The organism is Actinopolyspora lacussalsi subsp. righensis, from assembly GCF_900116555.1.
Taxonomy (GTDB): Bacteria; Actinomycetota; Actinomycetes; order Mycobacteriales; family Pseudonocardiaceae; genus Actinopolyspora; species Actinopolyspora lacussalsi.
On the sequence record NZ_FPAT01000002.1, the window covers coordinates 114,047 to 171,556 of the forward strand.

The following is a 57,510-nucleotide window of genomic DNA, read 5'->3' on the forward strand; positions in this document are numbered from 1 at the left end:
CAAGAACCAACGCGAGCCCAAGTACTGGGGGTTGAAGCAGCATCTGCTGGACATGCTTCGCTCCATGCCGGCTGGGTCCTCGATACCGACCGAGCGGGCGCTGGCCGCCGAGTTCGACGTCTCCCGCACCACGGTCCGGCAGGCGCTGGCCGAACTGACGGTGGAGGGGAGGCTGCTGCGCGTCCAGGGCAAGGGCACGTTCGCCGCGCAACCCAAGGTGGCCCAGCGGTTGCAGCTGAGCAGCTACACCGAGGACATGCGTGCCCAGGGCAGGCAGCCCGATTCCCGGCTGTTGGAGATGAACGAGGAGCCCGCCGAGCGGGAGCTGGCCCATCTGCTCGGCATCGGTTCCGGCAGTCCGGTGCTGCGGATGCGCAGGCTGCGGTTGGCCGACGACGAGGCGATGGCCATCGAGACCACCCATCTGCCGCTGAGCCGCTTCAAGGGGCTGACCCAGCTCGTGGAAGCGGGGGCTTCGCTGTACCAGGTGCTGCGTGAGCGGTACGGCATCTCCTTCGCCAGCGCCGAGGAGACCATCGAGACCGCGCTGGCCAGCCCGGAGGAGGCGGAACTGCTCGGTGCCGACGTGGGGCTGCCGATGCTGCTGCTGTCCCGGCACTCCTTCCACCAGGACGGCACCCCGGTGGAGTGGGTGCGTTCGATCTACCGGGGAGACCGCTACAAGTTCGTCGCCAGCCTCAATCCGCCAATGAACTGAGCAGCGCGGCGCGGTCGATGTTCCCGCCGCTGACCACCGCCACCGTGGGGGTCGTCCCCGACTCCCACGTGCGGTGGCGGTGCGCGGCCGTGGTCACCGCCCCGCTGGGCTCCGCGACCAGTCGGCAGCTCTCGGCGAGGAATCCCACCGCTTCGCCGATCTCGTCCTCGGAGACCGTGCGGATGTCGTCGACCAGCTCGCGGATGTGGGCGAAGGTGAACTCGGAGGGCTGCGCGGTCAGCCCGTCGGCCCGGGTGCTGGTGCGCGCCGCCACCGACCAGTGGCGGCGCTCGCCCGCGTAAAAGCTCTCCCTGGTGTCCGCGGCCAGCTCCGGTTCCACCCCCACCAGCCGCACGCGGGCGCGGCAACCAGCCAGCCCGGCGGCGACCCCCGAGATCAAACCGCCGCCGCTGACCGGCACCAGCACCGTCACCTCGGACAGCCCGAGCGCGTCGATGTCCTCGGCGATCTCCAGCCCCACCGTCGCCTGCCCCGCGACCACGGTCGCGTCGTCGAACGGCGGGATCAGCCGTGCGCCGCGCCGCTCGGCGATCTCACCGGCACGCGACTCCCGTTCCGAGACCTCCACCGGCACGATCTCGGCACCCAGCGCACGCGCCGCGGCGACCTTCGCCGCCGGGGCGGTGTGCGGCACCACCACGGTCGCCGGTATCCCGAACACCTTCCCGGCGTGGGCCACGGCACGCGCGTGGTTCCCGCTGGAGTAGGCGACTATCCCCCTGGCGCGGGTGCGTTCGTCCAACACGGCCGTGGCGTGCAGCGCACCCCTGATCTTGAAGGCCCCGGTCGGTTGCAGGCTCTCCGGCTTGAGCAGCAGCGGAGCGTTCCGGTCGGCGTCGGGTGCCGGAAGCAGCGGTGTACGCACCGGGCCCCGGGGCCCCAGCTGTCCCAGGATCTCCCGCGCGGCACGCGCGTCCTCGTTCGTGACCAACGACATGCGGAAATCCTTGCCGATCCGGTGAGCCGTCCCGCTTCCGGGGTCGACCGCGGGGTGCCCCGGCCGCGCGGCATCGTGGTGCACCCGATGCTTCCGGCTCCGGAGATCCTTCGGTGCTCGCGAGCACCGGTGTTACACCGAGTGGGAGTACTCACTAGCGGGGCTCTCCCGGGAGCAGCACGCCGAGATCGTCCGTTGGACGTGCGAGGCGACGACTGCGTGGGAGAGAGATGAGCCAACAGCGGGATCCGGACATCCAGGGGGAGGAGGAGTCCGACAAGGCCGAGCCCAAGCGCTCGACGAAACCGTTCGACAAGCTCGGTGTTTCGCCCGCCCAGGTGACCGGTACCGGGCTCGCCGCAGCCACGGCCGCGGTGCTCGGTGGTCAGCTCGGGATAGCCGGAACGGTTTCCGGTGCGGCGCTGACCAGTGTGGTGATCACGCTCGGCGGGGCGGTGTACCAGCGTTCGCTGGAATCGACCAGGGAGAAGGCGGCCAATGCCGCTTTGAAGCGAGCCGCCAGGCGCAGGGCGGTGCGAACCGGGAACGCGGCGGGGTGGGTGGACCCGCACGCGCCCACCGAGCCGATGCGACAACGACCGACCACGGGGACGGCGAACACGGGGATCGGCAGTGCCGGAACGGGCACCGCGAGTGGTTCCCCGACGGTCGAGCGGCCCGACGCGGAAGTCACCAGACGGCTGGTGGCGCCGGACGCAACCAGGCGGATACGTCCCGCCGGGTACGGCGACTCGTCGGACGAACCGACAAGCGTCATCGGCGGCGCCGCTAGTGGCGGCGCAGCCGCGAACGGGAGGAACGCGGCGAACGGGGAGACCAGCCCGAGCGGCGACGAATCCTCCGTCCGGCGTGGACGGCGTCGTTTCAACTGGCGCGTGGTGGCCCTGACCAGTGGACTCGCGTTCGTGCTGTGCATGGTGCTGATCACCGGTTACGAGAGCATCACCGGTGACTCGGTCTCCGGCGATTCCGGTGGGACCACCGTGGGGAACATGTTCCGGCAGGGCGATGCCGGTACGCGGTCCGATCCGTCCGAGGGGCAGGAGCCGGTGCCCGCCTCCGAGTCGAGTTCGACCCCCGAACCCTCCGAATCCTCCGAGCCCTCCGGCACGAGTACCGCATCGAGTGAGACCTCCGCTCCGGAGGAGTCCGGTGAGCAGCGGCCCGGCAGCACCACGGATTCGACGTCCCCCACCGAGTCCGAGACCCCGGAGACGTCGGAGACCGGCTCGGCCGAACCCACACCGAGCGCGCGCCTCCGACAGACCGGTCACCCCTCGGCACCCGGCGAGTGATTGATCCGGTTGGTTCGTTTCGTCCGTTATTTCGATCACGCGAAGTGGCGGCGAAAACACACCGTGAGTTATTCCGCTGATACCTCTCCGATATCGCGGCGAGATCTGCTAGGTTGCGCAGCAATGCTGGCGCGGTGATCGCCCAACGCCGCTCACGCGATCGTGGAAATTTTCCCGCTTTCGAGGGAGGCCGTCAGTGAAGTTAGGGATCGCCTGTCGTCTCGTGGGGACCCTGTTGTTGGCGACGGCCACCGTCGCGACCGCGGCACCTGCCGCCTCGGCAGCCGACAACACGAACACCGCTGAACCGGACGGGGCCGCTTCGCTGCTCAAGGCGATGCAGCGCGACCTCGGTCTCAGCGCACGCGAGTCCCGGCTGCGGTTGTACCGGGAGACGATAGCCGAGCAGGTCCGCCACACGCTGCGGCGCACGCTGGGGAACTCCTACGGCGGCGCGCACTACGACGCCGCGAGCGGGCGGCTGGTGGTCGGCGTGACCGACCGCTCCCGGCTGGCCGACGCCCGCGCCGCCGGTGCACGGGCCGAGCTGGTCCAGTACAGCTCCCGGTACCTCGAAGGCATCGCCGAGCGGCTGGACGGATCGCTGCGCGGCGCCCCGGCCGCGGTGACCGGGCACTACGTGGACACCACGGACAACTCGGTGGTGCTCACCGCCGAACGGGGCAGCGCGCCGCGGGTGCGGGAGTTCCTCCGCTCCACCGGGGTGCCCACCGAGGCGGTACGAATCACCGAGACCCCGGGCGAGCCGCGACTCTACGCCGACGTGATCGGCGGCAACCCCTACTACACGGGTGGTGACACCCGTTGCTCGATCGGCTTCGCCGTCCGGGGTGGATTCCTCAGCGCGGGGCACTGCGCCGCCACCGGGGACGGCACCAGCAACCCGGCGGGGACGGTGGCGGGCTCCTCCTTCCCCGGTGACGACTTCTCCTTCGTCCGCAGCTCGGCACCCGGTAAACCGCTGGTCAACGACTACGGCGGTGGCACCGTCAACATCGCGGGTTCCACGGAGGCGCCGGTGGGAGCCTCGGTGTGCCGTTCCGGCTCCACGACCGGCTGGCACTGCGGCACCATCGTCGGCAAGCACCAGAGCGTGCGCTACCCCGAGGGGATCGTCGAAGGACTCACCCGTACCGACGTCTGCGCCGAGCCCGGCGACTCCGGTGGTTCGTTCGTCTCCGGGCGGCAGGCGCAGGGAATCACCTCCGGTGGTTGGGGCAACTGCACCTCCGGCGGGACCACCTTCTTCCAGCCGGTCAACGAGGCACTGGGCCGCTACGGCGTCTCTCTCCTGACCGGCTGATTCCCGTGTGACCGCTCGGCTTGCTCGGCGGTGCGGGTGGCGGAACCTCCGGCACGGCTCTCGCCCAGCGGCGCGGCGATTTCGCGAGAAATCGACGCTGTTCTAGCCGCGCGGCCGCGACCACGATTCGGTGCCTGGAGCGCCGGAGAGGGACAACAGCACCACCGAGAAGGCAGGACGGCACGGAGTTCCGGCGGGCACCGGCTCGGTGCCCGCCCCACGGACGGTGTTCGGTCCCGCCGACGTGCGAGCGGCGGGAACGACTCCGGGCGGCGGCCCCCGGCCCCCTCCCAGCGGGGGCCGCCGTCACCACGGAGCGCACCGTCGATTCCTCGCGAAATCGCCGCCCCACCGTTCCGAGAGGGTTGGTGGTCCGTAGGGGACGGGGTCGATTTCTCGCGAAATCGTCGGGCAGTGCCGCCGATCGCCGGGACGTACGGCCACACGGGAAGTGGTGTCGTTCCGCTTCGGCTCGCGGTCACCCGATCCGGTCGTCCACCGTGCTTCGCGGCCGTACTGGGCTCACCAGCGGTCAGCCCACCAGGCGGGAGCGCAGTTGCGCGGCGGCCTCCCTGGGGTTCTCCGCCTCGGTGATCGCGCGGACCACCACCACGCGCTCGGCGCCGGCCGCCATGACCTCGTCCAGGTTCTCCGGCCCGATGCCGCCGATCGCGAACCACGGCCTGCCGTGTCCGTGGTGCTCGGCGGCGTGGCTCACCAGGTCGATCCCCGCTGCCTCGCGGCCCGGCTTCGTGGGGGTGGTCCACACCGGGCCGGTGCAGAAGTAGTCCACCCCGCGCTCGGTGGCCGCCGAGTCGGCCTGCACCACGTCGTGCGTGGAACGCCCGATGATCATCTGATCGCCGACGATGCCACGGGCGGTGTCCACCGGTAGGTCGTCCTGTCCCAGGTGCAGCACGTCCGCGTCGACGGCCAGCGCGATGTCCGCGCGGTCGTTGACAGCCAGCAGCGCGTCGTGCCGAACGCAGGAGTCGGCGAGCACCCGCAACGCCGCCAGCTCCTCGCGGGCCTCCAGCGGAGCGCCGGACTCGTCCTTGTCACGCAGCTGGATGATGTCCACCCCGCCCGCCAGCGCCTCGTCCACGAACTCGGCGAGGTCACCGCGTTCCCGGCGCGCGTCGGTGCACAAGTACAGCCGCGCCTGAGCCAGCCGGGCGCGCATTCCGTAGCCGTCCATTCCGGGCATGCGTCCAGGGTAGGCCACGCGCCGGTAGGTGGCGCCAGTCACATCCCGCTGTGGCTCCGGTGGAAACATCCGGTCGACGTGACCAGCGGCTCGTCGAGCACTACCTGACGCGGACGGAGTTCATCACCTAAGCTGTGCGGTGGGTACCCGCGGGAGTCCGACCGAACGGACTGAGAGGGGGCTGAAGCCCCGACCGCCGAACCTGATCCGGATCATGCCGGCGCAGGGAGCGAGCATTGACCGACGAACGACATCACGACATCGCCCTGGTCGGGGGCGGTGTGATCGGGCTGTCCTGCGCGTGGCGGTTGGCCACGCTGGGCTGCCGGGTACGGCTGGTCGACCCGGAACCGGCGAGCGGTGCCTCGCACGTCGCGGGCGGGATGCTGGCGCCGCTGGCCGAGACCTGGTTCGGCGAGGAGGAGCTGCTCGAACTGGGAACGGCCTCGTTGCGACGCTGGCCGGACTTCGCCGCCGAACTGTCCCGCGCCGCCGACGCACCCTCCGGACTCGGTGAGCGGGGGACGCTCGTGGTGGGGGCCGACAGCGCCGACCGCGAGCAGCTGCACGAGATCGCCGAACACCTGGCCAAGCTGGGCCGGACGGTCACCAGGCACTCCGGCAGGGCGCTGCGCAGGATGGAACCCTCGCTGGCACCCGCCGTGCAGGGCGGGCTGGAAGTGCCGGGCGACCTCTCGGTCGACAACCGCACCACGCTCGCCGCGCTGCGCGAGGCCGCCCGGCGGGCCGGGGTGGAGTTCCACACCGAGTCGGCCCGCCGCGTCCGGCCCGGCGTGGTGGAACTCGCCGATTCCGAGTTGCGCTGCGACGCGGTGGTGATCGCGGCGGGCAGCGGCTCCGGGCAGCTGCACGACGGCCTGGCCGAGCTGGTCCGCCCCGTCAAGGGCGAGATCCTGCGGCTCAGTCGCAGGAGCACCGCGCTGCCGCCCCCGGCACACACCATCCGGGGACCGGTGCACGGCAGGCCGGTTTACCTGGTGCCGCGTCCGGACGGCCTGGTCGTGGGTGCCACGCAGTACGAGAACGGATTCGACACGCGGGTCACCGTGGGCGGGGTGCGTGACCTGATCGGCGACGCCGAGCGGCTGGTGGCCGGACTCGGCGAGTACGAACTGGCCGAGTCCACGGCGGGGTTGCGTCCCGGCACGCCGGACAACTTGCCGCTGATCGGTTGGCTGGAATCCGGGGTGCTCGTCGCCACCGGGCACCACCGCAACGGATTCCTGCACGCACCGATCACCGCCGAGGCGGTCACCGCGCTGCTGCGGGGCGGCCACGTGCCTGCCGAGACCGAACCCGCCGATCCAATGCGAAGTGGAGTTCGACGATGAACGTCACGATCAACGGAGAGCGCTACGAGTTCGAGCGGGGCGCGACCCTCGCCGACGCGCTGGAACGTTTCCGCAGCCCGTCCCGCGGGGTGGCGGTGGCGCTGGACGGCGCCGTGGTTCCCCGGGACCGCTGGCGGGAGACCGAACTCGGCACGGCCGCGACGGTGGAGATCGTTACCGCCGTGCAAGGAGGATGATCATGGACGATCCGCTGGTCATAGCCGGACACGAATTCGGTTCGCGGCTGATTACCGGAACCGGGGGTGCGGCCAGCCTGACCGCGCTGGAGCAGGCGCTGATCGCCTCCGGCACGGAGCTGACCACCGTGGCGATGCGCCGTGCCGACACGGGTGGGGGCACCGGGGTGTTCGACCTGCTGCGGCGGCTCGGCATAGCTCCGCTGCCCAACACCGCCGGTTGCCGCAGCGCGGCCGAGGCGGTGCTCACCGCGCAGCTGGCACGCGAGGCACTGGGCACGAACTGGATCAAGCTGGAAGTCGTGATCGACGAGGACACGCTGCTGCCCGATCCGGTGGAGCTGACCGACGCAGCCGAGCAGCTGATCGACCAGGGCTTCGTGGTGCTCGCCTACACCAACGACGACCCCGCGCTCGCCACGCGATTGGAACAGCTCGGCTGCGCGGCGGTGATGCCACTGGGCTCGCCGATCGGGACGGGGCTGGGCATCCGCAATCCGCACAACATCGAGATGATCTGCTCCCGAGCTTCGGTGCCGATCGTGCTCGACGCCGGGATCGGCACCGCCTCCGACGCCGCGTTCGCCATGGAGTTGGGCTGTGACGCGGTGCTGCTGGCCTCGGCCGTCACCCGCGCACACGATCCGGAACGGATGGCCGCCGCGATGCGCTCCGGCGTGGAGGCTGGACGACTGGCCGTGCAGGCGGGCCGGATTCCGCGCCGCTACTGGGCCGAGGCGTCCAGCCCCGGCAGGCCGATGGGGTGAGGAAGGTGGGAGTCTCCCGAATCCCACTCGGTTCACTCAGGCTCGGCCCGCGGCAGGCGGATGGGGATCTCGTCGAACGGCGAAACGCCCTCCGAGCAACGCTCCGAGCACCAGACCGATGAGCGGCGTCAGTACGACTGCCACGGCCCAGAGCGGATTCGGCAACATGTCGGTGAGGCTTACCTTCAGTCCCAGCAGCTGTTCAAGAGCCCCACGTAGCAGCAGCGCGCCACCGAACCCGACCGCGCTGCCGAGGACACCGGTGAGCAGTCCGGTCCGTATCACTTCGCCGAACAGGCGGCTGTGGATGCTGGAACGGGCGTTGGACAGGCCGATGAGCACAGCGACGGCGAGTACGACGAGGATACCGACCTGATATCCGGGTTCGGCCGCTCCGAGCACACCCGGCAGGTTGCGCACCCGATCGGCAACCGGTGACGCGGAGAATCCCATCCGCTGTAGCCTTTCCACCACAGCGGACACGTACTGTTCCTCAGCCACCGAGACCACCGCCGACGTCGCTCCCGTGGTGGATCGGTATCGCTCAGGAGTCATCCCCGCCTTGGCCGCTGCCAGCATGGCTGCCGTCTCCGGGGCGGCATAGGCGGCATCGGGACCGTCCAGCTGCCAGTCGGGGTCGTAGGTGGCCACCACCTCGAAAGTCGTTTGCTCGGGTGTTCCCGAGCGCTCGCCGGTTGCCCGCGTGTAGGCGGCGGGTAGCTTCCCTCCCACGTATCGGTTGAAATCGACCCCGGAGCCGCGTGAGGGAAGTACCAGCTGACCCGGTTCGAGTGGTTGCGGTATTTCACCTCGAACGATGGAGGGGCGTGCCGCGGGCCACCAGGAGTGCGTGGTGAGGTCGAAGGTGGGGACGTCGGGATCGGAGTTTCCGGTGTAGATGGACGATATGTGGTCGGGAACTATCTTGGCGACGTGCTCCAGCCCTCGCGCTTCGTCGAGGTTATCGGTGTTGAGCTCACGAACGGAGTGACCGGTTTCGACCGAGGAGAGTTCGATCCGAGTCGATCCGCCGGAGCTGAGTACCTCACGCTCGATGGCCGAACGAGCTCCCGAGCTCACGCTCGCCGACGCGCCGAACAGTACGGTCAACATCGCCAGCAGAACCAGCGTGCTCCGTGACGAGGAGTTCGACCGTTGCCGGTCCGGCCCTGACCACCGCCACATCCGATTTCCCCCTGTCCGAAGTGGTCATCCCGGAATCGTGAAAGATTTTACCGCTTTCGATCCTATTTTCCGCCACGATCGGAGACCACTTCGGTGCATTGAGTGAGAAGCCAGGGGCCTTCTCCGCGACGCCGGACTCAACGGATCCGCAGCCGTTCCGGGCGCACGAACGAGATGGTGTAGCTCTTCCACGGGTCGTTGTAGCCGAACGTCTCGTCGATCGCGGCTCTGGCGTGCAGCGCGTTCTCCAGCAGGGAACCGGCCAGCAGCTCGGTGGCGGGTGCCTGCCCGGACGGGATGTCGGGTATCCGCGCCGTGGTGTTGCCGCCCAGCAGGTCGTCGACCGCGCTCAGCGCCGGTACCGCCAGCGCCCGTTCGGAGTCGGGTCGGAACGCCAGCGTCGCCAGGTCCTGCCGCAGCGCGTCCAGCGCCACCGCCGCGTCCCTGCTGCTGCGCTCGGCTTCCTCCTCAACCGTGTCGGAACCGTCCAGTTTGGCCGGTAGGCCGAGCAGGTCCTGGGTGCGGCGCAGCGCGAGCACGTGCGCGGCCCGCAGCGGTGCCTTCAGCTCGGCACCGCGCCCGACCGCGCGGACACTGCGCAGCAGTTCCGAGACCGACCACACGGTGGCGCGCACCGTCCCCCGCACGTCCGGCACCAGGCTTCCCGGCAGCACCAGGTAGCTCACGAATCCCACGCTGAGCGCGACCGCGGCACCGATCGCGGTGTTGGCGGCGAAGCTGATCGTCGCGTTGACCAGCGAACGCTCGTCCAACTCCACGATCCGGGCGAGCACGGTGATGGCGATCAGCGCCCCCAGCAGCACGCGGTAGTCGTTGCGCAGCCGTTCCACCCGCAACAGCATCGCCGCTATGAACACGGGTATCAGCAGCGTCGCGTAGGGCACCAGCACGATCACCACGGCCAGCACTATCACCCCGAGCACCGCCCCGCCGGTGCGTTCCAGCGCACCGTTCATGCTGTCCCGCGCGGCCGGTTGCAGCACCACGTACAGGCTCAGCAGCAGCGTGGAGGCGGAGGGGTCCCGCAGCAGCAGCACGATCACCATGCCCACCGTGACCGCCAGGGTGCAGCGCAGCGCGTGCTGGAACAGCGAGGACCGCAGCGACAGATGGGCCCGCATCGCCCCCACGGCCTGCTGCCGCCTGCCACCGCGCTCCGCCGGGGTGGCCGCCGCGTGGTCCCGTTGCAGCACCGCGCGGCGCACCCGGTCGAATCCCTCGTTGATGCCGCGCACCGCGTCCGGCACCTGCCGGTTGGCCGCACCTTCCAGCACCTCGGGACGTGTGCGGGCCAGACCGTTCAAACCGGTGCACACCCGCGAGCGAACGGCCACCGCCAGCTCGGCCGCGATCTCGTCGGCCCGCGCCGCGATGCGGTACAGCCATTCCCGCTGCTCGCCGTGCGACTGCTGCGCCTGCGCCAGCAGTACCTCGCGAGCGGCCCGGAACCGGGCGGCGCCGGCCAGCACCTGGCCCAGCCAGCCGACCCTGCCGTCGGCGCGCCAGGAGTCGGCCGCGCTCTCGACCACGCCCGGCCCGGGGGTGGTCAGCGTGCGCGCCACGGTCGCCCGGATCGTCCTGCTCGGATCGGTCAGCCCCACCAGCACCCGCAGCAGCAGCGCCAGCAGCGCGCCGAGCACGGCGGCGGTGGCCAGCATCCAGGCCGGTTCTCCCGCGCCGATCCCGGTCGTGGTGGACAGCAGCGTCGCGGCGGCGAAGGTCTGCCCGAAGGTGCGGTAGCGCTCTCCCAGCGCGGGCAGCATGCCCGCGCCGAACACCACGGCGGCCACCAGCGCCCCCGCGAGCACCGGCGCGTTCGTCAGCAGCGGACCGACGGCCAGCACCACCGTGATGGCGGGCGCGAATCTCGCGAACATCCGCAGGTCGGCGCGCAGCGAGTGCCCGCCGGAGGAGATCAGGGTGAGCACCGCCGTCATTCCCGCGATGATCAGCGGTTCTCCGATGTCGGACAGTCGGCCGACGAGGGTCGCCGCCACCACGGCGAGCAGCACTGCCGTGGTGTACTGCCGCTGTCGTGGGTCTGGCGCGCCCGCTTCGGTGGACAGCTCTGCCCGTAGTCGTTTCAGCACCGGATTCGCCCCACGCTTCCCCTGGTGTGTGCTCGTACTGACGTATCGACGGCGATGCCGACGATCGGCTGTTACCAGGGCAGGGGTCCCCGAACCACTCTGCCGTGGTAATTCAGTCCCTCGTCGGATACGTCGACACACCCCACGATCAGGGTTACCGAGCAGCGAGCGAAATCACTCGTTAGTAGGGCTTTTCGGCGATTTCTCGCGAAATCGCCGCGCCCGGAATCGCCGGGGCCGGGTGGCGATCACTGGATCGAGCGACTGCTGATCCGCCAGAACGTCGAGACCGGGCCGACGCCGTTGCCCAGCGGGTAGGCGTGCCGCACCGAGCGGCTGACGAACCGCTTGCCCAGCCGGACCGCGCGCTCCATCGGCGCGCCGCGCGCCAGCGCGGCGGTGATCGCGGACGCGAAGGCGTCACCCGCGCCGTGAGTGTGCACCGTGGAGTACCGGGGGCCGGGCAGGGTGACGGCCTCGTGCCCGTCGAACAGCAGGTCCACGCACTCCGGGTCCTCGGGCAGGTGCCCGCTCTTGATCAGCACGTACTCGGGGCCGAAGTCGTGCACCGCCTTGGCCGCGTCCCAGAGCTGGTCCCGGTCGCGCACCTCGATACCGGTCAGCAGCCGCACCTCGTCGAGGTTCGGAGTCACCAGGGTTGCCCGGGGGAACGCCTCGTCGCGCAGCGCCGCCAGCGCGTCGGCCCGCAGCAGCGGTTCGCCGTTGCGCGAGGCGGCCACCGGATCGAGCACCAGCGGGGTGCGGCCGTCCCGGCCGATGCCCTGCCGGTCGCAGGCCGCCAGCACCGCCTCGATGCATGCCGCCGAGGGCAGCACCCCGGTCTTGGCGGCGTGTACACCGATGTCGGAGGCGACCGACTCGACCTGGGCCGCCACCGTCTCCGGCGGGATCTCGACCATGTCGGAGACTCCGAGCGTGTTCTGCACGGTCACCGCCGTCACCGCGGTCATGCCGTGCACGCCGCAGGAGAAGAAGGTGCGCAGGTCGGCGTGCATTCCCGCGCTGCCTCCCGAGTCCGACCCCGCGATCGTCAGGGCCGTGGGCGGGGCCGTGTCGTTGGCGGGCCGGATTCCGGTGCCCGTGGGTGTGGAGTCCATCGAACTCATCGTAGAAGTTCCCGTGCTGTGAGTGGGCCGGGTGGATGGGTCGGCTCGGTTACCGCACGGTGTATCCCAGCGGCACCCGCGTTGTGTAGCTGCGGATGAAGGAATCGGAGCGACTCGTCCGGCAAACTTCGCGAGTGGGAAAAGGGGGTCCGACAGTCACCTCGTGCGTGTTCGTCGGTTCGATGCGCCAGTATCGGATCCATGCGCACCACACTTCGGTTGGATGACGATGTTCACGTCGCGCTCAAGGAGCGTGCCCGTCGCGAGGGCCGCTCTACCGGGCAGACCCTGTCCGAACTCGCCCGCCAGGCGTTGCACGCCTCCGGTGACCTCCGGCCGAGGAGCGTCCCCGACCGAGGATTCAGTCCGTTGCCACGCCGAGGGGCTGTCGTGTCGAACGCCCTCGTGGATCAACTCCGGGAGGAAGAATCGCTATGAGTACGGCATCATTCCTACACATCCGGCGTGATGCCGTTCCGGAAACGCCCGGAGCGGGCCGGTACTCGCCCGCTTGAACCGTCCGGGATGTTCCCGAGACGTCGGAACAACCCGAACGGTTTCACGTGGGACGGTGCGGGGATTACTCGGCCATCGGGAGATAGACCTCCCCGCCGGAGGCGGCGAACTCCTCGGACTTCTCCCGCATACCGGCGTCGATCGCCTCCACGCTGTCCAGGCCGTGCTTCGCGGCGTAGTCGCGCACGTCCTGCGTGATCTTCATCGAGCAGAACTTCGGCCCGCACATGGAGCAGAAGTGCGCCGTCTTCGCGGGCTCGGCGGGCAGCGTCTCGTCGTGGTAGGCACGCGCGGTGTCGGGGTCCAGCGAGAGGTTGAACTGGTCGTTCCAGCGGAACTCGAAGCGCGCCTTGGACAGCTCGTCGTCGCGTTCCTGCGCACGGGGGTGCCCCTTGGCGAGGTCGGCCGAGTGCGCCGCGATCTTGTACGCGATCACGCCGGTCTTGACGTCGTCCCGGTTCGGCAGTCCCAGGTGCTCCTTCGGGGTGACGTAGCACAGCATCGCGGTGCCCGCCCTGCCGATCTCGGCCGCGCCGATCGCCGAGGTGATGTGGTCGTACGCCGGAGCGATGTCGGTGGCCAGCGGCCCGAGCGTGTAGAACGGGGCCTCGCCGCACAGCTCCTCCTCGCGGCGGACGTTCTCCTCGATCTTGTGCATCGGCACGTGTCCCGGCCCCTCGATCATCACCTGCACGCCGTGCTCCCGCGCGATGTGGGTGAGTTCGCCGAGGGTCTCCAGCTCGGCGAACTGGGCGCGGTCGTTGGCGTCGGCGATCGAACCGGGACGCAGCCCGTCGCCCAGCGAGAACGTGACGTCGTAGGAGCGCAGGATCTCGCACAGCTCGGAGAACCGCTCGTACAGGAAGCTCTCCCTGTGGTGCGCCAGGCACCAGGCGGCCATGATCGAGCCCCCGCGCGAGACGATGCCGGTCACACGTCGGGCCGTCATCGGGACGTAGCGCAGCAGCACCCCGGCGTGCACCGTCATGTAGTCCACGCCCTGCTCGCACTGCTCGATCACGGTGTCGCGGTAGATCTCCCAGGTCAGCTTGGCCGGATCGCTGTCGACCTTCTCCATCGCCTGGTAGATCGGGACGGTGCCGATCGGCACCGGTGAGTTGCGCAGGATGGCTTCCCTGGTCTCGTGGATGCGGCTGCCGGTCGACAGGTCCATGATCGTGTCGGCGCCCCAGCGGCTCGCCCAGACCATCTTCTCCACCTCCTCCTCGACCGAGGAGGTGACCGCCGAGTTGCCGATGTTTGCGTTGACCTTCACCAGGAAGTTCTTCCCGATGATCATCGGCTCGGTCTCCGGGTGGCAGCGGTTCGCCGGGATCACCGCGCGCCCGGCGGCGACCTCCGAGCGCACGAATTCGGGGGAGAGGTCCTCGCGCGCCGCGATGTACTCCATCTCGCGGGTGACGGCACCCTGCCGCGCGGACTCCAGCTGGGTGCGGTGCTCCCGCCCGTCCGTCCAACCGCGACGCAGCGGGTGGATGCCCTCGTGCACGTCGATCCCGGCGTTGTCGTCGGTGTAGGGCCCGGAGGTGTCGTAAACGTCGAGGTGCTCGCCGTTGCTCAGCTCGATCCGGCGCGCCGGCACGCGCAGCCCCGACTCGGTGCTGTGGTGGATCTTGTGCGAACCCCGGATCGCTCCGGTGGTGATGCTCGGTGTGGCCGTTCCGTTCGACGTGGACTCGTTCGGATACACGTCGGCCATGGCCGTTCCTCCCTACGCCGGTATTACCCGGTCAGGTTCATGCGGTCGGCGACCCCGGAGATCCGCTCCAGTCGCCCTCTCAGCCCGCTTCCGGTGCGAGCTCCCGCGGTTTCTGTTGTCGGCGGCAGACACTAGCCATCCTCGGCCCGGCGCGCAATGCGTGTCGTTGCCCCGGCCGGGTGGTTCCCTAGTCGGTAAGCTGTTGACCAGTCGCGGGTCCGAGGTTCCTGCCGGGAGGATACGATGCGTCACGAATCCGACACAGGAGGTGAGCGCGCTGTGCACGCCGCGCCGGCATACTCGCCCCCGGCCTCGACGGGGCTGTTCGAGGTCTGGCGGGAACTGGATGTGCCCGAGGGGTGGCGCGCGGAGATCATCGAGGAAAGGATCGTGCTGACACCGCCGCCCGGGCACGAACACAACCTGGTCGCGGACAGACTACACCGGCTGTTCGTGCGCAACGTGCCGGATCACTGGGCGATCTTTCAGACCGCCGGTGTATCGGTGGCGCCGCGCGTCGGTCTCTTTGTGCCGGATCTGCTGGTGATACCGCGCGACCGGGTTCCGAGCGACGCGGAAGCCGCTCCTGTGCCCGCCGCGCTCGCGCTGCTGGCCGTCGAGATCACTTCCCCCAGCAATCCCGAGACCGACCGAACCACCAAGCTTCGGGCGTACGCCGGTGCGGAAGTGCCGCTCTACCTGCTCGTCGACCGCTACGACTCCAGGGAACCGACTGTGTCGCTGTACTCCGATCCCGCGTCCGGGCACTACCGACACCTGGTTCAGGTCCCGTTCGGCGACGGGATCGAGTTGCCCGAGCCGTTCGGTTTCCGCCTGGAAACCACGCGGTTCTGAGCCACCTGCTCGCTACCGGGCGTCGCCGGAGCGGAGAGCCCACGAGAGGTTCCGCCAACCGAGCACGGCGGAAATCCGAGCAGACGGAGGCCCGTTATTCGGCGAACGGGTCCGCGTCGGTGGCCGGGTGCCACGAGTTGCCAGGTTCGGTCCAGCCGTTGCGCTTGAGCATCTTCTTGGCGGCGCGCGCGTGCCTTCCGGTCAGCCTGCTCAGGTACAGGTAACCGTCGAGGTGGTCGGTCTCGTGCTGGAAGCACCTGGCCAGGTGGCCGTGTCCCTCCAGCTTCACGGCTGAGCCGTCGCCGTCGAAGCCGGTGACCTTCGCGTAGTCCGCCCGACCGGTGGGGAACGACTCGCCGGGAACCGACAGACAGCCCTCCCAGTCGTCGTCCGGATCGGGCATGGTCACCGGTATCTCGGAGGTCTCCAGCCGCGGGTTGACCACCACACCCCGATGGTTCACGCCCTCGTCGTCCGGGCAGTCGTAGACGAACAGCCGGAGGTCCACCCCGATCTGGTTGGCCGCCAGCCCCACCCCGTTGGCCGCGTTCATGGTCTCGAACATGTCGTCGATCAGGGTGCGCAGCTCGTCGTCGAAGGCATCGACCTCGCGTGTCGCGGTGTGCAGTACCGGATCGCCCGCGATGCGGATGGGGTGGACAGTCATGCGCGAAAGCCTATCCGGCCGGGCGTGTTCCGAGTGAGGCGGCGGAACGCCGAGAGCGATCGTTGCCGAGCCTTCCGGCTCTGCCGGGGGATGACTCACCGTGTCGGGATGATTCGGCGCACGGGATTCACAGTCGTTGTGATCCTGATACATCACCCTTACGTGTGATGACCCCCGGCACTGATCAAGACATGGTGTAATACGAGGGTGGGGATCACGCTTCCGTGATTCACCATGTGCGGAGAGCCGATCGTGAGGCGAGGTGCGAGATGGACGCCGCCCAGATGTTGACCGCACACGAGATCGCGCGGCAGTGCGAGCTGCTGGCGCGGGTGGCGGAGCGGCCCGATTCACAACCGGAGGAGTCCCGCAGATACGGGCACTTACGTGCGGTGGAGCCGATCACCCAACCCCTCGAGCGAGTACCGGAACAACCCGGTGGGCCGGCCGAGGAAACCGAGTCCGAAGAGGACTCCTCCGGCACCGAGCTGACCGACCGCGAGCGTGAACTGCTGGCCTTCGAACGTCAGTGGTGGAAAGCGGTGGACAGCAAGGAGCGTGCTGTCCGGGAGCTGTTCGCTCTCGAACCCCACGAGTACTATCGGTTGATCGCGAAACTGCTCGACAAACCGGCGGCGATGCGAGCCGAACCGATGCTGATCAAACGACTGCGCAGGCAGCGCGCGGATGGCATGCTCGGCACGAGCACCGCGCGTCCAGCACCCGAACGGGAGTAACCGAATGCCCTCCGGAGAGTTCGCAACCGGGCGTTCCGCCGCCCGAATCGGCGGTTTCGCGTTGCTGGGAGTCGGCGTGCTCGCCCTGTTCTTCGGAGTGGCCACCGCGCTCACCGGTGATCGCGAGCCCTCGGCCGATCCCACCGGTACGGCGCCTCCGCCACCGGCTTCGACGAGCGGCGGTCCGACGAGTACCTCCGCCAAAGCCCCGGGAACCTCCGCGCCGAACACCTCGGCGTCCTCGGAGCCGTCCGAGTCGTCGAACTCACGTTCCTCGGAGACCGACCGGGGGTCGTCTTCCGCGACCGCTCCCGGGACCACATCGGAGAGCCGGAACGGGGATGATGGCGGCCAGGGTGACGGCGACTCGGGCGAAGGGGACTCCCGGGAACGGATCTCGCTGCGGGTCTACAACAACAGCAAGATCGAGAACCTCGCGCACCGCGCGGCAGGCGACCTCAGGGGCGCGGGATTCCGAGTGGTCGAGGTGGACAACTACGCGGGCGGCAGGATCCCGGTCACCACCGTCTACTACCGGCCGGACACCGAGGAACGCGCGCAGGCGCGCACCGTGGCGCGGCGGCTGGACGCCAGGGTCGAGCCGAGGTTCAACGGCATCACCGACGCCAGTCCCGGCGTGATCGTCATCGTCACCAAGAACTACGACGGCCTCGGCTGAGGTACGGCCCCAGCGCCGAGCTCCCACCACCCTCGCGATCGAGTTGCCCTTTCTACCGAAAGGACTCGAAGGCGGCGAGCTGTGCCTGACTGAGTGAGGGGCGTACCCGTTCGCGCGCCGAGGCCAGCTGCGCGGCCGACACCTCGGCCGCGTGCAGCGACTCGCGCAGCGCGGCCAACGCGGCTTCCCTGATCAGCGAAGCGCAGTCGGCCGCCGAGTAGCCCTCCAACGACTCGGCGAGGCTCGTCAGATCCACGTCGGCCGCGAACGGGGTGTTGGCGCCCGCCGTGCGCAGAATCTCCGCTCGCGCCGCCGCGTCGGGCGGTGGAACCCCCACGGAACGTTCCAGCCTGCCGGGGCGAAGCAGTGCCGGATCGACCAGCTCGGGCCGGTTCGTGGCGCCGATGACCACGACGTCGCGCATCGGCTCCACCCCGTCCAGCTCGGTGAGCAGCGCTGCCACCACCCGGTCGGTCACCCCGGAGTCCGAGGACTGTCCCCGCACCGGTGCGAGTGCGTCGATCTCGTCCAGGAAAACCAGGGTCGGCGCGGCGTCCGCCGCGCGCGCGAAGAGGTCGCGCACCGCGCGTTCCGACTCGCCGACCCACTTGTCCAGCAGTTCCGCTCCCTTGACCGCGACCGTGTTGAGCCTGCCCGTTCCGGCGAGGGCACGCACCAGGAAGGTCTTGCCGCAACCGGGTGGTCCGTGGAGCAGCACTCCGCGCGCCGGTCGGATGCCCAGCCTCGCGAACGAGTCCGGGTACCGCAGCGGCCAGAGCACGGTCTCGTGCAGCGCCTGTTTCACCTCGGACATGTCGCCCACGTCGTCCAGCCCGATCTCGCCGGTGCGCAACGTGTCCGTGGTGGACATCGAGATGGGGCGGACGGACGACAGTGCCTGCTCGAAGTCCTCGGGCCGCACTCCCGGTGCGCCGCCCTCCGGCTCGGCACGGTGCCGCAGCGCGGCCTGCACGGCCGCCTCCCTGGTCAGCGCTCCCAGATCGGCCGCGACGAAGCCGGGGGTCCGTTCGGCCAGCTCGCCCAGGTCCACCGCGGGATCCAGCGGGGTGTCCCGCAGCAGCACCCGCAACAGCTCGGTGCGGGTCGCCTCGTCGGCCAACCCGACGGTCAGCTCCCGGTCCAGCAGCTCCGCCCCGCGCAGCCGAGGATCGACGTGTCGCGAATCGGAACTGGTGGCCACGATCGCCAACCCGTCCACGGCGGCAGCGGCACGCAGCTCGTCGAGCACCACCGTGGAAAGCGGCGGGGGAGAGGTCGCGGGCAGCAAACCGTCCACGTCGGTGAGCAGCAGTACACAACCGTTGTCCTCGGCCGCCGCCGCGCGTGCCCGACCGAGTGCGTCGCGGACCCGCTGCGCCGCCGTGGCCGCCTCCAGCGCTCCGGTGCCGGGACCCCCGAGTTCGATCAGGCGTGCTCCCACCGCGGCGGTCACCGAGCGCACCAGGGTGGCCTTGCCCGCACCGGGAGGACCGTCCAGCAGCACGCCCAGCTTGGCCGGAGCGCCGAGACGTGCCAGCAGCTCGGGCTGTTCGAACGACAGCCGCAGCCATTCCTCCAGGCGTTTCGCCGCCTGCCGGCCGGCAACCAGGTCCGAGACCGGCAGCGGACGGGGAGATTCGCCTTCCGCCTCGTCCTCACCCGCCCGGCTGGTTCGGGAGTCCTCCCTCCCGGCGCCGGTCGGGATCGTGCCGGGTGCTTCCCGGTCGGTACCGGTCGAGGTCGCCAGTGGGGAGTCGTGCTGCCAGGACACCATCGTCGCCGGGTGCACGGTCACGGCGCCCGCCGGGTCGGTGGCGGATACGGTCACCAGCTCGTTGGTCCAGGTGACCCCGATCGTGGCCGAGAGGGTGCTGCGCACTCTGCTCGTCGTCACGGACGGGGTTCCGGACAGGTCCTGCGGGAGCAGCGACACGGTGTCCCCGGCGAGCAGCACCTTGCCCGTCAGCGCCTGACGCAGTGTTTCCGGGAGTACCGAGGCGGTCGCCAGCCGCGAACCCGACACGGTCAGCGAACGCGCGGTACGCACCTCTTCCGGGGTCACCACCAGCCGGTCACCCTCCCGCGCCCCCGCGTTGGTGAGGGTGATGTCGTCGACCAGCACCACACCGGTGGACTCCCGTACCGGCGCGGTCGCGGCCAGCGCCACCGTGTCCCGCGCGCCGGAGACCCGCACCGCGTCCAGTCCCCGTATCCCCAGTGCGTCCAGTACTTCCGGGTGCAGCCGCAGTACACCGCGCCGGTGGTCGGTGGCCGAGGTGGACAACCGGGCTCGTAGCGAGAGGGAAGAACTCACCCCACGACAGTAATGGTGTTGCGTCGGCTCGGCTGCCGTAGCCGGTCGGGTGGCGGAACCTCTCGTGCGGCTCTCGCTGCGTTGCCGGGTCGGTTGCTCTGACGCGGTGGTCGGGTAGCCGTCACGTGAGTCGGCGCCTTGCCGCGTTGGGCCGCTCTTGAGTAGCGACCTACGCGGCGAGCGGCCCGGCCTCGCGATGCATCCGACTCACGCACCGGGGACACGCACGCTGCTTACCCGCACGGTCGCTTCCCGACGACGGTCTCCGGCGCGGCGATTTCGCGAGAAATCGACGCCGCCGCGGCGGGGTGAGCCGTAGGAGTGCCGGGGTGAGCCGTGGGTCAGTGCGCCCAGCGGCGCTCGGCGGTGAACGAGACGGTCATCCACTTCTCGTGCGGCATCGTCTCCAGGATGTCCGAGATCTGCTGTCGGATCCGGTCGAACTCGGTGACCTCGCGCGCCGTGGAGTGGGCCCCCACCACGAAGTCGATCTCCACGTCCAGCTGGTCACCGATCTTGGTGACCCGGGTGAAGACCTCGTCGAAGCGGTACTGCTCGACGATCCCGTTCACGGCCGTTTCGATGTCGCCGCTGAGCGCCGGATCCACCGAGATCGAGAGCACCTCGCGCAGACTGCGGGTGAACAGCCGTACCGGCATTCGCAGGAACAGCACGGAGAACAGGATCACCATTCCCGGGTCGACGTATCCGGCGATATCGGGGTGGCCCGCGCTCTCCAACCCGAGCGCCAGCAGGAACCCCAGCAGCACGCCCACGCTGAGCAGCGTGTCCATCAACCACTGCGCGGCCTCGGCCCGCACCAGCCCGTCCGAGTGGGACCGCAGGTAGCGGGTCATCAGCCCGGCGCCGACCGTGGCGACCAGCGCGTACAGCACGGACGGGATCGTCTCCGGGTGCTTGCCGCCCGCCAGGATGTCGCCGATGGCACCGATCAGTGCGTAGCCGCACAGCGTCGCCAGCGAGACCGCCTTGAGGATCACGGTCAGCGGTTCCCAGGCGTGTCTTCCGAACGGGTACCGCTCGTCGGCGCCGCGTTCGATCGTGCGAACCGCCGCGACCGAGACCAGCGACAGCAGCACGCTCACGAAGGAGTACAACCCGTCGAACACGATCATCGGGGAGCTGACGGCCAGGCCCCACAACAGCGCCAGCACGGCGAAGGCGGCCGCGCCGATCACCGAGATCAGCAGGCTGCGGGTGGCCGTCGCGGAACGGGCTCCACCTGTGTCCGGCGTGTCCGACGTATCCGCCATCATGGCAAGCATGACCCCGGCGTTACACCCGCGCATCCGCCGATCGTCGAACCGGCGACGCCGCGGAGCCCTGCCTCAACCGCGCCGCGGCTGGTGTAGTGGATACCGGGAACCGGGTTGTTCCGGTAGCCACGCGGCGTACTCACTTGGAGCGGTGCCGCAGGCCCAGGTTGCGGTAGCTGCGGCGGTTCTCGCCGTCCCGGTCGCCGCCGCGACGCGGTAGCCGGACCCGTCGCGCCGCGCCCGCGACCCGGCGCCGCAGTGGCGGGCGTAGCCCGAGTCGACGTTGACTGCGCCGCATCGCCCGCCGCTCGCGGGGCGGAAACTCCCAGACCTCGGGGTGATTGGCGAGCCAGCGGTGCCGATAGGCGGCGTAGGGGACGTGTACCAGATATCCCACGAGCACCACGGTCAACGACAGCAGCGGGTAGGTCACGATCCCCGCCGCCAGTACCGCGACCACGACCAGCAGCGGGGCGATCAGCTTCGCCGGTACCTTGACCGTCTTCAGCGAGAGCGTCGGAACCCTGCTGACCGCGAGCGCGGCGATCGCGATCATCCAGACCATGACCACCGGCTGGCTCGACCACCAGCCTTGCCCGCCCACGGCCGCTGTGAGCACGATCGGCAGCAGCGCCAGCAGTCCCGCTGCCGGAGCCGGCACACCGACGAAGAACTCCTTGCTGAACGGTGGCTGGTCACCGTCGTCGAGCAGTGTGTTGAACCGAGCCAGTCGCAGGATCATGCACACCGCGAAGATCAGGGCCACCACCCAGCCCACGCGGTTGCCCGCCAGCTGCCAGGCGTAGAGCGTGAGTGCGGGGGCGACTCCGAAGGACATCGCGTCGGACAGCGAATCCAGCTCCGCGCCCATCCTCGAGGTGGCGTCGAGCAGCCGGGCGATCCGGCCGTCCAGCGCGTCGAGCAGCGCTGCCACCGCCACCGCGGCGATGGCCCCCTCCAGTTGCTGGTTGAGCGCGAACTGCACGGCGGACAGCCCGGCGCACATGGCCAGCACGGTGATCGCGTTCGGCAGGAACCGGACGCCGGGAGGGTTCGCACGTGCCTCGCTCATGCCCGCACACCGTCCCGCTCGGTGGTGAGTTCGGCGAGTACGGTCTCACCGCCGACCGCCCGTTGGCCCGGTTCGACGAGAACCCGGCTGTTCGGCGGCAGGTACAGATCCACCCGGGAGCCGAACCGGATGAGGCCGTACGTGCTGCCCGCGGTGACCGTGCTGCCCTCGCTCACCGAGCACACGATCCGCCGGGCCACCAGCCCGGCTATCTGCACCACGGCCAGTTCCGCCCCGCCGGTTGTGCGCAGCAGCATCGAGTTGCGTTCGTTGTCCTCGCTGGCCTTGTCCATGTCGGCGGAGAGGAACGCACCGGGCCGGTAGGCCAGCCCGGTGATCTCGCCGTCGGCCGGGGCGCGCTGGACGTGCACGTCGAACACCGTCAGGAAAGTGCTCACCCGTAGCATCTCCCGGTCGGGCAGCTCCAGCTCCGCCGGGGGAGTCGCCTTCGTGATTTCCGCGATCGTGCCGTCGGCCGGAGCGACCGCGATGTCCGACCTGGCGGGGGTGACCCTGCGGGGTTCCCGGAAGAACCAGGCACACCAGGCGGTGAGCAGCGCGGCCGGGGCTCCGGCGGGGCGCCAGAGCCGGCGCAGCAGCAGGGTGGCGAGTGCGCCGCCCAGCACGAACGGTCTTCCCGCCGGGTGCATCGGTGGGATGGTGTCGCGGGCCAGTCGTGCCAGCTTGTGTAACGGGCCGTTGTTCGGCGCGGAATCCGCGTTGTTCATCGAGGTGGCTCGCCCCTGCGTCGACGGATAGGGCTGCGACGTGTCGGTTGCGTCGCCGCCGTTACAGCATCGCTGATATCCGGTCGCCGGTTGTGCACAGGGGGTGGGGTAGGTCGCTTACCTGCTGTCTCGTGGTGTGTGCGCGGTCACGTCCCTGCCGCGATCCGTCCCGGGTCGGTATCTCGGAACACGCCGACCCGATCGTGACCGATGCGCGGTACGGAAAACGGGCTCGGACGAAAGTACGCTCCGGGGCGACATCAGCGCCCCCGATGCGCCGATGTCGTCCCGGAGTCACGACCGCTCGGGGTCTCCCCGCTGACTCCGAACGGTCCCCCCGGTGGATCCGTGTGCCCCCCGACGGCACACGCACCCGAAGTCGTCATCTCCAGGAGGTGGAAACCGTGCCGGAAAGCTCCGACACGTCTTTGGATGCAATCCATCGACTGGTTGTGATGCTGATACCAGTGTAATAGAACTCATAGGGAACTGCGTAGCCGCGAACGGAGGACTTTCGTCACAGATTTAATGACTTTGCGTGTATCGTGCCGCTATTGCCTCACTCGAATTGATGATTATTTTCGGCCGTCGCCATGCGCGCTCCCATGAGTTCCCCCAACCCCGAGTAAGGGGCTCCGCGCGCTCCCGAATCCGGGATACTGCGAATTCGGATTCTGGTCATCCCCTCGTCGTCCGGTGACTCCGATTCACCGGAGTCCGTGGCGCGCGACGAAACCTCCGAAACCGCGTACTCGTCCAGGTAGAGGTCCAGCGTCAGTTCCCAGTCCGCACCGTCCTCGTGGAGCTCGGCCGTGGCCACGTCCCGGCTGTCCAACCACTGCGCGCCCTCCAGCTCGCGCAGCCGGTGCGCCGGGGTGGCCGCCAGCCGGTCCAACCGTTCGTGCTCGGAGCGGCGTACCGGAGTCAGCGCTCCGGCGAGCAACCGGTACATCCAACGGGTCCGATCGGGCAGCAGCAGCAATCCGCGATCGGTGACCAGCAGGTCGTAGGACTCCCCGGCGTAGCGAACCGGGCTCACGATCCCCGAGAGCTTCGGTTCGGGCTCCTCGGCCGCGGGCTGCGCGTGGTCCAGCGGCACCCCGAGATGCACCAGGTGGCGGTGCAACCCGGGTACGAGCCGTGGATCGAGCACGGCGGGTCGTACCAGCTTGTCGGGATCCAGTGCACGGCCGTCGGTGAGCTGGACAGTGGAGGGGCCGCCCCAGTCCAGCTGGTGATGAGCACGTTCGGACCTGACCAGCGCGTCCACCACCGCGGCACCGAGCAGCTCGGTCATGGTGTCCACGACGGCTTCGTCCACCAGTTCCGGGGCGAGCCCGGGGTTGAGCGCGGGGTTGATCAGATCCGCCGTCTCCCCTCGGTGAATGGCGGTGAGCACCCCCACCAGGGTCGGCTCCGTCGACACCCCGCTCTGCTCGACGGCCGAGCTCAGCTCCCCCGCCTTGACCGCGACGTCGTGCATACCGGCCAGCCTGGCCAGTTCGGGCCAGGGAGTACGTTCTCCGAGGTCGCCCACCAGCAGTCGGTCCTCGATCGCCGGAACATCACGGCGGGGTTCACGTATCAGTGCGAGCGCGGGACGATCGTCGGTCTCGTCGGGCTCGTGACCGGCCCGTTTCAACACGTCGAGCCGTTGCGCGACCGTGGGGCTCGCCGCATCCGCGGATTTCTCGGCGGCGATGCTCTCCTTGGCCCGTTCGGCGAGTCCGTGCTTGCGTTCCGGGTGTTCCAGGAACGCCCGGAAACCGGGCAGTATCTCCGGTGTCCGCCCCACCCGGGTGGCCATGCTCAGGTACTCGGCGCTGTAGTCCTCCCAACCGAGTTCCAGGCCCACCCGCTTGCGTAGCGCCGCCATCGTGGTGCGCTTGCCCGCCAGACTTACGGCCACGGCATCCCCGCGCATCACTCGTCCACGGGCCAGTGGTGCCGTGATCCGCCTGCAGAGCACTACGTATCCGCTGAACAGCCACTTGGTGGGACCACCCACCATGTCGCGTTCCGCCTCGATCACGGCGTTGCGGATCCGGACGGCCAGTGCGTCCAACCCACCGCCCTCCCCCTTGCCGATCTCGTCGGCCAGCACCGCGGACAGTTCGGTCACGGTGAGACCCGCCAACAACGGCAGGCCGAGCTCCAGGTGCGACTCGCTGCGCAGCAAGCCCAACAACCGGGTCCGTTCCCGCATCCGCAGCGTCGGTTCGCACGTCACGCGCAGTTCGTCCGGGCTGTCCGCCTCGGCGGTCTCGGCGACCTTCCGCAGTCTGCGCCACAGCTGTGGCTGTGCGTCACCGTCCACCACCACACCGAGCGGGGGGCGGTGTCCCGCACGCAGTACGCCCCGGAGAACCATCGCTACCGAGGCCCCGACCAGCAGAGCCGCGAATCCGGCCTGCAACCCGTCGCCGAGGTCGTGACGAATCGTGTAGGCCGTGATACTCACCAGGCCGAGGACCAGTGCTGCCGGTACGACCAAGAATCCGATGTGCAGCGCCACCGCCAGGGCAGCGCGCCATGGGCCACGCACAGTGACAACTCCCGACTGATATTGGTCCGCGAATGCCCGGTCAGGCTAGTCACCTGATATGCCTCGGCGGTAGGGAGCCCGATGCACCGCCGGATCGTTCCAGTTCACAGGGGTTTCCCCTTGTTTTCGGTCCGACACCACCACTACGCGTCGTGCCCGTGACCGGGTCGGCCCGGTTTGCGTGGCGGTGCGGGTGGCGGAACCTCTGGCACGGCTCTCGCTGCGGGTCCGGCGACATCGGGTAGCGACCTACACAACGTCTCCGGCGTCCTCGCGAGAGCCGCACCGGAGAACCCGCGGCGGCGCCGACTGCGAGGGTGGTCGGAGTGCGGCCTGCGCCGAAGCGGCCCGGCGATTTCGCGAGAAATCGATACCGACAACACCTCCACCAAAGTCATTCCAGAGGTGTTGCACCGCCCCTTTGAAACCAAGCGCGAAATCGCCGCGCCGCCCGTCGAGACGCGACCATGAGAAGCGCAGCGCGGGTGTCCCCGGTGCGTGAGTCGGATGCATTGCGAGGCCGGGCCGCTCGCCGCGTAGGTCGCTACTCAAGAGCCGGCCCAACGCGGCAAGGCGCCGACTCACGTGCCGGCTACCCAACCACGTACGCGAGCGCTGCCGTCAGTTCTCACTCAGTAGCCAGATGTCGACGGTACTTCCGGCCGCCACTTCGGTGCTCTCCTCCGGCAACTCCAGCAGGCAGTCGGCCGCGGCCATCCCGGACAGCAGGTGGGAGCCCGCCCCGCCACTCGTCGTCACGGCGTCGGCTTCCGGATCGAAGCTTCCCCTGCGGTACTGCCGTTTCCCGCTCGGTGAGCGCAGCGTCTCGGTGAGTGTCACCCGGCGATGCGGACGCCGCGTCTCGCGGTGCCCGCCGGCGCGGCGCAGCGCGGGACGGACGAACACCTCGAAGGACACGATCGAACTGACCGGATTCCCCGGCAGCGTGACCACCGGTACGCGGTACCCGGCCGCCTCGTAGTGTCCCGAGCCCTGCGGCATTCCCGGCTGAATGGCTACCTTGTCGAACCGCACTCCGGAACCCGCCAGCGCGTCCTTGACCACCTCGTATGCTCCGGCACTCACCCCGCCGGAGGTCAGGATCAGATCGGTCTCGGCCAAGTGGGGGGCCAGCGCGGCGTGCAGCTCCGAAACCTCGTCGGGAACGAACCGCAGCAGTCTCGCCTCGCCGCCGCACTGGCGTACCGCTGCGGCGAGCATGGTTCCGTTCGACTCGTAGATCTGGCCCGGCAGCAACTCCGTGCCCGGCTCGACCAGTTCGGAACCGGTGGAAAGCACCAGCACCCTCGGGGGGCGGCGAATCGGCAGCTCGGCGTTGCCCACGGCCGCGGCCAGCCCCAGCTGGGCCGCTCCCAGCGTCTGTCCCCGTTCGAGGACGACCTGGCCCACGGTTACGTCTTCGCCCGCGCGACGGAGGTTGCTTCCCTCGGGCACCGCGCGGTGTACGGTGACGCGTTCCGTGCCGCCGTCGGTGAGTTCCACCGGTACAGCGGCTTCCGCGCCGGGGGGAAGCCGCGCTCCGGTCATGATCCGGTGTGCGGTGCCCGGTTCCAGCGGCGGAATTTCCACCCGTCCGGCAGGGATGTCCGCGGTCACCGGCAGCGTCACGGGGTGCCGCGAATCCGCCCCGGCCACGTCCGCGGCGCGTACGGCGTAGCCGTCCATCGCCGAGTTGTCGAACGGCGGCAGCGGGATCGGTGCCGTCACGTCCTCGGCGAGCGCCAGCCCCAGGCACTCGTCGAGGGGACAGTGTCGCTCCCGGGTGGCGGCGAGCAGGTTCGAGATCCGCTCGCGGTACTCGTCCACCGGCAGCAGGGTTGAAGTGTCAGTCGTGTGGCCCACGCCCCGATCATCGGACATCGCACGCCCGATGTCGCCCCCGGCTCGTCGTCACCGGCACGCCGAGGTCGGTTTCGACCGGGGTTTCCGGTCGACCGTTGCAGAGGTGTGCTCGTCGTGGCGTCCGTCCGGGGGAGCGGTGCGCATGGCAGACTTCGGCGGGGTGATCGTGCTCGGCGAAGTGTCGTGCCGCGGCTGGGGAGGTGATCGTGCAGGTTCGTTCCCGTCATCAGCCCTCGTTCGGCGTGGCCCGTCTCGTGCTCGGCGCGGGAGAAGTGGCGCGTGCCGGATGCGAGGCGATGGCCACCAGCTACGGGGTGACGAGTACCCGTGCCGCGCGCCGAGGGGGTTTCAGGGCGCTGGTGGGTGACTCGATCCCCGAGTCCGCCTACTCGGCCGGGCCGCAGGGTGGGTGGGTCGATGTGGCACCCAGCTTTCCCGGCGACGTGCACACCATAGAGCTGGACGGCAACAACGACTGGTGCATCGCGCGGGAATCCTGGTTGGCAGCGGCGGGAACGGTGCGACTGGACACCCGATGGCAGGGTTTCCAACCCCTGTTCGGCGGACGTCCCGGGTTTCTCGCGCACGCCACCGGACAGGGACAGCTGGTGTTGGCCTGCTGCGGTGCGCTGGACGTGCACGACCTGCGGGCCGGTGAGTTCGTGACGATCGACACCGGACATCTGGTGGCCTATGTGGACACCGTGCAGTCCCGCCTGCGGCAATTCGAACCCGGCCGCGCACAATCCCTGCGGACCGGGGCGGGGCTGGTTTTCGATTTCGCCGGTCCGGGGCGGGTGGTGACCCAGACCCGCAATCCGCGCAGATTGTCCTCCTGGCTGCACTCGGTGAGCGGGCACTGATTCCGGAAACACGTTCGTGGTCGATCTTTCAGGGGAAGTCACGGTGGTGCGTGGTCCCGCACCGGCGAACTCCTCGGATTCCCGCCGGGAATTCCCGTGTCGAACGCCGTGATCCGGTGGTTCCCGACGGGACGTTCCTCGGGAGAGATCACCTGAATCGGTCCGATCGAGATCGCGACTTCCACCGCTTCATGCGGTAGCGTAGCGCTTGCTACATCGGCGCCCCAGGCGTCGCGCATCATATTTCAAGGAGGACACCGTGGCGGTCGGCACGGTCAAGTGGTTCAACTCCGAAAAAGGCTACGGATTCATCGCCACCGACAACGGGTCGGATGTCTTCGTGCATTACACGGCGATCGAGATGGACGGATTCCGCACCCTCGACGAGGGGGATCGCGTCGAGTACGAGGTGAAGCCCGGACGGGACGGGCGGAGTCAGGCGGACGGTGTCCACAAGATCTAACCGGACTGTGTGGTCTCTTCTGTCGTAAGTGGTTCTGTGGCGGAACCTCCCGCACGGCTCTCGCTCCGGGAGGCCCGATCTCGGGTAGCGACCTACACAACGTCGGGCCTTCCTCGCGAGAGCCGCACCGGAGAACCCGCGGCGGCGCCGAATGCGAGGGTGGCCGGAGCGCTGCCTGCGGGCGTGGTGGGAGCTCGGCCTTCGTCGGCGACAGCGGGGCGGCGATTTCGCGAGAAATCGACGCCGCCCCGACGGCGAGCCGCCGCACCCGTTCGAGAGCGGGCGGTGGCCGCGGGAACTGCTCCACTCGGATGGTGTGACGGCCGCACCGGCGGACGTTGATGCGTCCGGAACGTTAGGCTGATCGGCGTGTCGGAAGACCTCACCGGGCGCCGTCTCGGCCACTACAAGATCGATGGAGTTCTCGGTCGCGGTGGCATGAGTGTCATGTACCGCGCCACCGATGTCCGCCTGGGGCGCAAGGTCGCCCTGAAGGTGATGGGTGAGCACATCACCGGGGACGGTGAGTTCCGTGAACGTTTCGTGGACGAGGCGCGCAACACCTCGGCCATCGACCACGCCAACATCGTTCCGCTCTACGACTTCGGTGAAGTCGACGGGATGCTCTACATCGCGATGCGGCTGGTCGAAGGGTCGGACCTCGCCAGCCTCATCTCGGAAGGGCCGATAGCCCCGAACCGCGCGGTCGAACTGCTGGGGCAGGTGGCCGAGGCGCTCGACACCCTGCACGAACAGGGTCTGGTGCACCTCGATCTCAAACCGGCCAACGTGCTGGTCACCTCCAGGGAGGCGTCGCACGAGCACGTCTACCTGGCCGACTTCGGGCTCACCAGGCGCGGCGCCACCGGGCATCGGACGAGCACCGGTGATTTCCTCGGCTCGCCCACCTACGCGGCGCCGGAGCATCTGCGCGGCGAGTCCGTCGACGGCAGGACCGACCTCTACGCGCTGGCGTGCATGCTGTTCGCCTGTCTGACCGGCGGTGCTCCCTACAAGGGCGAGGTGCAGGAGATCATCCAGGGGCATCTCCAGCTGGATCCTCCCCGGGTCACTTCCCGCGTGGCGCTGCCTCCCGCGATCGACGACGTGCTGCGCCGGGGGATGGGCAAGACGCCCGAGCAACGCTACGGCAACTGCAAGGAGCTCGTCGCCGCGACCAGGAACGCGTTGAGCCCGTTGGGGAAGCAGGGCGACCAACCGCCGCGTCCCGCTTTTCCGGAGGCGGCGCCCTCGGCCTCGCAACCACCACCTTCCGGCCCGCACCCCATGTCCTCCGGACCGGTTCCACCTCCGCCCCACTCGCAGCCCCCTCCGCAGTCGCAGCCCCAGTCGACGGTGCCGCCCGGTACGCCTCCCGGCGGAATGCCGCCTCCCGGGCCTGCTTCCGGCGCCGCGGGCGGCCCGGGGGCACCCGTCGGTCCGGGGACGGCACCTGGTGGAACGCCGCCCGTCGGTGGTGCCAGGCAGCCGATGCCTCCCGGAACCCCGCAGCAGGGGCCGGGTGAACCGGTGCGGTTGCGCCCGCCGATGCCCGCGCAGTCGGCCTCCTTCGCCAAGAAGTCGGACAGCACCGCCCGCTGGCTGGTTCCGGTGCTGGCGATATCGGTGTTCACCGTGATCGTGGTGATTTTAATCATCGCGTTCGGCTAGTACTCGCCGGTCGTCGCTGCTCGCGGCGGCTGCGCTTCGTCGGGAACCGGCCTCGCGGCCCCGGGAGCACCGGGTGCTTCCCGGCTCCCCGGCGCGGCCCGCGCCGGACATTTTCCCGAAAGCGTTCCACCCACTGGCTTGCACTCGTTGCCGGTGAGTGCTAAACACGATACTGGCACTCAGTAGGGGTGAGTGCCAGGTCGGGACGGTGAGGCCGTAACCGCGCATTCACGTGGTGACCGGTCGTCCGTCGCGGGCACCGAGCCTGGCCGAGCACGAGTCCTGCCGTGGAATCCGCTGATCCCACGGCGTCCAAAAAGCTGGAGGACCACACCGCAATGGCCAAGATGATCGCGTTCGACGAGGACGCCCGCCGCGGTCTTGAGCGCGGCATGAATTCCCTCGCCGACGCCGTCAAGGTGACGCTCGGCCCCAAGGGCCGCAACGTCGTGCTCGAAAAGAAGTGGGGCGCGCCGACCATCACCAACGACGGCGTCTCCATCGCCAAGGAGATCGAGCTCGAGGACCCCTGGGAGAAGATCGGGGCCGAGCTGGTCAAGGAGGTCGCCAAGAAGACCGACGACGTCGCCGGTGACGGCACCACCACCGCCACCGTCCTGGCCCAGGCGCTGGTGCGCGAGGGCCTGCGCAACGTCGCGGCTGGTGCCAGCCCCACCGCTCTGAAGCGGGGCATCGAGAAGGCTACCGAGGCCGTCGCCGAGCAGCTGCTCAAGAACGCCACGGAGATCGAGACCAAGGAGCAGATCGCCGCGACCGCCGCGATCTCGGCAGGCGACTCCCAGATCGGCGAGCTCATCGCGGAGGCGATGGACAAGGTCGGCAAGGAAGGCGTCATCACCGTCGAGGAGAGCAACACCTTCGGGCTCGAGCTGGAGCTCACCGAGGGCATGCGCTTCGACAAGGGCTACGTCTCGCCCTACTTCGTGACCGACCAGGAGCGGATGGAGGCGTCGCTGGACGACCCCTACATCCTGCTGCTGAGCTCGAAGATCTCCAACATCAAGGATCTTCTCCCGCTGTTGGAGAAGGTCATGCAGTCCAACAAGCCGCTGCTGATCATCGCCGAGGACATCGAGGGTGAGGCGCTGCCGACCCTGATCGTCAACAACATGCGCGGCACCTTCAAGTCCGTGGCCGTGAAGGCACCGGGCTTCGGCGACCGCCGCAAGGCGATGCTGCAGGACATGGCCATCCTGACCGGTGGCCAGGTCATCAGCGAGGAGGTCGGCCTCAAGCTGGACAGTGCCGACCTGTCCATGCTGGGTCGCGCCCGCAAGGTCGTGGTCAGCAAGGACGAGACCACCATCATCGACGGTGTCGGTGACGACGAGCAGATCTCCGGCAGGGTCAACGAGATCCGTGCCGAGATCGAGCGCTCGGACTCCGACTACGACCGCGAGAAGCTGCAGGAGCGGCTGGCCAAGCTGGCCGGCGGTGTCGCCGTCATCAAGGCCGGTGCCGCCACGGAGGTCGAGCTCAAGGAGCGCAAGCACCGCATCGAGGACGCGGTGCGCAACGCCAAGGCCGCCGTGGAGGAGGGCGTTCTCGCCGGCGGTGGCGTGGCGCTGCTGCAGGCCGCCGTTTCCGCCTTCGACAACCTCAAGCTGGAGGGCGACGAGGCCACCGGTGCCAACAGCGTCCGTACCGCTGTCGAGGGCCCGCTCAAGCAGATCGCGGTCAACTCCGGTCTCGAGGGCGGCGTCGTGGTCGAGAAGGTCAAGGGGCTCTCCCCCGGACACGGCCTCAACGCGGCCACCGGCGAGTACGAGGACCTGATCCAGGCAGGCGTCATCGACCCGGCCAAGGTGACTCGTTCCGCCGTGCAGAACGCTTCCTCGATCGCCGGTCTGTTCCTGACGACCGAGGCCGTTGTCGCCGACAAGCCGGAGAAGAACGGCGGCGGCGATGCCGGCGGCGGTGACCCGACCGGCGGCATGGGCGGCATGGGTGGCATGGGCGGCATGATGTGACGTCCGGTTAGGACGTTCTCGCCGCTGTCGCCGTCGTCGGCGGCGACAGCCACCGGCACCATCCGAGCATGTGCCTTACGGAGGGCCGTTCCCGAAGGGGAGCGGCCCTCCGTTGTGTCCGGCGGGGAATCGCCGCCCCGTTCAGCTGATCCGGGTGCGCTGCTGGTCCGGCCGCTCGGAGAGGGGCGAGCCGCGTCAGACGGGCCGGCTTGACGTTGACAGCTCGATCGAGTGAGTAGCTCTCACACTTCCGGAGGAGTAACGGTGCGCCGCACGTCCCCCGAAACGGGCCACCGGTTAGAACCCGGCCAGGGCATCATGATTCACTCTGTGCTGCCGCTCCACGGTTTCCGACGAGGGTGGCCGCAGTGTTCCTTCCCCGAATCAGAGGAGGCGCCGTGAACCGCTTCCGGCGAACTTCCCGCCGTTCGGCGGTACTGGCGTCGTTGGCGTGCGTGCTCGCTCTCCTGCTGGCGGGCTGCACCGGCGATCAGCCTCCCGATTCGGGCGAGACCGACCGCTCCGGGACGGGCACGGCCGCTCAGTCACCCGGTGGCGGCGAACTTCCCGAGGTGGTGCCGCGGCCGACCAGCATAATTCCCAACGGTGGGGACGTGCGCGTGTCGGGCAAGGTCGCCCTGGTCACCGATCCCACTGTGGAGCCGTGGACCCGCAGCCTGGCGGTGCGGGTGCTGCGCGCAATCGGTGCCGAGGAGGTCGTCGTGCGGGAGCCCGGTAGCTCCATCGATGACTCCGACCTGCGGGTTCGGCTGGGAAGCCGTTGGTCGCCCACGGTACGCAAGACCTTTCAGGACACCGAGCTGGACTTCCCGGACGGGGACGAGAAGCTGGCATCCGAGAGCTACGCGATATCGGTGCGCGACGGTCAGAGCCCGGCCATCGCGCTCGGCGGCATAGACCCCGCGGGCGCCTACTACGCCGTGCAGACGCTGCGGCAGCTCGCCACACCCGGGCGGGTCGCGGGGGTCGCTGTTCTCGACGAGCCGGAGATGTCCACTCGTGGAGTGATCGAAGGCTTCTACGGCAGTCCGTGGACCCATGCCGAGCGGATGGACCAACTCGCGTTCTACGGTTCCGTCAAGCTGAACAGCTACGTCTACGCACCGAAGGACGACCCGTATCACCGCGACCGCTGGCGCGATCCCTATCCGACCGACCGCTTGCGGCGGTTGCGTGATCTGCAGCAGCAGGCCACGCAGCACCACGTCAAATTCACGTTCGCGCTCTCGCCCGGCAAGTCGATCTGCTTCTCCGATCCGGACGACTGGCGTGCGCTGACGGACAAACTCCAGTCGTTGTACGACATCGGTATCCGCAGCTTCTCGGTACCGTTCGACGACATCGACTACGCCGAGTGGAACTGCGAGTCGGACCGCGCCGAGTACGGTGCGCCCTCCGCACGTGCGGCGGGGGTGGCGCAGGCACGGCTGCTCAATCGGTTGCAGCGTGAGTTCCTCGACGCTCACGTCGGGACGATGCCGCTGCAGACGGTGCCGACCGAGTACTCCGACACCGACAACTCACCGTACAAAACCGCGATTCGACAGCGGTTGGATCCCGCGGTCGAGGTGATGTGGACCGGTGAGGGAGTGATTCCGGAAGACATCACCGTCGACGACGCGGCCTCGGCCGAGCAGGTGTGGGGCAGGAAACCGCTGCTCTGGGACAACTATCCGGTCAACGACTACGACGCCACCGAGGGACTGATGATGCTCGGCCCCTACGCCGAACGGCAACCGGGGCTGGGACTGCGACTCTCCGGGCTGGTGATCAACCCGATGAACCAGGCCGCCGCGAGCAAGGTGGTCGAGATCTCGGCGGCGGACTTCGCGTGGAACAGCACCGACTTCGACGAGCGACGGGCCTGGCACGAGGCCGCCGAGTACCTGGCCGGTGATCGTTTCCGGGGTGACGAACAGCGCTTTTCCCCGGACAGCGGGACGGTCAACGCCTTGATGGTCTTCTTCGACCTCAACCACACCGCTGTGCTGCCGGACGGTGAGCCGTGGCTGGAGCCCGCACCGGAGCTGCGGCGTCGCCTGGAGCGGTTCCGCGAGGCGTGGAACGACGATGCCTCGAACCGGCAGGGGGCGGTTTCCGAGCTGCGTGGTTACGCGCGCTCGATCGCCGAGGCCCCCGAGAAGATCCGGAAGGGAACCCCGGAGGATTTCGTCTCCGATGTGCGGCCCTGGTTGCGGGCCACTGATCTGTGGGGCGATGCCCTGCTGGCCGCACTGGACGGACTGTCCGCGCGGGCGTCGGGGGATTCGGCGACCGCTTCCGAGGAATTCCGCCGGGCCGCGGAGCTGGCCGCCCGCGCGGGTTCGGTGCGTACCGTCACGGGCGAGACACTGCCGCAGGGGCGGGTGCGCCTCGCGGACGGTGTGCTCGACGACTTCGTCCGCCAAGCCCCCGACATGCGGTGAGCTTCCGAACGGGGCGTGGTTCGGTTCCGGAGTCTCACGCCTCCGGGACTATCAGCCAGCAGGCCAGATAGATCAGCAGTCCGGTGCCGAATCCCACCAGCGTGGCGGCGACCAGCAGGATACGCACGATCGTGGCGTCGATGCCGAACAGTTCCGCAGCGCCGCCGCAGACCCCCGCGATCATTCGTTCGTCGCGGCTGCGGCGGAAGCGGTGCTCGCGGTGCTGCCCCGTCGAGGCCCGCTCTCCCGTGCCGGTTGGCGGTTGTCCGAGTTGTTCCTGGTTCGTCATGACTCCAGTGAACCCGTCCGAGCGGCGTGACGACTCCGGGAAGTGCCCTGACCCGTCCCGTAGTCCCGAGGGAGCTACCCCGAGAGACACCCCGGTGATTTCGCGAGAAATTGACACCGGGGTGGCGAGTCGTGTCGGCCGCGGGCACACCCGGCCCGGCTCCGCCGCGCCCCTAAGCCACCGGGGGGCGAAATATGTCCAGCAGATCGGTCTCCCGCTCCTGCCAGCGGTCGTAGAGCACGTCGCTGCCGTAACGCGCCACCAGCTGGCTCTCTCCCCGGGAGATCGGCAGCAGGGTGATCAGGCGCAGCACGGCCTCGCCCGAACTGTCGCGGACCACGTCGAAGTCCTCGCCCAGGTAGGGGTGCGGGGCCGCCAGGGCTCCGCTGATCGAGGTGTCCGGCAGTAGTGCGCGATCGTTCATGATGAGCGCTCCCGGACCCACGCGGCTGTTCGACTCCTCGAGCAGCTCCGCGACGACACCGGTGAGGTGCCGCGCGTACAGCTCCTGTCCGTTGTGCAGGGTGCAGACCAGCTCGTGCGGCAGCGGGGCGCCGGCGGTACGCGAACGCAGCCCGCTGGTCAGCACCGAGACGTGCCCGCCGTGCGGCGGATCGCAGTACACCAGGTGGTATCCCCGCTCCCGAGAGCCCGCCTCCGGGCTGTCCGCTCCGCGGATCCTGCCGAGGTAGTGCTCGACATGCGCGGGGAATTCACTGAACCGGCTCAAGATCCACCTCGGCTGTAGTTCGTTCCGCCACGTCAAGTATGCCCCCCGCTGGTCCGTGGCGGTTCCTCCTTCGCGATTCCGCTCGCGGATCACGACCTCCGCTCGGCATATCGTGCTCGCCCGGACGGTGTTTCACCGGCGAGTACGTGTTCCGGGAAGTGGGCACGCACCGGAATCGCATGGGCACCGAAAGTCCTAGAATCAGTGGGATGAACTCTCCGGAGAACGTTTCGGCGGCGCTGCGCGGTACCGGCTACCTGCCCGACGAGGGCATAGCCACTGCCGCCTTTCTCGCGGGCAGGATGCACCGGCCGCTGTTGTGCGAGGGCGAACCGGGTACCGGTAAGACGGCGCTGGCCCACGCGCTCTCGGCCGCTCACGGGGTCGAGCTGATCCGATTGCAGTGTCACGAGGGGATCGACGCTTCCCAGGCACTGTACGAATGGGACTTTCCCAGGCAGCTGTTGCACCTGCGCACGCTGGAGGCAGCCGCCGATGGCGGCCTCGACGCGGAGGCGGCCGAGGCGTCGCTTTACACCTCGCGGTTCCTGCTGGCCCGTCCGCTGTTGCGAGCACTGCGCGAGACCCCCTGCGTGCTGCTGGTGGACGAGATAGATCGTGCCGACGACGAGTTCGAGGCGTTCCTGCTGGAGATCCTTTCGGACTACACGGTGACCATCCCCGAGTTCGGTGTGGTGGCCGCGGCGGAGCCGCCGCTGGTGGTGTTGACCTCCAACCGCACCCGCGAGATCCACGACGCCCTGAAGCGGCGCTGCCTCTACCACTGGTTGGAGCACCCCGATCCGGATCGCGAGGTGAGCATTCTGCGCAGCAGGGTCCCCGAACTGGACCGGCGACTGGCCGAACAGGTGGCCGGTGCGGTGCGCCGGATGCGTTCGCTCGAACTGCTCAAGCCGCCGGGCGTGGCGGAGTCCATCGACTGGGCGAGTGCGCTGCTCGCGCTCGGCAGGACCGAGCTGGACACCGAGACGGCCGCCCGGACACTCGGCGCGGTGCTGAAGTACCGCGAGGACGCCCAACGCGTGCACGCCGCGGGCGGGCTGCTCGACTTCGACCACTGAGCCCTGAGCACGGGATTTCCGGTTGGTTCCAGCTCCGCCCGCCCTGTCGTGATCGCATGCGTTCGTCGTGAGGGTGCGTGCCCCGATCCGCGCGGATCGGGCGCGCGGTCCGGGAGAACACCGGGCGCGTGTTCCGCCTGGTCACCGTAGTGTTCCGGTCACACCACGTGGGAGATCCTCGCGGTCATCGCGAGGCCCGGCGATCCCGGTTCACGCGATGGTGCCCGCTCAGGCCCCGCGCTGCTTCGAGGAATCGGTGAACCCGCCCAGGCCGAATTCGGGCATGTTTCGATAGATTGTGTGCATCTCGTCCGGATGGGTGACATAGGCCTCGTGGAAGATTCCGACGCTGCTGTCTCCTCCCACCCTGCGGTTGAACCTCCGCCATGCCGGCAGGTGTTCCTGGTCGGTACTACGGGCGTAGGCCAGCAAATGATCCATATCCCTCCAGTACTCGACCAGCAGGGTCGTCCGTCCGAACCAGACGTGATAGCCCAACATCCCCAGTTCCGGATGCTTCTGGAGTTCGAACAGCATGGGGCGCATCGCCAGAAAGCTCGGCAGCCATCGGTGAAACTTCCACCACTTGTTGACGCGTATCCCGATCAGGAAGACGACGGTTCCGTCGGGTGCCTCGGCGGCGTACCGCCCACTCCTCGGGGAGTTGCGTCCCATCATCACCCCAACGTTCGACCCGCTTGAGCGTTTCCCGCAAGCGAGACGCGACGCTTGCGCCTGGTGCCCACAGGTTCGGAGCGATCAACCAGGTTCAGTGTCGGTTGTGGCCGCATCTTTCGGGCCAGCTGCCTCACCGAAAATCCCGACACTGCCTGAGTTCTCGAAGTCACCGAACAGCGAACACAGCTCACTATACGGTTTGATCAACGACAAGCACCACTCTTGTACGCAACCATGTTGTCATCGCACGATCGACACCCCGCCGAACAGCCTTCCGGGGGCACGGCGTCCCGTTCCGCCTCCAACGGGAGGGCCGACTCGTGAACCGGGCTCCCCCCCCCCGCGGCAACGGGCAGCCCGGCGGTTTCGTGGGCGATCGAGCCGGGTGTAGGCAGCGCCGGGCGCGTGTGTGTATACTGTCCCTTGGTCGTCGTATTTCTGGGTCCGTGTTTGTGCACGCTCGCAGGATGTTGATGCGGGCGAGCTGCTGTCTTTGGTTGTAGCTGGAGTAGTTGCCGTCTGAGATCTTCCGGCCCGGGTGTTCGCGAGGTGCGTTCACCCGTCATACCAGCTTCCGTAAGGAGACAGACATGGCACAGGGAACCGTGAAGTGGTTCAACTCGGAAAAGGGCTTCGGCTTCATCGCCCCCGACGAGGGCGGGCCGGACATCTTCGTGCACTACTCGGCGATTGACGCCTCGGGCTTCCGTACCCTGGAGGAGAACCAGCAGGTGGACTACGAGGCCAGCCAGGGCAGCAAGGGCCCGCAGGCCGACGTGGTTCGCGTGCTCTGAGTCTTTCGCAGAGCTTTTTCCGGTGGCTCCTCATCCGCTCGGATGGGGAGCCATCGGCTTTTCGGGTGATCGACTGCACCCGCCACCTCTCGCAGACCACCCGGCCGTTCGGTACTTCGTCCGAGTGGTTCCAAGGAGCACTATCAGTATTACGAAACCCTCGCGTCACGCTCGGCCCCAGAGCCACGGCAAGACGGGCAACCATCCGGTGCCGTCGTCCCGCGGACGCGTCCCCATTCCCGAGACCGTCAGCACGGTCCAGTTCATCGAACCGGCGCACACCCGGGAGCTGCCCGAGCAGTACTCCCCGGTCGCCGATCACAGCGACGCCGCCATGCGCGGACTACGCACTCCGTTCGACACCGATCCCTTCCGGGAACCCTGAACGGCACGATGCGTCCCCGGGTTGGTGGGGCGAATTCCGGGGCGGACGCCCATTACCGCAGAGGTATCCCGGGTGGAGTCGCACCGTCCGCGTGACGGAGGCAATGGCCGGTGCTCGACCCGGCGATTTCTCGCGAAATCGACGCCGTCCCGCTGCCCTGCCGCATCCCGTCGACCCACTACGCCCGTCGCGTGGGAGGGCTGTCACTCACAGCCGGGGTGGTCGCGCAGGTCGAACATCCGCAGGCAGAACGGGTCGGGAGCCCGCTCGTGCGGGCTCCACGCGTCGGGCACGCCGCGATCCAGGCGATTCATGAGGCCGCGTGCGGAGTCGGAGCCGTGCGCGACGTCGACATCGACACCGAGCGTTCCGGTCTCGGTGGGGGAGTCGAGGTAGAGCCTCGCCCACCGCGTCTCGTCGTCGAGCAGCCACGCGAACCCGGCGAGCCGGGTCGTACCGTCGAGCGGCAGCGGTGCCGGGCCTCGGAACGCGGCGGTGAGGAGGGTGCAGCGCAGCGCGTCCTGGAACATGTCCAGTGGAGGGTCGTCGAGGAACTCGCGGCTGTCGCGCACGGCCATTCCGTGCAGTTCCCCCACGGTGTCGAGTCGGTCGAACCTACCCCTGTCATGCCTGCGCAGCGATTCCGAGCGCCGCAGCACCAGCAGCACGTCCTCGAAACCGCGCGGACGACCGTCCGATAGCGACAGTGGTATCCGCAGTGCGTACTGCTCGATCAGCTGGTTCCACGGCGCCAGCCCCACCCAGAGCGCGTCCGGCTCGGGGCGCACGACCGCTCGAACAGTGGCGCCGGAGCCCGGCGAGATCCCCATGGCGAGAGCGGCGAGGTCGCGGACCAGCGCCGCGTATGCGTGGTCGGCTTCCGAGTCGGTGGGATTCGTGTCCGTCGTCGAAGGCGTCATCGGCTCTTCTGCACGCTCAACCAGAGCGTCAGGAAACAGAAGCCGAACACCAGGAACGGGCCTATGACGGTCGCGTAATTTCGCGGAGTGAGAATGTGCAGAATTACCATCGCGATCGCCATTCCGAAAAAGAGGAAAGCCGCTGCACTGGACCAGATCCTGGTTGACTTCTCGGAATTTCCCGTCGGGTCGGCCACGGTGGGTCAGTGTAGCAGCGAGATCGTTGTGGAACACCGCGTGCCGTGCCGGAGGTGAATTGATTCGGTCCTCGGCAGCGGTACGCGGCGACCATCGCTTTTCCGGAGACCGGCACAACGAATTCATAACGCGGTGGAAACCGCGACGGTGCCGGTCGGCGATCCCGGCGAGACCGCCGTGTTTCGGGTGTGTTCTTCGGTCCGGCTATTCCGCTGTGGTCCCTTCCGGATCGAGCACGGTTTTCCAGGACGTCTCCTGCGGTTCGGTCATTCCCCCGATCACGAACTCGCCGTCCTCGTTGAAGATCGGTCCTCCCGCCTGGGCGGTAGCCGCGGCCTGCGCGAGCGTGGCGTGCGCCTGGGCATAGGCCACGTAGGTGCGTTCCTTCTCCTGGTCGTGCTGCTCCGGTGCTTCGGTCAGCAGGCGTTGCGCGGTCTTGAAGTGTTCGGGCCCAGTCATACCGGCAACCCTGCCAGACCGGGATCCGGTCTCACACGGGAGTGTAAAACGCGCTCCGGAAGCCCCTGGGACTTCGTCGTCGACGAGCTGCCGCTGCCCGGGCGGGCTCGGCGATGCCGGACGGCGCACTACCGGACGGCGCACTACCGGACGGGCAGTACGGCAGCGAGCGTCGGGTTCCGCCGAGCGAGCCCACCCGACGGTCGAGTGCGGCGGAACGTCGGTCAGTACAGTTCCCGTATTTCGACGGCCCGGGCCATCGCCGCCAGTCCGGCGTCGTTCGGATGCACGTGGTCACCCGTGTCGTAGCGAGGTGCCAACCTGCTCGGATGCCCCGGATCCCGCACCACGGCGTCGAAGTCCACCACGGCATCGAACGCTCCGGATTCGCGGATCCACTCGTTGACGGCCCGCCGGTCGGACTCGCCCGCGGCGTTGTAGCGCGGTGCGCCCTCGAAGGGTGTGATCGTCCCGCCCACGACGCGGATACCGGCCTCGTGCGCCCGGGCGATCAGTTGTTCGTAGACACCGATGAGCTCGCGCGACTCCACGGCCCCGGCGCTGTGGTGGATGTCGTTGATGCCCTCCAGCAGCACCACGGTTCGCACCCCGGTCTGGGACAGGATGTCGCGTTCGAACCGTGCGATCGCCGGTTCACCGCCGAGACCGGCGTCGGTCAGCAACCGGTTCGCGCTCAACCCCGCGTTGAGCACCCCGAGTTCGCGCGGTTCCGGTCGTTTCAGCAGCCGATCCGCGACCACGTCCGGGTAGCGGTGGTTGGCATCGAGCGTCGACCTCACGCCGTCGGTGATCGAGTCGCCGAAGAACACCACCGAACCGGCCGAATCGGTGCGGACGTCGACGCCGTCCAGGAAGTAGCGTGCCGTGCCGATGGACTCGTAGTTCTCCCCCGAGCCGCTCGTGGCGTCGCCCGGCGCGAGGAAGGTGGTCGACCTGCCCTCGTAGTGCACCGAGGCCCGCCCGGTGGATTCGGGAAGGTGCACGCTGACGACGAGATCGCTGTTGTCGGCCACGTCCAGTTCGACCGGGTCCGAGACCCACTCCGCACCCACCGGAACCGTGGTCGAGGACCGGCCGTCGAACGTCACCGGCACCGCGGTGGTGGGGTCGATGTTCGGGGTTCCCCGTCCGCCCCGGCGCGGGCTCACAGTCACCGCTCCCACGGACAGCGGTTTCGTGCCGTGGACGTTCGTCAGGCGCAGCCGGAACCGGTCACCGCCCACCGACAGGTGCACGACCTGGCGCAGCGTCTGATCGTGGAATCGCTGGGTATCCGGGCGGCTGTCCGGCGGAGTCACGGCCGCTGCCCAGGAGCCCACCCAATCCGAGCCGCCCGCGTGCGGCTGATGCCGGTGGTCGGACGCCGAGGAGGGCGTGACCAGCAGCAGGGTGGTGGCCGCTACCGCGAGGAGATACCAGAATCCCCTGCGGGGCGTCGTTCTTCCGGAACCGGTGTTGTGCGACACGACCGACCTCGGCAGCTTCGTCGTGGGGTTTGAATCGTTTCAATCGAAACCTATTCCCCCGCTGTCCGACCGGCAATACTCCGGGTGGCGGTAGCGGGGCCCGCACGTGACGCCAGTGCCCGGGCGACCTCCCGCGCGAAGCGCGGCCGGGCCTCGCGCGGGGGTGCGTCAGCGCTTGAGAAACAGTCACGCTCGAGAGCCGGTTCTCCCGCTCGCGCGAGGCGGGGCGCCGCGCTGTACCGCACGAACCCCGCGATCGACACGAGCGCGAGCGTCCTCGGGAAGTACGGGCTCTCCGCGGACCGCTCCGATCTCCCGCTGCCGAGCCGGGTCGGTTCCGGCACAATCCGGCACGGAAACCACCGCGCGCCCCGCCACGGCGGGTTCCAGGAGCGCGGACCGGGTTGAGCTCGTGACCACATCGCACCGGACACCGAGTTCCGGCGGAGGGAAAGCCCACTTGACGACCGAACCGGCGGCTTCGCGGACCGCTACGCCCGCCTCGCCCCAGAACCACGCACTGTCGGAGAACCACGCCTCGCTGATCGTGCAGGGCGAGGACCGCACCGGCATCGTCGCCGCGGTCAGCGCGGTGCTGAGCGGGCACGGCGCGAACATCGTCTCGCTGGACCAGTACTCCGACGACCCGCAGGGTGGCGCGTTCTATCAGCGCACGGTGTTCAGTCTCGCCAACCTCAAGGCCGTGCTTCCCACGATCGAGCGGGATCTGGAAACCGAGCTGGCCGAGGGCTTCGACCTCGGTTTCACGTTGCGCGACATGTCGGTACCCAAACGCGTCGCCGTCTTCGCTTCCAGGGAGGACCACTGCCTGCTCGACCTGCTGTGGCGGCACCGGCGGGGCCAGCTGCCGGTGACCATCTCGATGGTGGTCTCCAACCACACCGACACCGCCGACGAAGTGCGCGCCTTCGGCATCCCGTTCGTGCACGTGCCCACTGGTGAGATGGGAAAAGCGGCCGCCGAGGCCGAACACCTGCGGCTGCTGCGGGGCAACGTGGACTTCGTCGTGCTGGCCCGGTACATGCGGATCCTGTCCGGCGACTTCATCGCGAGCCTGGGGGTGCCGATCATCAACATCCACCACTCGTTCCTGCCCGCCTTCATCGGTGCGGCCCCCTACGCCAAGGCCAAGGAACGCGGGGTCAAACTCGTCGGAGCGACCGCCCACTACGTGACCGAGGACCTCGACGAGGGACCCATCATCGAGCAGGACGTGGTGCGGGTGACCCACGCCGACACCGTCGTCGACATCCGGCGCCGTGGTGCCGACGTCGAGCGCACCGTGCTTTCCCGTGCGGTGCGGTGGCACAGCGAGGACCGCGTGATCCGCACCGACAACAGCACCATCGTGTTCGCCTGATCGAGGAGCCGGAACGGCTGAGCCGGTGCCCGAACCGGTGTCGGAACCGGGTCGTGATCGCCGCGCGAGGTGCACAATGTGGATATGCGCGAGGCGGAGCACACCCTCGAAGGGCTCGTCGGGTTCGCTCGCGCGCTGCGCCATTCCGGGATGCGGTGTGGCCCGGCGCGGGTGCGTTCCTTCCTGGACGCCACCGAGCACGTCGACTTCGCCGATCGTGATCAGCTGTACTGGGCGGGCAGGCTGACGCTGTGCTCGGATCCCGACGACCTGCCCCGCTTCGACGCGGCGTTCCACGCCTGGTTCGGCAGGCTGGTGGAGACAACCGGACTCCGGCAGGAGCAGCGCAGACAGGTGCGTTCCCGTGCGCTGCCACTGGGCGGTGACGAGCCGGAGCCGGCCGAGTCGACCGAGGTCGAACAGCTCGCGGCCGCGGGTGACGTGGAAGTGCTGCACCGCCGTGACCTGGCCGAACTCGGCGAGGAGGAGCGCGCCCACCTGCGGCGGATGATCTCCTGGCTGAATCCGCGTCCGCCGCGCCGTCCCGCGCTGCGTTGGCGCCGGGCGCGCGACGGGCGACTCGACCCCGGCGCGACCATGCGGGCCATGATCCGAACCGGTGGGGAACCGGTGCGCCTGGTACGGCGGACACGCGGTGATCGGCCGCGCAAGGTCGTGCTGCTGATCGATGTCTCGGGATCGATGAGTCCTTACGCCGACGCGTTGCTGCGCTTCGCGCACGTGGTGGTGCGGGAAGCACCAGCCAGCACGGAGGTTTTCACCCTCGGCACCAGGCTCACCCGGGTGACCAGGCAGCTGCGACAACGCGACCCGGAGTTCGCGCTGACCGCGGCCGGGCGAGCGGTACCGGACTTCTCCGGTGGTACGCGGCTGGGAAGCACGCTGCGCGCGTTCCTGGACCGGTGGGGACAACGTGGGGCCGCTCGGCAGGCGGTGGTGGTGCTGTTCTCGGACGGCTGGGAGCGCGGGGACACCGCCGAGCTCGCCGAGCAGATGATCAGACTGCGTAGGCTGGCACACGCGGTGCTGTGGGCCAACCCGCACGCGGGTCACGAGGGCTACGCCCCGGTGCAGTCCGGCATAGCGGCGGCGCTGCCGCATGTGGACGGGCTCGTCGCCGGGCACAGCCTCGCCGCGCTGCGTGAGCTGTGGCAACGGGTGCGAAGTTGTTCGGAGTCGGCCGCCACAGGCCGCCCCGCAGGCGATTCCGTGGAGGTGAGTGGTGCGTGACGTACTCGGTGCGCTCCGGCGGCACTGGGAGTCCGGAAGCCCCGTAGGGGTGGGCACCGTGGTGGCGACCTTTTCCTCGGCGCCGCGCGCGCCCGGCGCCGCCATGCTGGTCGACGGGAGCGGCGAGGTCGCGGGCAGCGTTTCCGGAGGGTGCGTGGAAGGCGCGGTCTACGAAACGGCCGGTTCGGTGCTGGCCGGTGACCCGCCGACGCTGTCCCGCTACGGTGTCAGCGACGACGACGCGTTCGCGGTGGGACTGACCTGCGGCGGAATCATCGACGTCTTCGTGGAGCGCGTGGATCGCGAGTCCTTCCCCCGCTTCGACGAACTCGCCGACTCGGTGGCGGCGGGTGAGCCGGTCGCCGTGGCGACCGTGATCGAGGCACCGGACGAGTCCCGGGTGGGCAGGCGGGTCCTGGTGTGGCACGACCGGAGCGAGGGCGAGCTGGGGTCGGACCGGCTCGATGACGCGGTGGTGGACGACGCCAGGGGGATGCTGGCCACGGGCAGAACCGGGGTGTTGGAGTACGGTCCGGACGGGCAGCGGCGCGGCGAGGGGCTGCGGGTGTTCGTCAACTCCTTCGAGCCGCCACCCCGGATGCTGGTGTTCGGTGCCATCGATTTCGCGGCCGCCATGACCAGGGTGGGAGCCTTCCTGGGGTATCGGGTGACCGTGTGCGACGCCCGCCCGGTGTTCGCCACCTCCAGCAGGTTCCCGGACGCGCACGAGGTCGTGGTGGACTGGCCGCACCGCTACCTGGAGGCCGAGGCCCGGGCGGGGAGGTTGGATTCCCGCACCGCGGTGCTGGTGCTCACCCACGACCCGAAGTTCGACGTGCCGGTGCTGCGTGTCGCGCTGCGGCAGCCGTTGGCCTACGTCGGGGCCATGGGCTCGCGACGTACCCACCGCGACCGGCTCGAAAGGCTGCGTGCCGAAGGGGTGACGGACTCCGAACTGGCCGCGCTGTCCTCGCCGCTGGGGCTCGACCTGGGGGCGCGCACCCCGGAGGAGACAGCCGTGTCCATCTCGGCCGAGCTGATCGCTTCCCGGTGGGGCGGAACCGGTCAGCGACTCTCCCGGCTGGAGGGGGCCATCCACCACGAGCCGGAGATGCCCGAACGTTCCCGGTCCGCCGAGCAGTAGGAGTCGGCAGAACCTGTCGGACTAGAGCTGGCCTGCCGGGCTCGTGGTCCGGTCGAGCCTCACCGGGCGGCCGAGCCGCTCGGTTCAGACGCTGCGCAGCACCGATACCACGATGCCGAGGACCGCGGCGTCGTCGCCGTCGATCACTTCGTGGGCCGGGTTGCGCGGTTCGAGCAGCACGTGGCCGCCGCGGCGGCGGTAGACCTTGACCGTGGCCTCCTCGTCGAGCATCGCCGCGACGATCTGACCCGAGTGCGCCTCGGGCTGCTGGCGCACCACGACCACGTCGTCGTGATTGATCCCGGCCTCGATCATCGAGTCGCCCCTGACCCGCAGGGCGAACACGGTACCGCGTGCGGCGAACTCCCGTGGCAGCGTGAGTACGTCGTCGACGTGCTCCTCGGCGGTGATCGGGGTGCCCGCGGCGATGTCGCCGACCACCGGGACGCTCACCCGGTCGCCGCTCGGTTCCCTCGTCGGGGAGTCACCCAGGAACATGCGCACGTCGATCGGTCGCGAGACCGTGGTTCCGCGCCGCAGGAAACCCTTCCACTCCAGGCTCGCCAGGTGCTTCGAGACCGAGGACGACGACCGCAGCCCCACGGCGTCACCGATCTCGCGCGTGCTCGGTGAGTACCCGTGTTCCACCACCCAGTCCCGGATCGCGGCCAGGATGCGCCGCTGGCGTGGTGGCAGGGTGGAGGTGTCCGGGTGGTCGAGATCGTCGTAGGTGGTCACGGGCGTAGATGGTAGACGCGGGTCCGGCCGATTCGATCACCGGTGTGCCGGGGCGGCCGTCGGGTGGAGCACCGTCACCCTGCCGTGTGAAGGGGTTTCGGGTGGGGTGGCGTCGATTTCTCGCGAAATCGCCGGGGTCGGGGAAGTGCCGTTGCGTTTGTTTCGTTTGTTGCGGATAATGCGATTGTATCGACTCGCAGGAAGGGTGTGATCGTGATGTCGCAGTCGATGCTCGACTCCGTGCAGCCGAGTGAGCCGGACCGCGAAACGGCGGTGGCGGCGTTACCGCGGGTACGGCACTACCTGAACACGCACGATCACTCCACGGTGCGGTTGACGGTCGACGACTTCGAGCGGGAAGAACTGGTCGTACCGCGTTCAGCGGTGAGGCTCTTCGAACGGATCCTCGCCTACATGGCAGCGGGCGCCGGCACCTCGATCGTTCCGACGAACGAGGAGCTCACCACTCAGGAAGCCGCGAATCTGCTCAACGTGTCCAGGCCGCATCTGATCGGGTTGCTGGAAGCCGAGAAGATCGACTACCGCATGGTCGGTACCCATCGTCGGGTGAACGTCGAGTCGTTGTTGGAGTACATGCGCCGTGATGACCACGACCGGCGTTCGGCGGCCGATGAGCTCACCCGGCTGAGTCAGGACATGGGAGTGTGAGTGTCCTTCGTCGTTGTCTACGACGCGAACGTTCTCTACGGCAGCATTCCGCGGGATCTGCTGATTCGAGTCGCGCAAGCCGGACTGGTTCAGGCCAAATGGACGCATAGGATCCTTGACGAGGTGTTCGACAACCTCGTGATCAATCGGCCCGAGCTGGATCGCGAGAGACTTTCGCGAACCAGGCAGCTGATGATCGAGTCGGTTCGTGACTGCCTGATCGAGGATTACGAACCTCTGGTCGAGGTCGTCGAATTGCCCGACAAGAAAGATCGGCATGTACTGGCCGCGGCCATCAAAGCTCGCGCCCAGGTGATCGTGACGAACAACCTCGGTGATTTCCCCTCGGATGTACTGGCGAGGTGGGATATCGAGCCCAAGACGGCCGACGCTTTCCTGGCCGATCAGGTCCATCTCGACAAGTCCAAGGTTTTCGGAGCGATCCAGCGTATGGCCGATGCCTATCGGAATCCGCCCATGACCACCGACGACCTGATTCGCAGGCCCGACGAGCAGGGGCTGGTGGAAACGGTGGCGGCACTGCGGATCTGAACTCACCCGGGGTCGGTGGAACCGATTCGATCACCGGTGTGCCGGGGCGGCCGTCGGGTGGAGCACCGTCACCCTGCCGTGTGAAGGGGTTTCGGGTGGGGTGGCGGCGATTTCTCGCGAAATCGCCGCTCACCTGATCGTGTCGCTCAAACCGTGTGTCGCTACCCGGGTACGGTGCGTGCTCTTCGGGATCATTGTGTCGAGTCGCAAGGGGCTTGCCTCGCCGTCCTGGGCGTAGCAGCCTCGAAAGTGTGACAGCAGTCACTGCCGAGAGGTGCTTTCGCGATGGTCCGGTTGCTCGGGCCGCTCGGCCGAAGCGGGCCGGGCGCTACCTCGTGCTCGTGGGCGTGCTCGTGCGCTCGGGAGTGCTCGCGAGCGGTCGCCGCCGCGCCGCGCCGCGGTTCGCCGTCCGTCGGTTCCCGCGCGGCGAAGCGTTCCCGTGGTTACGTGCCGAACCTTCCGAAGGAACCCCGAGGCGTCGTCCCCACGCGTGTCCGCACCATGCGGGCAGGCTCCGTGAAGGAGGCCCGATGCCGCGCATAACCGTCGAGGTCGACGGAACCACCTATACCGACGAGGTACAGGCCAGAACGCTGCTCGTGCAGTACCTGCGTGATCAGCTCGGCAAGGTCGGCACCGTCGTCGGTTGCGACACAAGCAACTGTGGTGCCTGCACGGTCCATATGGACGGGAGCAGTGTGAAGTCCTGCTCGGTGCTGGCCGTGCAGGCCGACGGGCACGAGGTCACCACCGTCGAGTCCCTGTCCCGCGACGGGCAACTGCACCCGATGCAGCGGGCGTTCCACGACAACCACGCTCTGCAGTGCGGATTCTGCACGCCGGGAATGATCATGCAGGCGTTGGACCTGCTCGCCGAGAACCCCGACCCCGACGACGAGCAGATCCGCGAGGGGCTGGAGGGCAACCTCTGCCGGTGCACCGGCTACCAGAACATCGTGCGTGCCGTGCGTGATGCCTCCCAGCGGATGCGGGCAGGCGCGGGGCCCGCGATGGAACACTCCGGAGAGACTCCGGCCCCGCGCACCTCGACCGAACAGACCACCCAACAGCGGGTAGCCGGAGGACAGTCATGACCGCCACACCGGTGAGTCCCACCGAGTCGGAACTCGGCCGTTCCCGCAAGCGCAAGGAAGACGCGCGCCTGGTCACCGGCAGAACGCGCTGGACGGACAACATGACCGTCCCCGGGATGCTGCACATGGCGGTGCTGCGCAGCCCGGTCGCGCACGCCCGCATCACCTCCGTCGACACCTCCGAGGCACGGCGCATGCCCGGCGTGCAGGCCGTGGTCACCGGTTCCGACATCGCCCAACGGCAGGGCAGCCTGCCGTGCGCCTGGCCGGTCACCGAGGACATGAAGGCCCCGCCCGCACCCGCCATGGCGGTGGACACCGTCAACTTCGCGGGCGAGGCGGTGGCCATGGTCGCCGCACGCAGCGCCGCCGAGGCACGCGACGCGCTCGACGCCATCGACATCGACTACGAGGACCTCGACGTGGTGCTCGACATCGAGTCGGCCGCCCGGGACGACTCGCCGCTGGTGCACGAGGACCTCGGCACCAACCGCAACGCCACGTGGACCTTCGACTCGGCCGAGGCCGGGACCGGCGGTGACGTGGACGCGGCGCTGCGCGAGGCCGACATCCGGCTGGATCGCACCTTCCGGCAGCAGCGGCTGATCCCGGCCTTCATGGAGCCCCGTTCGGTGCTGGCCGATCCGACCGGCGAGCAGTACACGATGTACTCGGCCACGCAGGTTCCGCACATCCTGCGCACCATGCTCGCCATGACGCTGGGAACACCCGAGCAGAAGATCCGGGTGATCGCCCCCGACGTCGGCGGTGGATTCGGTGGCAAGCTCCAGGTCACGCCCGAAGAGATCCTGACCTTCCTGCTCGCCGAGCGACTCGGACGGCCGGTCAAGTGGACCGAGTCCCGCTCGGAGACCATGGTGGCGGGTCACCACGGACGTGACCAGGTGCAGCGACTCTCGCTGGCGGCGCGCTCGGACGGCACCGTCACCGGTCTCGACGTGAAGCTGCTCGCCGACATGGGTGCCTACCTGCGGTTGGTCACCCCCGGGGTGCCGATACTCGGCGCGCTGATGTTCAACGCGATCTACAAGTTCCCGGCCTACCGGTTCAGCTGCACCAACGTGTTCACCAACAAGACGCCGACCGACGCCTACCGCGGCGCGGGACGTCCGGAGGCGACCTTCGCCATCGAGCGCATGATGGACGAACTCGCGGCGGAGCTCGACATGGACCCGCTGGAGGTCCGCCGCAGGAACTGGATCGGCCACGACGAGTTCCCGTACACCACCGTCGCCGGGCTGACCTACGACTCGGGCAACTACGAGGTCGCCACCGACCGCGCGATGGAGATGTTCGGTTACCAGCAGCTGCGCGACGAGCAGCTGCGACGCAGGCAGTCCGACGACACCGTCCAGCTGGGTATCGGGATCTCCACCTTCACCGAGATGTGCGGGTTGGCTCCCTCCAGGGTGCTGGGGTCGTTGTCCTACGGGGCGGGCGGCTGGGAGAACTCCCAGGTGCGCGTGCTGCCCACCGGCAAGGTCGAGGTGGTCACGGGGACCTCGCCACACGGCCAGAGCCACGTGACCTCGTGGAGCCAGATCGTCGCCGACCGGCTGGGAGTGCCGTTCGACGACGTGGAGGTGCTGCACGGGGACACCCAGAGCTCACCGCGCGGGCTGGACACCTACGGGTCGCGCTCGCTCACGGTCGGCGGCATCGCCGCCGTGCACGCCGCCGACAAGGTGATCGACAAGGCCAGGCGGATCGCGGCGCACATGCTGGAGTGCTCCGAGGACGACCTCGACTTCGCCGGCGGCAGGTTCGCCGTGCGGGGGACCGACAAGGGCATGGCGATCACCGACGTGGCGCTGGCCGCGTTCACCGCGCACGACCTCCCCGAGGGCGTGGAGCCCAATCTGGACGCGGAGGCGAACTTCGACCCGGAGAACTTCTCGTTCCCGCACGGCACGCACCTCTGCGCCGCGGAGGTGGACACCGGGACCGGGGCGGTGCGGATCAGGTCGTACGTGTGCGTGGACGACGTGGGCAGCGTGGTCAACCCGATGATCGTGGAGGGGCAGGTGCACGGCGGCCTCGCGCAGGGCATCGCCCAGGCCCTGTACGAGGAGGCCGTCTACGACGACGACGGCACGCTGACCACGGCCACCTTCGCCGACTACCTGGTGCCCTCGGCGGTGGATCTGCCGGAGTTCCACACCGACCGCACCGAGACCGACGCCACCTCGAACCCGCTGGGTGTGAAGGGGGTCGGTGAGGCGGGCACCATCGCGTCGACCCCGGCGGTGGTCAACGCCGTGGTCGACGCACTCCGCCACTACGGAGTGAACGACGTGCGGATGCCGTGCTCACCGCAGCGGGTCTGGCGCGCGCTGGCCGGTGCCCGAGCCGGTTCCTCGACCGGGTCGGAGTCCGGCGGCGGACTCGGATCGATCGACAGCGGTGGCGGTTTCGCCACCGGAGCGAGCGGAGGTGCGCGGTGATTCCAGCCGAGTTCGAGTACGTGGCACCGTCCACGGTGGAGGAAGCGGTACGGACGCTGGACCGGGCGGGCGACGACGCCAAGGTACTGGCGGGCGGCCAGAGCCTGTTGTCGGTGCTGCGGATGCGGATGGCCGACCCCGGCCTTGTCGTCGACCTCGGTGGGATTCCCGAGACGAAGGGGGTTCGCGAGGACGGTGACGCGCTGGTGATCGGGGCGATGACCAGCCATCACGAGGTGATGCGTTCCGACCTGGTGCGACAGCACGCCGAACTGGTGGCGCTGGCCACCCGTACCGTGGCCGATCCGCAGGTGCGCCATCGCGGCACCTTCGGCGGTTCGCTGGTCCACGCGGATCCGGCGGGTGATCTGCCCGCTCCCGTACTGGCTATGGACGCGGAGATGGTGATCGCAGGGCCGGGCGGCAGGCGGACCGTGCCCGCGGCCGAGTTCTTCGTGGACTACTTCACCACCGCGCTGGAGGCCAACGAGGTGCTGGTCGAGGTGCGGCTACCCAAGTACACGGGTTGGCGGGCGCACTACGAGAAGTTCAACCGTGTCGCCCAGGCGTGGTCGGTGGTGGGAGTGGCGGCCACCCTCCTGGTGCGGGACGGAACCGTGGCACAGGCACGGGTGGGGTTGACGAACATGGGCGCCACGCCGGTGCGGGCACGCGGGGTGGAGCAGGCCCTGCTCGGCTCCCCGCCCAGTGGGGAGGCCATCCGGCAGGCGGCCGCGCACGCCACGGAAGGCACCCAGGCCGGCAGCGACGCCAGCGCGGAGGCCGACTACCGCGAACACCTCGCCGAGGTGCTGACCGGCAGGGCGCTGGCTACGGCGGCCGGTGGGTAGACGCTGCTGTTCGGTTCGACGTGGGGGGCTCCGGATCGCGGGACCCGAGCCCCCACCGTTCGGCACCTTCCCGGCGCGCGGCCCAACGGTTCGTAACCGGAAGTGATACGAGTAGGAGGAGCAGTGCGACTCGAACACGAATTCACCGTCCCGGTTCCGGCCGATGTCGCGTGGCCGGAGTTGCTCGATCCCGAACGGGTGGCCCCCTGCATGCCGGGAGCCACCCTGAAAAGCGCCGAGGGTGAGGAGTTCGCCGGCTCGGTGAAGGTGAAGCTGGGACCGGTGTCGCTGATGTACAAGGGAAACGGCAGTTTCACCGAGGTCGATCACGAGGAGCGCCGCGCCGTCATCGAGGCGAGCGGCAAGGACTCGCGTGGCAACGGTACGGCCTCGGCGACCGTCACGGCCCGGCTCGCTTCGGAGGGAACGAGCACGAGAGTCCGTGTGGACACCGATCTGAAGGTCACCGGCAAACCCGCACAGCTGGGCCGCGGGCTGATCTCCGACGTCGCGCAGAAGCTCATCGACCAGTTCGCGGAGTGCCTGGCGGGCAGACTCACCGGAAGCGGGTCGGAGGCAGCCGCGGGGCAGGAGGCAGCCGCGGGGGAGGAGGCAGCCGCGGGGGAGAGCGCCGCGCGGCAGGGCACCGAGGGCTCGAGCACCGCGGCGAGCTCTTCGGAGCCCTCGCAACAGCGGTCCGCGGCGCAGCCGGGTGCTTCCACTCCGGTCGGCCCCGCCGGAAACGGTTCCGGTCCCACCGCGTCGAACGACGGCGATCGGACCACCGCGAGTCCCGCTTCCGGTTCCGCCACCGGGGAAACGAGCGGTGGTGCCTCGACACCGGCCGGGACCGGACCCGGCTGGAAGGTCACCGAGGCGGAGAGCGGGGAGAGCTCCCGCTCGACCGCCCGGTTATCGGCGGTGCGCTCGGGCGATACGGGAGCGGCGGCCACGAGCGAGTCGAACGATGCCGTGGATCTGCTGGGCACGGCGGGTATGCCCGTGCTGAAGCGGGCCGCTCCGGTGGTCGCCGGGCTGGCGGCGTTGACCGTGTTGTTCGTGCTGCTCCGCAGGAGAGCCCGTCGCGCCGGGTGAACCGGGAGCGCGGCTGTCGAGCTGTCGTTCCGAGCACTGGATCGAAGGTCGGGACCGTTCCGGTCGCGGCCGTCTTGCGGGACGTTCCCCGGCTTTCGCGGCGGGCCGAGTTCGGCCGGGCCACCCGGGAGATCCGGACGCGCCCGACCGAACCGGCGGTTTCCCGCTGGTTCCCGAGGTCCTACTGGTTACCGGAGCCGTCCTCACCGAGCAGTGAGTCCGCGATGCCGTTGGCGTTGCCGAGCGCACGCATCGCCTCGTCCGCATAGGCCTCGCCCCGACCGCCCTCGGAGCCCGCGCCCTGCTGGGAGTGGCCGGCCGTGAACGCCTCCGAAGTCAGCTTCGGCAGCAGCTGCGACAGCAGCAGGGTGGACAGTCCCGACTGCTCACCCCCACCACCACGCACGACCACGGGACGCGGTGCCCGTTCGGCGAGCCTGGCACCCACCTCCAGCCTGCGGCGAGCCAGTTCGTAGTGCAGCACCGCCCGGTTGTCGCGGTAGGACTGGCCCAGCCGCTGCCTGGACTTCGCCTCGTTCTGCGCCTCGGTCAGCGTCGCCCTGCCGCGCGCCTCGATCTCCCACTGCGCCCGCTGCGCCTCGGTCTCCTGCTCCTCCAGCTGCCTGGCGACATCGCGCCGAGCCTGGTTGCGGGACGCTTTCACCTCGACGAGTTTGGCGTCGCGGGTCTTCTTGGCGCGCTCGATCTCCATCAGCAGGTTGTCGATCCGACGCTTGCGGGTCAGCTCCCACTCCCGCTCGTAGGCGCTGAGTTCCTTGGCGACCCGTTCCCGGGTGGCGAGGTGCTGCTGGTACTGGTCCGGTAGCTGCACGTCCGGGATGTTGGCGCCGAGGATGCTCACCCCGTACTTGTTGAGCTGCCGGTTCAGCGTCGCCTGCATGTCCTCGACGTCGCTGCCGCGCAGTTCGTAGGCCTCCTCGGTGTGCACCTGCCTGCCGCGCTGCCGGATCGCGTCCTGCACCGCGCTGGACAGCACCACGTCGAAATTGCCCGCACCGATGGTGCGCACGAAGTCGATCGGATTGTCGATGCGGAACTTCAGGAAGAACTCGATCGCCTTCAACGGCACGTCCTCGGAGGTGGGGCAGGCCGCGACGGGAGCGTTGTACGGGATCTCGGTGGTGGTGTCGACGACGAACTCCACCTTGTCCCAGGGCCACCACAGGTAGTGCCGACCGGGGGAGAGGGTGCCGGTGAACGCGCCGTAGCGACTGCGGATGCCGGTGGTGCCCTGCTCGATCTCCACGATCGAAGCACGCCACAACGCGATCGCGGCGAGCACCAGCGCCAGGGCAGCGGCGATCCCCGTGGACACGGCGACCACGCCGCCGCTGAACGCCGCCGTGCCCGCGAGGTAGAGCGCCACGAACAGCAGCGCGACCCAGCCGACGCTCCGGCCGTCCTTCGGGATCACCACGGGGACGAGCCTGCCCTCGTCGCCGCCACGAATGAGCTCGCGGACCTTCGACCACGGCGCGACCACATCGGTGATCTTGGAAAAACCGCGTTGTTGGGTGGACATCACAGCTCACCTGCCTGCTGTTGTTCGCCGTCCCGAGTCTCGCCGTCGCGAATCTCGTCGGTGGGGGTCCCGGCGGTGCCGTCCGGATCCGGTCCGGTCGCGGGCGGTGTCGGAGCGTCCGCCACGTCGGTGAATTCCGCCGCCGTCTCCGCCTCGGGCGATTCGGTGTGTCCACCCGCCGCCAGCAGTTGCTCGATCTCGGCCTCACGACCGCTGATGCGTTCCCGGATCGCTTCGGCGCGTTCCCGGATCGCGGCCACATCCGATTCGGACAGTCCCGCCGCGCCCTCGTGAATGCCCAGCATCCGGCGTGCCGCGGCCGGGTAGTCGATGTCGTCCTGGTCGCCGAGCGAGACGAGCACCGGCAGGTGCTCCGCCAGACTCTCCAGCTTGTCCAGCACGTCCTTCTCGTAGTGGTATTCCAGGATCTCCGGATTGTTCGCGGCGCTCACCGCACGGATGTCCAGCGCCTGCGCCTCCAGTAGCGCGGAGTTGGCGTTGGCGGTGCTCTCGGCTTCCACGAAGCGCTGCCGCGCCTGCGCCTTGGCGCGGTTGGTCTCCCGCTCCAGCGCGGTGTCCATCTGCGCCTGGTAACTGGCGATCTCGGCCCTGATCCCGGACAGGCTCTCGTTCATCGAGGCCAGTTCCTTGTTCAGATCACCCTCGTCCTGCTCCTTGCGCAGGCTGAGCTCGTACTCGTAGGTGTAGGCGTCCTTGGCCATCCGCACCATCTCCGGTGCGGCGAGGTCGGCCCGGTACTGCTGGCTCGACGGTTCGGCGTGGGTGATGTTGGCGCTGGTCAGCCGTACGGCGGGCAGGAACTGCTCGTTCAGGCTGTCCAGCAGTTCCTGGGTGCTCTCCCCGACGAGGTCGTAGATGTCCTCCGCCCGCTGCTGGTAGATCAGACTTCGGGTGACCTCGCTGACCGCGTTGGACAGTTTGTCGGAGAAACCCGAGACGGCACCGAGCGCGAACATGAACTGCGTCGGGTCCTCGATGCGGAACTGCAGGAACAGATCGACCGAGGCCTTGATGCCACCTCGAGTGGGTGCCTCGCTGATGGGGGCGTTGAACGGGTACTCCCGCGTCGTGTTCAGCACGTAGCTGACCTTCTTGCGGGGGTCGAGCAGCACCGTGCGCCCCGGTCCGACGGTGCGGTCGAGCTTGCTGAACTTGGTGATCATCGCCTGGCAGCCCTCCGGCACCATGACGACGCTGCGCCGTGCCCAGAGCAGTCCGGCCAGAATCACCAGCAGTGTCCAGATCTGCGGGCCGAACCAGGCCGTCCCCACGCCGGTCAACCGGGTCGCCACCAGACCGATCACCGCCAGGACAGCCAACCCCAGCACCGGGATCGCGAGGGCGGTGATCGCGTTGCGCTTGGGGATCACCACAGGGCAGATGACATTGACCCACTCCCCGTCGCCGCCCCGCTCCAGAGTGGTGTTGCTGACGATCGCACCGATCTCCTCCATCGGTGCGTTCCGCTGCTCTATTCTGGTACCCGCCGAGCTGCCCTGTTCCCGCGCGGAGAGGAAGTCACCTGGGTCGATCGCGAACCCGTCGTCGCCGCGCTCGGCGGCCTCACCGACCGTTTCGGACAGATCCTGTCCCTCGCTCACCGCGGACGTGGCTCGACGCCCGGCCGCTGCGATGGTCATGCGCCTCGCTCCTTTTAGAGCTCATTGTCGAAAAACCGGTTCGAACGATCGCCGGCCACCGCGGGCCGGGCCGCTCGACCGAGTCCACGAACCGTTTCGAACGGATCGTTCGTGGTCACGGAACCGTCCGCACTCGTAACTCGCGACAGCGATGTTCGGGGAACCGCCGAAATCCCGGTGCCGCCGTCGTGCGGTTGCCAGAGGTTATCGCACACGGCGGGAAACACGCGGCGATTTCGTCGTATCCGAACCGGGAATTCGATCCTTCCCGCCGTTTTCGCGTGTTTCGTCTCTTCCACGGAGGACTGTTTTTCCGCCGCCGCGAACTCGATTATCCCGGTTCGTCGGCCTCGCGGCGCGGCATGACGTCGTGCACCCGTCGCAACCGGTCCAGCCAGCGGTGTTGCGTCTCCGCCGGGGGTGTGGCGGCGGCGACCAGCGCGGGGGAGGGGGCGGGGGCACGTCGCGGTACCGGCAGCCATCCGTTCACCGGCAGCAGGGAGTCGCTGACCATGTCGCCGTCCAGCAGGGCCACCGTGCCGAGGCCACAGGCGAAGGGCAGGTCCGGCAGCGCCCCGGCGAGAGCCAGCTGCGCGGCCAACCCCACACTGCTCTCCACCGCGGAAGAGACCACGCAGGGAAGTCCGCAGGAGTCGGCCACCCGCAGCGCGCGTCGGACTCCGCCCAGCGGGGTCGCCTTGATCACCGCCACGTCGGCCGCCTCCGCGACCGCCACCCGCAGCGGGTCGACGGCCCGCCGAATCGATTCATCCGCCGCTATGCGCACGTTCACACGCCGCCGCACGGTGGCCAGCTCCGGCACCGTGGGGCAGGGCTGTTCGACGTACTCCAGGCCGGAAGCGGCGCGGTCGAGCTCGCGTATCCGCCGCACCGCCGTGTCGGTGTCCCATGCGGCGTTGGCGTCCACCCGCACGGCCCCGGAGCCGCCCAGCGCGGCCCGCACCGCCACCAACCGTTCGATGTCGGCCGACTCCGGCTGGCCCGCCTCGGCCACCTTGACCTTCGCGGTGCGACAACCGGAGTCCGCCACGATCCGGTGGGCCCGCTCCGGATCCACCGCCGGAACGGTGCAGTTGACCGGCACGGCGTCGCGCACCGGCTCGGGCCAGCTCTCGAAACAACTCTCCAGGGCGGTGCGCAGCCACGGGGCCGAATCCGCGTCCGAGTAGTCCTCGAACGGGCAGAACTCCCCCCACCCCGCGGGGCCGCTGAGCAGCACGCCCTGTCTGGTGGTGACTCCACGGAATCTCGTACGCATCGGCAGGCTGTAGACGCGCACCGCGTCGAGTTCGGCCAGGTCGAGTTCGCGATCGGTGGAGCACATGACTTCGATCCTGGCACGTGCGTACCAAC

General features: G+C 68.9%; 51 protein-coding genes and 1 riboswitch (1 of these 52 running past the window's edge). Of the genes, 27 read left to right on the forward strand and 24 right to left on the reverse strand.

Features of this window, described 5'->3' with window-relative positions:
• On the forward strand, positions 1 to 718 hold the 3' portion of the coding sequence (locus BM394_RS04015; RefSeq protein WP_092927799.1) for a GntR family transcriptional regulator. Its footprint begins 41 nt before the window's first position; the window shows 718 of its 759 coding nt (coding positions 42-759); the start codon falls outside the window, past its left edge; it ends in the stop codon at positions 716 to 718.
• On the opposite strand, the gene BM394_RS04020 is transcribed toward BM394_RS04015, so the two are convergent.
• Positions 699 to 1,676: a threonine/serine dehydratase family protein gene (locus BM394_RS04020; RefSeq protein WP_092974989.1), complete on the reverse strand. Its 978-nt coding sequence runs from the start codon at positions 1,674 to 1,676 to the stop codon at positions 699 to 701. The two genes, BM394_RS04015 and BM394_RS04020, sit on opposite strands and share 20 nt — an antisense overlap.
• A gap of 230 nt (positions 1,677 to 1,906) precedes the next feature.
• Here BM394_RS04020 and BM394_RS04025 point away from each other — a divergent pair, with 230 nt between their 5' ends.
• The gene (locus BM394_RS04025; protein ID WP_092974028.1) at positions 1,907 to 2,992 is read left to right on the forward strand and encodes a hypothetical protein; all 1,086 of its coding nucleotides are present in this window, start codon (positions 1,907 to 1,909) and stop codon (positions 2,990 to 2,992) included.
• Positions 2,993 to 3,188: 196 nt separating this feature from the next.
• Entirely contained in the window at positions 3,189 to 4,316 is a 1,128-nt protein-coding gene (locus BM394_RS04030; RefSeq protein WP_092974031.1) for a S1 family peptidase, read from the forward strand.
• Between the two features lie 532 nt (positions 4,317 to 4,848).
• On the opposite strand, the gene thiE is transcribed toward BM394_RS04030, so the two are convergent.
• Complete coding sequence (thiE, locus tag BM394_RS04035) at positions 4,849 to 5,523, reverse strand: thiamine phosphate synthase (RefSeq protein WP_092927798.1); 675 nt, start codon at positions 5,521 to 5,523, stop codon at positions 4,849 to 4,851.
• 139 nt (positions 5,524 to 5,662) lie between these two features.
• Positions 5,663 to 5,769: riboswitch (TPP riboswitch) on the forward strand.
• Between thiE and thiO the strand changes: the two genes are divergently transcribed.
• From thiO to thiG, 3 genes are all read left to right on the forward strand, one after another.
• Positions 5,760 to 6,875 (forward strand): glycine oxidase ThiO, encoded by a 1,116-nt coding sequence (thiO, locus tag BM394_RS04040; RefSeq protein WP_092974034.1) that lies wholly within the window; start codon positions 5,760 to 5,762, stop codon positions 6,873 to 6,875. Its footprint overlaps the riboswitch before it by 10 nt.
• The gene (gene thiS / locus BM394_RS04045; RefSeq protein ID WP_092629009.1) at positions 6,872 to 7,072 is read left to right on the forward strand and encodes a sulfur carrier protein ThiS; all 201 of its coding nucleotides are present in this window, start codon (positions 6,872 to 6,874) and stop codon (positions 7,070 to 7,072) included. The genes thiO and thiS overlap by 4 nt, the downstream gene beginning before the upstream one ends.
• Before the next feature lie 2 nt (positions 7,073 to 7,074).
• Positions 7,075 to 7,839, forward strand: coding sequence for a thiazole synthase (gene thiG, locus BM394_RS04050; RefSeq protein WP_092974037.1), 765 nt, complete (start codon positions 7,075 to 7,077; stop codon positions 7,837 to 7,839).
• Between the two features lie 36 nt (positions 7,840 to 7,875).
• Here the strand turns inward: thiG and BM394_RS04055 are convergent, their stop codons facing one another.
• From BM394_RS04055 to thiD, 3 genes are all read right to left on the reverse strand, one after another.
• Positions 7,876 to 9,024 (reverse strand): ABC transporter permease family protein, encoded by a 1,149-nt coding sequence (locus BM394_RS04055; protein WP_092974040.1) that lies wholly within the window; start codon positions 9,022 to 9,024, stop codon positions 7,876 to 7,878.
• A 137-nt stretch (positions 9,025 to 9,161) separates the two neighbouring features.
• Entirely contained in the window at positions 9,162 to 11,135 is a 1,974-nt protein-coding gene (locus BM394_RS04060) for an FUSC family protein (RefSeq protein ID WP_092974043.1), read from the reverse strand.
• A 248-nt stretch (positions 11,136 to 11,383) separates the two neighbouring features.
• Positions 11,384 to 12,262, reverse strand: a complete 879-nt coding sequence (thiD, locus tag BM394_RS04065; RefSeq protein WP_092974047.1) for a bifunctional hydroxymethylpyrimidine kinase/phosphomethylpyrimidine kinase — start codon at positions 12,260 to 12,262, stop codon at positions 11,384 to 11,386.
• 201 nt (positions 12,263 to 12,463) lie between these two features.
• Here thiD and BM394_RS04070 point away from each other — a divergent pair, with 201 nt between their 5' ends.
• On the forward strand, positions 12,464 to 12,700 hold the full coding sequence (locus BM394_RS04070) for a ribbon-helix-helix domain-containing protein (protein ID WP_092974050.1): 237 nt from the start codon (positions 12,464 to 12,466) through the stop codon (positions 12,698 to 12,700).
• 142 nt (positions 12,701 to 12,842) lie between these two features.
• On the opposite strand, the gene thiC is transcribed toward BM394_RS04070, so the two are convergent.
• Entirely contained in the window at positions 12,843 to 14,498 is a 1,656-nt protein-coding gene (gene thiC, locus BM394_RS04075; protein WP_092974053.1) for a phosphomethylpyrimidine synthase ThiC, read from the reverse strand.
• 243 nt (positions 14,499 to 14,741) lie between these two features.
• On the opposite strand from thiC, the gene BM394_RS04080 reads away from it, so the two are divergent.
• Positions 14,742 to 15,353, forward strand: coding sequence for a Uma2 family endonuclease (locus BM394_RS04080; protein WP_092974056.1), 612 nt, complete (start codon positions 14,742 to 14,744; stop codon positions 15,351 to 15,353).
• A 94-nt stretch (positions 15,354 to 15,447) separates the two neighbouring features.
• On the opposite strand, the gene BM394_RS04085 is transcribed toward BM394_RS04080, so the two are convergent.
• Positions 15,448 to 16,020 (reverse strand): peptide deformylase, encoded by a 573-nt coding sequence (locus tag BM394_RS04085; RefSeq protein ID WP_092974059.1) that lies wholly within the window; start codon positions 16,018 to 16,020, stop codon positions 15,448 to 15,450.
• Positions 16,021 to 16,289: 269 nt separating this feature from the next.
• Between BM394_RS04085 and BM394_RS04090 the strand changes: the two genes are divergently transcribed.
• Together BM394_RS04090 and BM394_RS04095 are read left to right on the forward strand one after the other, a co-directional pair.
• Positions 16,290 to 16,757 (forward strand): DUF3263 domain-containing protein, encoded by a 468-nt coding sequence (locus BM394_RS04090; protein WP_092974062.1) that lies wholly within the window; start codon positions 16,290 to 16,292, stop codon positions 16,755 to 16,757.
• 4 nt (positions 16,758 to 16,761) lie between these two features.
• Positions 16,762 to 17,436, forward strand: a complete 675-nt coding sequence (locus BM394_RS04095; protein WP_092974065.1) for a LytR C-terminal domain-containing protein — start codon at positions 16,762 to 16,764, stop codon at positions 17,434 to 17,436.
• A gap of 52 nt (positions 17,437 to 17,488) precedes the next feature.
• On the opposite strand, the gene BM394_RS04100 is transcribed toward BM394_RS04095, so the two are convergent.
• The 6 genes from BM394_RS04100 to moeA all read right to left on the reverse strand — a co-directional run bounded on the left by BM394_RS04100 (position 17,489) and on the right by moeA (position 27,253).
• Positions 17,489 to 19,750, reverse strand: a complete 2,262-nt coding sequence (locus BM394_RS04100; protein WP_092974068.1) for an AAA family ATPase — start codon at positions 19,748 to 19,750, stop codon at positions 17,489 to 17,491.
• 341 nt (positions 19,751 to 20,091) lie between these two features.
• Positions 20,092 to 21,024 carry a cation diffusion facilitator family transporter gene (locus tag BM394_RS04105; protein WP_207227532.1) on the reverse strand — a complete coding sequence of 311 codons (933 nt, stop codon included), beginning with the start codon at positions 21,022 to 21,024 and terminating at the stop codon, positions 20,092 to 20,094.
• Between the two features lie 142 nt (positions 21,025 to 21,166).
• On the reverse strand, positions 21,167 to 22,099 hold the full coding sequence (gene pssA, locus BM394_RS04110) for a CDP-diacylglycerol--serine O-phosphatidyltransferase (RefSeq protein ID WP_092974074.1): 933 nt from the start codon (positions 22,097 to 22,099) through the stop codon (positions 21,167 to 21,169).
• Positions 22,096 to 22,827, reverse strand: coding sequence for a phosphatidylserine decarboxylase (locus tag BM394_RS04115; protein WP_092974077.1), 732 nt, complete (start codon positions 22,825 to 22,827; stop codon positions 22,096 to 22,098). The genes pssA and BM394_RS04115 overlap by 4 nt, the downstream gene beginning before the upstream one ends.
• Positions 22,828 to 23,386: 559 nt before the next feature.
• Positions 23,387 to 25,372, reverse strand: a complete 1,986-nt coding sequence (locus tag BM394_RS04120) for a M48 family metallopeptidase (protein ID WP_092974080.1) — start codon at positions 25,370 to 25,372, stop codon at positions 23,387 to 23,389.
• Between the two features lie 621 nt (positions 25,373 to 25,993).
• A complete protein-coding gene (gene moeA, locus BM394_RS04125) occupies positions 25,994 to 27,253 on the reverse strand; it encodes a molybdopterin molybdotransferase MoeA (RefSeq protein ID WP_092974083.1) in 1,260 nt (419 codons plus the stop codon).
• 188 nt (positions 27,254 to 27,441) lie between these two features.
• Here moeA and BM394_RS04130 point away from each other — a divergent pair, with 188 nt between their 5' ends.
• The 5 genes from BM394_RS04130 (at position 27,442) to BM394_RS04150 (ending at position 34,670) form a co-directional block, all read left to right on the forward strand.
• The gene (locus tag BM394_RS04130; RefSeq protein ID WP_092974992.1) at positions 27,442 to 28,098 is read left to right on the forward strand and encodes an AIM24 family protein; all 657 of its coding nucleotides are present in this window, start codon (positions 27,442 to 27,444) and stop codon (positions 28,096 to 28,098) included.
• Between the two features lie 259 nt (positions 28,099 to 28,357).
• Complete coding sequence (locus tag BM394_RS04135; protein ID WP_092628981.1) at positions 28,358 to 28,561, forward strand: cold-shock protein; 204 nt, start codon at positions 28,358 to 28,360, stop codon at positions 28,559 to 28,561.
• Positions 28,562 to 28,930: 369 nt separating this feature from the next.
• Entirely contained in the window at positions 28,931 to 30,232 is a 1,302-nt protein-coding gene (locus BM394_RS04140; protein ID WP_092974086.1) for a serine/threonine protein kinase, read from the forward strand.
• Positions 30,233 to 30,570: 338 nt separating this feature from the next.
• Positions 30,571 to 32,223: a chaperonin GroEL gene (gene groL, locus BM394_RS04145; protein WP_092974995.1), complete on the forward strand. Its 1,653-nt coding sequence runs from the start codon at positions 30,571 to 30,573 to the stop codon at positions 32,221 to 32,223.
• A 398-nt stretch (positions 32,224 to 32,621) separates the two neighbouring features.
• Positions 32,622 to 34,670: a glycoside hydrolase family 84 protein gene (locus BM394_RS04150; RefSeq protein WP_175529954.1), complete on the forward strand. Its 2,049-nt coding sequence runs from the start codon at positions 32,622 to 32,624 to the stop codon at positions 34,668 to 34,670.
• A gap of 34 nt (positions 34,671 to 34,704) precedes the next feature.
• On the opposite strand, the gene BM394_RS04155 is transcribed toward BM394_RS04150, so the two are convergent.
• Together BM394_RS04155 and BM394_RS04160 are read right to left on the reverse strand one after the other, a co-directional pair.
• Entirely contained in the window at positions 34,705 to 34,959 is a 255-nt protein-coding gene (locus tag BM394_RS04155) for a PspC domain-containing protein (RefSeq protein ID WP_092974089.1), read from the reverse strand.
• Between the two features lie 172 nt (positions 34,960 to 35,131).
• Positions 35,132 to 35,689 (reverse strand): suppressor of fused domain protein, encoded by a 558-nt coding sequence (locus tag BM394_RS04160; RefSeq protein ID WP_092927795.1) that lies wholly within the window; start codon positions 35,687 to 35,689, stop codon positions 35,132 to 35,134.
• 209 nt (positions 35,690 to 35,898) lie between these two features.
• Between BM394_RS04160 and BM394_RS04165 the strand changes: the two genes are divergently transcribed.
• Positions 35,899 to 36,771 (forward strand): AAA family ATPase, encoded by an 873-nt coding sequence (locus BM394_RS04165; RefSeq protein ID WP_217643345.1) that lies wholly within the window; start codon positions 35,899 to 35,901, stop codon positions 36,769 to 36,771.
• Between the two features lie 228 nt (positions 36,772 to 36,999).
• Here BM394_RS04165 and BM394_RS04170 read toward each other — a convergent pair whose 3' ends face one another.
• Complete coding sequence (locus tag BM394_RS04170) at positions 37,000 to 37,449, reverse strand: DUF4188 domain-containing protein (protein WP_092974095.1); 450 nt, start codon at positions 37,447 to 37,449, stop codon at positions 37,000 to 37,002.
• A gap of 590 nt (positions 37,450 to 38,039) precedes the next feature.
• On the opposite strand from BM394_RS04170, the gene BM394_RS04175 reads away from it, so the two are divergent.
• Complete coding sequence (locus BM394_RS04175; RefSeq protein WP_092974098.1) at positions 38,040 to 38,243, forward strand: cold-shock protein; 204 nt, start codon at positions 38,040 to 38,042, stop codon at positions 38,241 to 38,243.
• A 208-nt stretch (positions 38,244 to 38,451) separates the two neighbouring features.
• On the forward strand, positions 38,452 to 38,628 hold the full coding sequence (locus tag BM394_RS22680) for a hypothetical protein (RefSeq protein ID WP_165400754.1): 177 nt from the start codon (positions 38,452 to 38,454) through the stop codon (positions 38,626 to 38,628).
• 203 nt (positions 38,629 to 38,831) lie between these two features.
• Here the strand turns inward: BM394_RS22680 and BM394_RS04180 are convergent, their stop codons facing one another.
• From BM394_RS04180 to BM394_RS04195, 4 genes are all read right to left on the reverse strand, one after another.
• A complete protein-coding gene (locus BM394_RS04180; protein ID WP_092974101.1) occupies positions 38,832 to 39,548 on the reverse strand; it encodes a hypothetical protein in 717 nt (238 codons plus the stop codon).
• A complete protein-coding gene (locus tag BM394_RS04185) occupies positions 39,545 to 39,745 on the reverse strand; it encodes a hypothetical protein (protein WP_092974104.1) in 201 nt (66 codons plus the stop codon). The genes BM394_RS04180 and BM394_RS04185 overlap by 4 nt, the downstream gene beginning before the upstream one ends.
• Before the next feature lie 205 nt (positions 39,746 to 39,950).
• Positions 39,951 to 40,205 carry a hypothetical protein gene (locus BM394_RS04190; RefSeq protein ID WP_092927674.1) on the reverse strand — a complete coding sequence of 85 codons (255 nt, stop codon included), beginning with the start codon at positions 40,203 to 40,205 and terminating at the stop codon, positions 39,951 to 39,953.
• A gap of 224 nt (positions 40,206 to 40,429) precedes the next feature.
• Positions 40,430 to 41,692, reverse strand: coding sequence for an SGNH/GDSL hydrolase family protein (locus BM394_RS04195; RefSeq protein WP_092974107.1), 1,263 nt, complete (start codon positions 41,690 to 41,692; stop codon positions 40,430 to 40,432).
• 520 nt (positions 41,693 to 42,212) lie between these two features.
• Here BM394_RS04195 and purU point away from each other — a divergent pair.
• The 3 genes from purU to BM394_RS04210 all read left to right on the forward strand — a co-directional run bounded on the left by purU (position 42,213) and on the right by BM394_RS04210 (position 45,468).
• Entirely contained in the window at positions 42,213 to 43,073 is an 861-nt protein-coding gene (purU, locus tag BM394_RS04200; protein ID WP_175529984.1) for a formyltetrahydrofolate deformylase, read from the forward strand.
• An 84-nt stretch (positions 43,074 to 43,157) separates the two neighbouring features.
• Complete coding sequence (locus tag BM394_RS04205; protein WP_092974113.1) at positions 43,158 to 44,324, forward strand: vWA domain-containing protein; 1,167 nt, start codon at positions 43,158 to 43,160, stop codon at positions 44,322 to 44,324.
• Complete coding sequence (locus tag BM394_RS04210) at positions 44,317 to 45,468, forward strand: XdhC family protein (RefSeq protein ID WP_092927794.1); 1,152 nt, start codon at positions 44,317 to 44,319, stop codon at positions 45,466 to 45,468. The genes BM394_RS04205 and BM394_RS04210 overlap by 8 nt, the downstream gene beginning before the upstream one ends.
• A gap of 84 nt (positions 45,469 to 45,552) precedes the next feature.
• Here the strand turns inward: BM394_RS04210 and lexA are convergent, their stop codons facing one another.
• Positions 45,553 to 46,206, reverse strand: a complete 654-nt coding sequence (gene lexA, locus BM394_RS04215; protein WP_092974116.1) for a transcriptional repressor LexA — start codon at positions 46,204 to 46,206, stop codon at positions 45,553 to 45,555.
• Between the two features lie 216 nt (positions 46,207 to 46,422).
• Here lexA and BM394_RS04220 point away from each other — a divergent pair, with 216 nt between their 5' ends.
• The 6 genes from BM394_RS04220 to BM394_RS04245 all read left to right on the forward strand — a co-directional run bounded on the left by BM394_RS04220 (position 46,423) and on the right by BM394_RS04245 (position 52,932).
• Positions 46,423 to 46,875: a helix-turn-helix domain-containing protein gene (locus BM394_RS04220; protein WP_092975001.1), complete on the forward strand. Its 453-nt coding sequence runs from the start codon at positions 46,423 to 46,425 to the stop codon at positions 46,873 to 46,875.
• Positions 46,876 to 47,427, forward strand: coding sequence for a PIN domain-containing protein (locus BM394_RS04225; RefSeq protein ID WP_092974119.1), 552 nt, complete (start codon positions 46,876 to 46,878; stop codon positions 47,425 to 47,427).
• Positions 47,428 to 47,957: 530 nt separating this feature from the next.
• Positions 47,958 to 48,521, forward strand: coding sequence for a (2Fe-2S)-binding protein (locus tag BM394_RS04230; protein ID WP_092974122.1), 564 nt, complete (start codon positions 47,958 to 47,960; stop codon positions 48,519 to 48,521).
• Complete coding sequence (locus tag BM394_RS04235; RefSeq protein ID WP_092974125.1) at positions 48,518 to 50,986, forward strand: xanthine dehydrogenase family protein molybdopterin-binding subunit; 2,469 nt, start codon at positions 48,518 to 48,520, stop codon at positions 50,984 to 50,986. Before BM394_RS04230 ends, BM394_RS04235 begins: the two co-directional genes overlap by 4 nt.
• Entirely contained in the window at positions 50,983 to 51,837 is an 855-nt protein-coding gene (locus tag BM394_RS04240) for an FAD binding domain-containing protein (RefSeq protein WP_092974128.1), read from the forward strand. Before BM394_RS04235 ends, BM394_RS04240 begins: the two co-directional genes overlap by 4 nt.
• A gap of 123 nt (positions 51,838 to 51,960) precedes the next feature.
• Positions 51,961 to 52,932, forward strand: coding sequence for an SRPBCC family protein (locus BM394_RS04245; RefSeq protein ID WP_092974132.1), 972 nt, complete (start codon positions 51,961 to 51,963; stop codon positions 52,930 to 52,932).
• A 181-nt stretch (positions 52,933 to 53,113) separates the two neighbouring features.
• Here BM394_RS04245 and BM394_RS04250 read toward each other — a convergent pair whose 3' ends face one another.
• From BM394_RS04250 to BM394_RS04265, 3 genes are all read right to left on the reverse strand, one after another.
• A complete protein-coding gene (locus BM394_RS04250) occupies positions 53,114 to 54,475 on the reverse strand; it encodes an SPFH domain-containing protein (RefSeq protein ID WP_092974135.1) in 1,362 nt (453 codons plus the stop codon).
• On the reverse strand, positions 54,475 to 56,136 hold the full coding sequence (locus BM394_RS04255; RefSeq protein ID WP_092974138.1) for an SPFH domain-containing protein: 1,662 nt from the start codon (positions 56,134 to 56,136) through the stop codon (positions 54,475 to 54,477). The genes BM394_RS04250 and BM394_RS04255 overlap by 1 nt, the downstream gene beginning before the upstream one ends.
• Positions 56,137 to 56,467: 331 nt before the next feature.
• Positions 56,468 to 57,481 carry an o-succinylbenzoate synthase gene (locus BM394_RS04265; RefSeq protein WP_092974144.1) on the reverse strand — a complete coding sequence of 338 codons (1,014 nt, stop codon included), beginning with the start codon at positions 57,479 to 57,481 and terminating at the stop codon, positions 56,468 to 56,470.
• Positions 57,482 to 57,510 lie beyond the last annotated feature (29 nt).

What these genes read in the sequence shown, in the direction of transcription:
- thiE (WP_092927798.1), bottom strand. Translation starts at nt 5,523, where the DNA reads ATGCCCGGAATGGACGGCTACGGAATGCGCGCCCGGCTGGCTCAGGCG.
- BM394_RS04070 (WP_092974050.1), top strand. Translation starts at nt 12,464, where the DNA reads ATGCGCACCACACTTCGGTTGGATGACGATGTTCACGTCGCGCTCAAG.
- moeA (WP_092974083.1), bottom strand. Translation starts at nt 27,253, where the DNA reads ATGTCCGATGATCGGGGCGTGGGCCACACGACTGACACTTCAACCCTG.
- BM394_RS04250 (WP_092974135.1), bottom strand. Translation starts at nt 54,475, where the DNA reads ATGTCCACCCAACAACGCGGTTTTTCCAAGATCACCGATGTGGTCGCG.
- BM394_RS04190 (WP_092927674.1), bottom strand. Translation starts at nt 40,205, where the DNA reads ATGACTGGGCCCGAACACTTCAAGACCGCGCAACGCCTGCTGACCGAA.
- BM394_RS04180 (WP_092974101.1), bottom strand. Translation starts at nt 39,548, where the DNA reads ATGACGCCTTCGACGACGGACACGAATCCCACCGACTCGGAAGCCGAC.
- thiG (WP_092974037.1), top strand. Translation starts at nt 7,075, where the DNA reads ATGGACGATCCGCTGGTCATAGCCGGACACGAATTCGGTTCGCGGCTG.
- BM394_RS04235 (WP_092974125.1), top strand. Translation starts at nt 48,518, where the DNA reads ATGACCGCCACACCGGTGAGTCCCACCGAGTCGGAACTCGGCCGTTCC.
- BM394_RS04165 (WP_217643345.1), top strand. Translation starts at nt 35,899, where the DNA reads ATGAACTCTCCGGAGAACGTTTCGGCGGCGCTGCGCGGTACCGGCTAC.
- BM394_RS04170 (WP_092974095.1), bottom strand. Translation starts at nt 37,449, where the DNA reads ATGATGGGACGCAACTCCCCGAGGAGTGGGCGGTACGCCGCCGAGGCA.
- BM394_RS04175 (WP_092974098.1), top strand. Translation starts at nt 38,040, where the DNA reads ATGGCACAGGGAACCGTGAAGTGGTTCAACTCGGAAAAGGGCTTCGGC.
- BM394_RS04255 (WP_092974138.1), bottom strand. Translation starts at nt 56,136, where the DNA reads ATGACCATCGCAGCGGCCGGGCGTCGAGCCACGTCCGCGGTGAGCGAG.
- BM394_RS04265 (WP_092974144.1), bottom strand. Translation starts at nt 57,481, where the DNA reads ATGTGCTCCACCGATCGCGAACTCGACCTGGCCGAACTCGACGCGGTG.
- BM394_RS04090 (WP_092974062.1), top strand. Translation starts at nt 16,290, where the DNA reads ATGGACGCCGCCCAGATGTTGACCGCACACGAGATCGCGCGGCAGTGC.
- BM394_RS04230 (WP_092974122.1), top strand. Translation starts at nt 47,958, where the DNA reads ATGCCGCGCATAACCGTCGAGGTCGACGGAACCACCTATACCGACGAG.
- groL (WP_092974995.1), top strand. Translation starts at nt 30,571, where the DNA reads ATGGCCAAGATGATCGCGTTCGACGAGGACGCCCGCCGCGGTCTTGAG.
- BM394_RS04020 (WP_092974989.1), bottom strand. Translation starts at nt 1,676, where the DNA reads ATGTCGTTGGTCACGAACGAGGACGCGCGTGCCGCGCGGGAGATCCTG.
- BM394_RS04220 (WP_092975001.1), top strand. Translation starts at nt 46,423, where the DNA reads ATGTCGCAGTCGATGCTCGACTCCGTGCAGCCGAGTGAGCCGGACCGC.
- thiC (WP_092974053.1), bottom strand. Translation starts at nt 14,498, where the DNA reads ATGGCCGACGTGTATCCGAACGAGTCCACGTCGAACGGAACGGCCACA.
- pssA (WP_092974074.1), bottom strand. Translation starts at nt 22,099, where the DNA reads ATGAGCGAGGCACGTGCGAACCCTCCCGGCGTCCGGTTCCTGCCGAAC.
- BM394_RS04205 (WP_092974113.1), top strand. Translation starts at nt 43,158, where the DNA reads ATGCGCGAGGCGGAGCACACCCTCGAAGGGCTCGTCGGGTTCGCTCGC.
- BM394_RS04115 (WP_092974077.1), bottom strand. Translation starts at nt 22,827, where the DNA reads ATGAACAACGCGGATTCCGCGCCGAACAACGGCCCGTTACACAAGCTG.
- thiD (WP_092974047.1), bottom strand. Translation starts at nt 12,262, where the DNA reads ATGAGTTCGATGGACTCCACACCCACGGGCACCGGAATCCGGCCCGCC.
- BM394_RS04025 (WP_092974028.1), top strand. Translation starts at nt 1,907, where the DNA reads ATGAGCCAACAGCGGGATCCGGACATCCAGGGGGAGGAGGAGTCCGAC.
- BM394_RS04055 (WP_092974040.1), bottom strand. Translation starts at nt 9,024, where the DNA reads ATGTGGCGGTGGTCAGGGCCGGACCGGCAACGGTCGAACTCCTCGTCA.
- BM394_RS04080 (WP_092974056.1), top strand. Translation starts at nt 14,742, where the DNA reads ATGCGTCACGAATCCGACACAGGAGGTGAGCGCGCTGTGCACGCCGCG.
- thiS (WP_092629009.1), top strand. Translation starts at nt 6,872, where the DNA reads ATGAACGTCACGATCAACGGAGAGCGCTACGAGTTCGAGCGGGGCGCG.
- BM394_RS04095 (WP_092974065.1), top strand. Translation starts at nt 16,762, where the DNA reads ATGCCCTCCGGAGAGTTCGCAACCGGGCGTTCCGCCGCCCGAATCGGC.
- BM394_RS04105 (WP_207227532.1), bottom strand. Translation starts at nt 21,024, where the DNA reads ATGGCGGATACGTCGGACACGCCGGACACAGGTGGAGCCCGTTCCGCG.
- BM394_RS04085 (WP_092974059.1), bottom strand. Translation starts at nt 16,020, where the DNA reads ATGACTGTCCACCCCATCCGCATCGCGGGCGATCCGGTACTGCACACC.
- BM394_RS04155 (WP_092974089.1), bottom strand. Translation starts at nt 34,959, where the DNA reads ATGACGAACCAGGAACAACTCGGACAACCGCCAACCGGCACGGGAGAG.